The 55,515-nt window shown below is 64.6% G+C and carries 57 protein-coding genes and 2 pseudogenes (2 of these 59 cut by a window edge); 32 read left to right on the top strand and 27 right to left on the bottom strand.

Annotation, left to right across the window (positions count from 1 at the left end; all coding sequences use genetic code 11):
- The 7 genes from tgtA to HTIA_RS10250 all read left to right on the top strand — a co-directional run.
- Positions 1-617, top strand: the final stretch of a protein-coding gene (gene tgtA, locus HTIA_RS10220) for a tRNA guanosine(15) transglycosylase TgtA (RefSeq protein ID WP_008524001.1). 853 nt of this gene lie to the left of the window's left edge; only the last 617 of its 1,470 coding nucleotides appear in the window; the start codon falls outside the window, past its left edge; the stop codon is at positions 615-617.
- 170 nt (positions 618-787) lie between these two features.
- Positions 788-1,285 carry a flavin reductase family protein gene (locus HTIA_RS10225; RefSeq protein ID WP_008523999.1) on the top strand — a complete coding sequence of 166 codons (498 nt, stop codon included), beginning with the start codon at positions 788-790 and terminating at the stop codon, positions 1,283-1,285.
- A 95-nt stretch (positions 1,286-1,380) separates the two neighbouring features.
- Entirely contained in the window at positions 1,381-3,129 is a 1,749-nt protein-coding gene (gene arcS, locus HTIA_RS10230; RefSeq protein ID WP_008523997.1) for an archaeosine synthase subunit alpha, read from the top strand.
- Positions 3,126-3,542 (top strand): VanZ family protein, encoded by a 417-nt coding sequence (locus HTIA_RS10235; protein ID WP_008523996.1) that lies wholly within the window; start codon positions 3,126-3,128, stop codon positions 3,540-3,542. The genes arcS and HTIA_RS10235 overlap by 4 nt, the downstream gene beginning before the upstream one ends.
- A 102-nt stretch (positions 3,543-3,644) precedes the next feature.
- On the top strand, positions 3,645-4,241 hold the full coding sequence (locus HTIA_RS10240; protein WP_008523993.1) for a hypothetical protein: 597 nt from the start codon (positions 3,645-3,647) through the stop codon (positions 4,239-4,241).
- Positions 4,225-4,467, top strand: coding sequence for a hypothetical protein (locus HTIA_RS10245; RefSeq protein WP_008523991.1), 243 nt, complete (start codon positions 4,225-4,227; stop codon positions 4,465-4,467). The genes HTIA_RS10240 and HTIA_RS10245 overlap by 17 nt, the downstream gene beginning before the upstream one ends.
- Positions 4,468-4,518: 51 nt before the next feature.
- Positions 4,519-5,595 carry an archaeosine biosynthesis radical SAM protein RaSEA gene (locus HTIA_RS10250; RefSeq protein ID WP_008523989.1) on the top strand — a complete coding sequence of 359 codons (1,077 nt, stop codon included), beginning with the start codon at positions 4,519-4,521 and terminating at the stop codon, positions 5,593-5,595.
- Between the two features lie 27 nt (positions 5,596-5,622).
- Here HTIA_RS10250 and HTIA_RS10255 read toward each other — a convergent pair whose 3' ends face one another.
- A complete protein-coding gene (locus tag HTIA_RS10255; protein WP_008523987.1) occupies positions 5,623-5,853 on the bottom strand; it encodes a hypothetical protein in 231 nt (76 codons plus the stop codon).
- Between the two features lie 162 nt (positions 5,854-6,015).
- Between HTIA_RS10255 and HTIA_RS10260 the strand changes: the two genes are divergently transcribed.
- A complete protein-coding gene (locus tag HTIA_RS10260; protein WP_021029374.1) occupies positions 6,016-6,243 on the top strand; it encodes a DUF7860 family protein in 228 nt (75 codons plus the stop codon).
- Positions 6,244-6,286: 43 nt separating this feature from the next.
- On the opposite strand, the gene HTIA_RS10265 is transcribed toward HTIA_RS10260, so the two are convergent.
- Positions 6,287-7,294 (bottom strand): hypothetical protein, encoded by a 1,008-nt coding sequence (locus tag HTIA_RS10265; protein WP_008523984.1) that lies wholly within the window; start codon positions 7,292-7,294, stop codon positions 6,287-6,289.
- A 179-nt stretch (positions 7,295-7,473) separates the two neighbouring features.
- Here HTIA_RS10265 and HTIA_RS10270 point away from each other — a divergent pair, with 179 nt between their 5' ends.
- The gene (locus HTIA_RS10270) at positions 7,474-7,896 is read left to right on the top strand and encodes an HIT family protein (RefSeq protein ID WP_008523983.1); all 423 of its coding nucleotides are present in this window, start codon (positions 7,474-7,476) and stop codon (positions 7,894-7,896) included.
- 69 nt (positions 7,897-7,965) lie between these two features.
- Entirely contained in the window at positions 7,966-8,838 is an 873-nt protein-coding gene (locus tag HTIA_RS10275) for a transcription initiation factor IIB (protein WP_044950794.1), read from the top strand.
- A gap of 51 nt (positions 8,839-8,889) precedes the next feature.
- Here HTIA_RS10275 and HTIA_RS17185 read toward each other — a convergent pair whose 3' ends face one another.
- The 6 genes and pseudogenes from HTIA_RS17185 to HTIA_RS10305 all read right to left on the bottom strand — a co-directional run bounded on the left by HTIA_RS17185 (position 8,890) and on the right by HTIA_RS10305 (position 17,897).
- Positions 8,890-14,307 (bottom strand): LAGLIDADG family homing endonuclease, encoded by a 5,418-nt coding sequence (locus HTIA_RS17185; protein WP_449404939.1) that lies wholly within the window; start codon positions 14,305-14,307, stop codon positions 8,890-8,892.
- A 108-nt stretch (positions 14,308-14,415) separates the two neighbouring features.
- A pseudogene (locus tag HTIA_RS17520) lies at positions 14,416-15,072 on the bottom strand (LAGLIDADG family homing endonuclease); the annotation flags it as partial.
- Positions 15,073-15,174: 102 nt separating this feature from the next.
- Positions 15,175-16,452 (bottom strand): class III poly(R)-hydroxyalkanoic acid synthase subunit PhaC, encoded by a 1,278-nt coding sequence (gene phaC / locus HTIA_RS10290; RefSeq protein ID WP_008523978.1) that lies wholly within the window; start codon positions 16,450-16,452, stop codon positions 15,175-15,177.
- Positions 16,453-16,457: 5 nt separating this feature from the next.
- Positions 16,458-17,006: a poly(R)-hydroxyalkanoic acid synthase subunit PhaE gene (locus tag HTIA_RS10295; RefSeq protein WP_008523976.1), complete on the bottom strand. Its 549-nt coding sequence runs from the start codon at positions 17,004-17,006 to the stop codon at positions 16,458-16,460.
- Between the two features lie 42 nt (positions 17,007-17,048).
- Complete coding sequence (locus HTIA_RS10300; protein ID WP_008523974.1) at positions 17,049-17,600, bottom strand: hypothetical protein; 552 nt, start codon at positions 17,598-17,600, stop codon at positions 17,049-17,051.
- Positions 17,601-17,603: 3 nt separating this feature from the next.
- Positions 17,604-17,897: an AbrB/MazE/SpoVT family DNA-binding domain-containing protein gene (locus HTIA_RS10305; protein ID WP_008523972.1), complete on the bottom strand. Its 294-nt coding sequence runs from the start codon at positions 17,895-17,897 to the stop codon at positions 17,604-17,606.
- 222 nt (positions 17,898-18,119) lie between these two features.
- Between HTIA_RS10305 and HTIA_RS10310 the strand changes: the two genes are divergently transcribed.
- Entirely contained in the window at positions 18,120-18,593 is a 474-nt protein-coding gene (locus HTIA_RS10310; RefSeq protein ID WP_008523971.1) for a MaoC family dehydratase, read from the top strand.
- A gap of 16 nt (positions 18,594-18,609) precedes the next feature.
- On the opposite strand, the gene cgi121 is transcribed toward HTIA_RS10310, so the two are convergent.
- Entirely contained in the window at positions 18,610-19,152 is a 543-nt protein-coding gene (gene cgi121, locus HTIA_RS10315) for a KEOPS complex subunit Cgi121 (protein WP_008523969.1), read from the bottom strand.
- Positions 19,152-21,620 (bottom strand): ATP-dependent DNA helicase, encoded by a 2,469-nt coding sequence (locus HTIA_RS10320; protein WP_008523967.1) that lies wholly within the window; start codon positions 21,618-21,620, stop codon positions 19,152-19,154. Before HTIA_RS10320 ends, cgi121 begins: the two co-directional genes overlap by 1 nt.
- Positions 21,621-21,704: 84 nt before the next feature.
- On the opposite strand from HTIA_RS10320, the gene HTIA_RS10325 reads away from it, so the two are divergent.
- From HTIA_RS10325 to HTIA_RS10335, 3 genes are read left to right on the top strand one after another with little or no spacing between them, the layout of a single operon-like run.
- Positions 21,705-21,950, top strand: coding sequence for a ferredoxin (locus tag HTIA_RS10325; protein WP_008523965.1), 246 nt, complete (start codon positions 21,705-21,707; stop codon positions 21,948-21,950).
- Between the two features lie 43 nt (positions 21,951-21,993).
- Positions 21,994-22,302: a hypothetical protein gene (locus HTIA_RS10330; RefSeq protein WP_008523964.1), complete on the top strand. Its 309-nt coding sequence runs from the start codon at positions 21,994-21,996 to the stop codon at positions 22,300-22,302.
- Positions 22,283-22,717 (top strand): type II toxin-antitoxin system VapC family toxin, encoded by a 435-nt coding sequence (locus HTIA_RS10335; protein ID WP_008523963.1) that lies wholly within the window; start codon positions 22,283-22,285, stop codon positions 22,715-22,717. The genes HTIA_RS10330 and HTIA_RS10335 overlap by 20 nt, the downstream gene beginning before the upstream one ends.
- Here the strand turns inward: HTIA_RS10335 and HTIA_RS10340 are convergent, their stop codons facing one another.
- A complete protein-coding gene (locus HTIA_RS10340) occupies positions 22,718-24,010 on the bottom strand; it encodes a hypothetical protein (protein WP_008523962.1) in 1,293 nt (430 codons plus the stop codon). It abuts the gene before it with no gap.
- A 281-nt stretch (positions 24,011-24,291) separates the two neighbouring features.
- On the opposite strand from HTIA_RS10340, the gene HTIA_RS10345 reads away from it, so the two are divergent.
- Entirely contained in the window at positions 24,292-25,476 is a 1,185-nt protein-coding gene (locus tag HTIA_RS10345) for an ABC transporter substrate-binding protein (RefSeq protein ID WP_008523961.1), read from the top strand.
- 35 nt (positions 25,477-25,511) lie between these two features.
- Here the strand turns inward: HTIA_RS10345 and HTIA_RS10350 are convergent, their stop codons facing one another.
- From HTIA_RS10350 to hisA, 4 genes are all read right to left on the bottom strand, one after another.
- On the bottom strand, positions 25,512-26,048 hold the full coding sequence (locus HTIA_RS10350) for an amino acid-binding protein (RefSeq protein ID WP_008523960.1): 537 nt from the start codon (positions 26,046-26,048) through the stop codon (positions 25,512-25,514).
- A complete protein-coding gene (gene hisB, locus HTIA_RS10355) occupies positions 26,045-26,632 on the bottom strand; it encodes an imidazoleglycerol-phosphate dehydratase HisB (RefSeq protein ID WP_008523959.1) in 588 nt (195 codons plus the stop codon). Before hisB ends, HTIA_RS10350 begins: the two co-directional genes overlap by 4 nt.
- Positions 26,633-26,704: 72 nt before the next feature.
- Positions 26,705-27,892: an MFS transporter gene (locus HTIA_RS10360; protein ID WP_008523958.1), complete on the bottom strand. Its 1,188-nt coding sequence runs from the start codon at positions 27,890-27,892 to the stop codon at positions 26,705-26,707.
- A 97-nt stretch (positions 27,893-27,989) separates the two neighbouring features.
- The gene (gene hisA / locus HTIA_RS10365; RefSeq protein WP_044951119.1) at positions 27,990-28,712 is read right to left on the bottom strand and encodes a 1-(5-phosphoribosyl)-5-[(5-phosphoribosylamino)methylideneamino]imidazole-4-carboxamide isomerase; all 723 of its coding nucleotides are present in this window, start codon (positions 28,710-28,712) and stop codon (positions 27,990-27,992) included.
- 278 nt (positions 28,713-28,990) lie between these two features.
- On the opposite strand from hisA, the gene thsB reads away from it, so the two are divergent.
- From thsB to HTIA_RS10380, 3 genes are all read left to right on the top strand, one after another.
- Positions 28,991-30,667 (top strand): thermosome subunit beta, encoded by a 1,677-nt coding sequence (thsB, locus tag HTIA_RS10370; protein WP_021029377.1) that lies wholly within the window; start codon positions 28,991-28,993, stop codon positions 30,665-30,667.
- Positions 30,668-30,732: 65 nt separating this feature from the next.
- A complete protein-coding gene (locus tag HTIA_RS10375; RefSeq protein WP_275040302.1) occupies positions 30,733-30,954 on the top strand; it encodes a toxin-antitoxin system TumE family protein in 222 nt (73 codons plus the stop codon).
- Entirely contained in the window at positions 30,938-31,360 is a 423-nt protein-coding gene (locus tag HTIA_RS10380) for an HVO_A0114 family putative DNA-binding protein (protein ID WP_008523954.1), read from the top strand. The genes HTIA_RS10375 and HTIA_RS10380 overlap by 17 nt, the downstream gene beginning before the upstream one ends.
- An 88-nt stretch (positions 31,361-31,448) precedes the next feature.
- Here the strand turns inward: HTIA_RS10380 and HTIA_RS10385 are convergent, their stop codons facing one another.
- Entirely contained in the window at positions 31,449-32,078 is a 630-nt protein-coding gene (locus HTIA_RS10385) for a ferritin family protein (RefSeq protein ID WP_008523953.1), read from the bottom strand.
- A 110-nt stretch (positions 32,079-32,188) separates the two neighbouring features.
- On the opposite strand from HTIA_RS10385, the gene HTIA_RS10390 reads away from it, so the two are divergent.
- The 4 genes from HTIA_RS10390 (at position 32,189) to HTIA_RS10405 (ending at position 35,082) form a co-directional block, all read left to right on the top strand.
- A complete protein-coding gene (locus tag HTIA_RS10390; protein ID WP_008523952.1) occupies positions 32,189-33,025 on the top strand; it encodes an RAD55 family ATPase in 837 nt (278 codons plus the stop codon).
- Between the two features lie 72 nt (positions 33,026-33,097).
- On the top strand, positions 33,098-34,000 hold the full coding sequence (locus HTIA_RS10395) for a hypothetical protein (RefSeq protein WP_020936331.1): 903 nt from the start codon (positions 33,098-33,100) through the stop codon (positions 33,998-34,000).
- The gene (locus HTIA_RS10400; protein WP_008523948.1) at positions 33,997-34,707 is read left to right on the top strand and encodes a hypothetical protein; all 711 of its coding nucleotides are present in this window, start codon (positions 33,997-33,999) and stop codon (positions 34,705-34,707) included. The genes HTIA_RS10395 and HTIA_RS10400 overlap by 4 nt, the downstream gene beginning before the upstream one ends.
- 51 nt (positions 34,708-34,758) lie before the next feature.
- Entirely contained in the window at positions 34,759-35,082 is a 324-nt protein-coding gene (locus HTIA_RS10405; RefSeq protein ID WP_008523947.1) for a transcription factor S, read from the top strand.
- A gap of 17 nt (positions 35,083-35,099) precedes the next feature.
- On the opposite strand, the gene HTIA_RS10410 is transcribed toward HTIA_RS10405, so the two are convergent.
- The 8 genes and pseudogenes from HTIA_RS10410 to HTIA_RS10445 form a co-directional block, all read right to left on the bottom strand.
- The gene (locus HTIA_RS10410; RefSeq protein WP_008523944.1) at positions 35,100-35,588 is read right to left on the bottom strand and encodes a hypothetical protein; all 489 of its coding nucleotides are present in this window, start codon (positions 35,586-35,588) and stop codon (positions 35,100-35,102) included.
- Complete coding sequence (locus HTIA_RS10415; protein WP_008523943.1) at positions 35,585-35,899, bottom strand: CopG family ribbon-helix-helix protein; 315 nt, start codon at positions 35,897-35,899, stop codon at positions 35,585-35,587. The genes HTIA_RS10410 and HTIA_RS10415 overlap by 4 nt, the downstream gene beginning before the upstream one ends.
- Positions 35,900-35,981: 82 nt before the next feature.
- Complete coding sequence (locus HTIA_RS10420) at positions 35,982-36,638, bottom strand: hypothetical protein (RefSeq protein ID WP_008523942.1); 657 nt, start codon at positions 36,636-36,638, stop codon at positions 35,982-35,984.
- Positions 36,635-37,489 carry an ABC transporter ATP-binding protein gene (locus HTIA_RS10425; protein WP_008523941.1) on the bottom strand — a complete coding sequence of 285 codons (855 nt, stop codon included), beginning with the start codon at positions 37,487-37,489 and terminating at the stop codon, positions 36,635-36,637. Before HTIA_RS10425 ends, HTIA_RS10420 begins: the two co-directional genes overlap by 4 nt.
- A 2-nt stretch (positions 37,490-37,491) precedes the next feature.
- Entirely contained in the window at positions 37,492-37,710 is a 219-nt protein-coding gene (locus HTIA_RS10430; protein WP_008523940.1) for a helix-turn-helix transcriptional regulator, read from the bottom strand.
- Between the two features lies 1 nt (position 37,711).
- Entirely contained in the window at positions 37,712-38,095 is a 384-nt protein-coding gene (locus tag HTIA_RS10435; RefSeq protein WP_008523939.1) for a hypothetical protein, read from the bottom strand.
- Positions 38,096-38,258: 163 nt separating this feature from the next.
- Positions 38,259-38,429: pseudogene (locus HTIA_RS10440) on the bottom strand (plastocyanin/azurin family copper-binding protein); the annotation flags it as partial.
- Positions 38,430-38,458: 29 nt separating this feature from the next.
- On the bottom strand, positions 38,459-39,322 hold the full coding sequence (locus HTIA_RS10445; RefSeq protein WP_008523937.1) for a ZIP family metal transporter: 864 nt from the start codon (positions 39,320-39,322) through the stop codon (positions 38,459-38,461).
- Positions 39,323-39,450: 128 nt separating this feature from the next.
- Between HTIA_RS10445 and HTIA_RS10450 the strand changes: the two genes are divergently transcribed.
- The 4 genes from HTIA_RS10450 to HTIA_RS10465 all read left to right on the top strand — a co-directional run bounded on the left by HTIA_RS10450 (position 39,451) and on the right by HTIA_RS10465 (position 43,138).
- On the top strand, positions 39,451-41,010 hold the full coding sequence (locus tag HTIA_RS10450) for a phytoene desaturase family protein (RefSeq protein ID WP_008523936.1): 1,560 nt from the start codon (positions 39,451-39,453) through the stop codon (positions 41,008-41,010).
- Entirely contained in the window at positions 41,007-41,888 is an 882-nt protein-coding gene (locus tag HTIA_RS10455; protein WP_008523933.1) for a prenyltransferase, read from the top strand. The genes HTIA_RS10450 and HTIA_RS10455 overlap by 4 nt, the downstream gene beginning before the upstream one ends.
- On the top strand, positions 41,881-42,765 hold the full coding sequence (cruF, locus tag HTIA_RS10460; protein WP_008523932.1) for a bisanhydrobacterioruberin hydratase: 885 nt from the start codon (positions 41,881-41,883) through the stop codon (positions 42,763-42,765). Before HTIA_RS10455 ends, cruF begins: the two co-directional genes overlap by 8 nt.
- A 106-nt stretch (positions 42,766-42,871) precedes the next feature.
- Positions 42,872-43,138 carry a DUF7553 family protein gene (locus tag HTIA_RS10465; RefSeq protein WP_008523929.1) on the top strand — a complete coding sequence of 89 codons (267 nt, stop codon included), beginning with the start codon at positions 42,872-42,874 and terminating at the stop codon, positions 43,136-43,138.
- A gap of 19 nt (positions 43,139-43,157) precedes the next feature.
- Here the strand turns inward: HTIA_RS10465 and HTIA_RS10470 are convergent, their stop codons facing one another.
- Positions 43,158-43,550: a hypothetical protein gene (locus HTIA_RS10470; RefSeq protein WP_020936333.1), complete on the bottom strand. Its 393-nt coding sequence runs from the start codon at positions 43,548-43,550 to the stop codon at positions 43,158-43,160.
- A 196-nt stretch (positions 43,551-43,746) separates the two neighbouring features.
- Entirely contained in the window at positions 43,747-46,371 is a 2,625-nt protein-coding gene (locus HTIA_RS10475) for a methyl-accepting chemotaxis protein (protein WP_008523926.1), read from the bottom strand.
- Between the two features lie 214 nt (positions 46,372-46,585).
- On the opposite strand from HTIA_RS10475, the gene HTIA_RS10480 reads away from it, so the two are divergent.
- Both HTIA_RS10480 and HTIA_RS10485 read left to right on the top strand, forming a co-directional pair.
- The gene (locus tag HTIA_RS10480; RefSeq protein ID WP_008523925.1) at positions 46,586-47,014 is read left to right on the top strand and encodes a 30S ribosomal protein S12; all 429 of its coding nucleotides are present in this window, start codon (positions 46,586-46,588) and stop codon (positions 47,012-47,014) included.
- 2 nt (positions 47,015-47,016) lie between these two features.
- Positions 47,017-47,625: a 30S ribosomal protein S7 gene (locus HTIA_RS10485; protein ID WP_008523921.1), complete on the top strand. Its 609-nt coding sequence runs from the start codon at positions 47,017-47,019 to the stop codon at positions 47,623-47,625.
- A 162-nt stretch (positions 47,626-47,787) separates the two neighbouring features.
- On the opposite strand, the gene HTIA_RS10490 is transcribed toward HTIA_RS10485, so the two are convergent.
- Complete coding sequence (locus tag HTIA_RS10490) at positions 47,788-48,378, bottom strand: 50S ribosomal protein L15e (RefSeq protein ID WP_008523920.1); 591 nt, start codon at positions 48,376-48,378, stop codon at positions 47,788-47,790.
- A gap of 241 nt (positions 48,379-48,619) precedes the next feature.
- On the opposite strand from HTIA_RS10490, the gene HTIA_RS10495 reads away from it, so the two are divergent.
- From HTIA_RS10495 to HTIA_RS10510, 4 genes are all read left to right on the top strand, one after another.
- Positions 48,620-49,693: a TrmB family transcriptional regulator gene (locus tag HTIA_RS10495; protein WP_008523919.1), complete on the top strand. Its 1,074-nt coding sequence runs from the start codon at positions 48,620-48,622 to the stop codon at positions 49,691-49,693.
- Positions 49,694-50,100: 407 nt separating this feature from the next.
- Positions 50,101-52,221, top strand: coding sequence for a cellulase family glycosylhydrolase (locus HTIA_RS10500; RefSeq protein ID WP_020936336.1), 2,121 nt, complete (start codon positions 50,101-50,103; stop codon positions 52,219-52,221).
- 21 nt (positions 52,222-52,242) lie between these two features.
- Positions 52,243-54,552 (top strand): fibronectin type III domain-containing protein, encoded by a 2,310-nt coding sequence (locus HTIA_RS10505; RefSeq protein ID WP_008523917.1) that lies wholly within the window; start codon positions 52,243-52,245, stop codon positions 54,550-54,552.
- Between the two features lie 293 nt (positions 54,553-54,845).
- Positions 54,846-55,515, top strand: partial view of a GH12 family glycosyl hydrolase domain-containing protein gene (locus HTIA_RS10510; RefSeq protein WP_008523915.1) — the 5' end (the start) only. It continues 851 nt past the right edge of the window; only the first 670 of its 1,521 coding nucleotides appear in the window; the start codon lies at positions 54,846-54,848; the stop codon falls past the right edge of the window.

A 55,515-nucleotide genomic window follows, 5' to 3' on the forward strand; every position in this document is an offset into this window, starting at 1 on the left:
CACACACGCCCGCGGAACTTCGGGAGATGGACGACGACGAGCGCACCAAGCTACTGGCCGAGCACAACCTCCACGTCTCCTTCGGCGAGATGCGACGCATCAAGGGGGCGATCCGACAGGGGAATCTCCTCGAACTCGTCGAGACGCGTGCCCGCGCGCACCCGACGATGCTCGACGGCTATCGAGCCCTGCTCGAACACGTCGACCAGCTCGAAGCGACGGATCCCGCCTCGAAGGACGCCTTCTTTTATCTCTCGGGGGAGAGCGCCGACCGACCGGAGGTTCGGCGCCACCACGAACGATTGGCCCGGGTGTCGCCACCCGCGGAACTCCTGCTCGCGAGCGATCCAGACGCCCACGCGGGGGCCGACGCGGCGGTCTGGGCGGTCGAGCCCCCGTTCGGTCCGGTCCCGCGCGGGCTCGATCAGACCTATCCACTCACGGCCGAACTCCCCGAGCGCCTCGACGACCGGGCCTACCGGGCGGCGGCTCGCGGAATTACCCGGCTGGCCGAGACCAGCGACGCCGACATCACGCTGGTTGACGACGGCTGGCCCGCGAGCGCGCTCGATATCCTCGCCGACAGCGTCGACAGATCTCCGGCGTCGGGGGAGTGACTGGCGATCCCGGGGGTGTCTGACACTTGGAAACGGCGTCCCTACCAGCAACTGTCTCCGGGGACAGCAAGGGGACATACCGGTCGAACCATACGATGGGGCATGAGACAGCTACTGATTGGACGGAGCACGTCGACGACCTGGGCCCGAGCACGGAGTGATCGGTGACGATGGTCGACGCCGAGCAGTTTCGGTCCGTCCTCGGCCAGTTCGCGACTGGTGTGACCGTCGTGACGCTGCCGGGTGACCCGCCACACGGCATCACCGTCAGCGCCTTCGCCAGCCTGTCGATAGACCCGCCGCTCGTGTTGATCTCGCTCGACCACGACACCGACGCCCACCGGCGACTCGCCGACGGAGACGACGACGGGTTCGCCGTCAACATCCTCGCCCGTGACCAGCGCGAGGTCGGCGAGTTCTTCGCGGGCATGACCGACGACGGCGACCCGCTCGCCGAGGCGACCGACGCGCCGGCCACGGGTGCGCCCGTCTTCGGCGACGACCTCGCGTACGTCGATTGCTCGCTGTACGACAGCTTCGAGGCGGGCGATCACACGGTCTACGTCGGGCGCGTCGAGGCGGCCGACGTCCTGAACCCAGAGGCCGAACCGCTCACCTATCACCGCGGCGAGTGGGGGACGATTCCGGCGGCGGCAAGCGACGCCTGACCGCGAGATCAACCGACGTCGTCCGCGGGCGAACAGCCAGGCCCCCTCGTCCAGGACTGGAAAGATAGTTGTGAGCGCGTCTCCGAATGAGTTCCATGACCGAGTACTTCGAAGTGATCGACCGGGACGGGGCCGCCAGGATCGGCGACCTCCGACTCGCCGCGTCGATCACCACGCCGGCGCTGGTCGACGACGTGCTTGCCGACGCCGGCAGCCTCTGGACGACGGATCGCCAGGTTCCCGAGGGCGACGAGGAGACGCTGACCGTCCTCCCGTATCGCGGGTTCCCGGCCGGGACGCCCGGGGAGGTCCAGACGGCCTTCGACCCCGCCGTCCCGGACGTCGAGTATCCCAGTGCCGCCGTCGTCTCCCCCGAGACGGCCGCCGATCACGGCACTGACGCGTACGTCCTCTCCGGCGGGCCGGGACTGGTCGGTCACAGCGAGGCGTTCGTCGAGGCCATCGTCGAAACTCGCGAGTCGATCCCGCCGGACGCCGGACTCTATCTCCCGGGGGTTGCCACGCCCGGCAACGTCGCCACCCTCGCGTATGCGGGCGTCGACCTCTTCGACACTGATCGGGCCGTCGTCCGCGGGACCCAGGGCTGGTATCTCACCCGCGACGGCGAGTACCGACTCGACGACCTCGAGGAACTCCCGTGTTCGTGCCCGGCGTGCCAGCAGGACGTCGACGAGTTCGACCGGGAGGACTGCGTCGAGCACAACGAGAACGTCCTGGAAGCCGAGATCAGGACCGTTCGCAACCGGATTCGCGATGGACGACTTCGGGACTACATCGAGGGCCAGGCCCGCCACGAGCAGTGGCTGACCGCGACCGTCCGGCGGCTCGACGACGAGTACGCCTACCTCGAACAGCGCACGCCGCTGCTCCGGAAGGCCGAGATCACGGCGTCGACCGACGACACCCTCCGGCGGGTCGAGATCCAGCGCTTCGCCGAGCGCGTCACCGACCGCTATCGCAACCGGTTCGACGCGCCCCTCGTTCTGGTCCCGTGCTCGGCGACCAAACCCTACAGCGAGTCCCAGAGCCACGGCCAGTTCCGCGAGGCGATCAACTACCGCGGCCACGTCGCCTCGATGACCTCGCCGATCGGCGTCGTCCCCCAGGAACTCGAACTCACCTACCCGGCCCAGCACTACGACACCGTCGTGACCGGCCGGTGGTCCGAAACTGAAATCGAATTCGTCGCGGACATCCTCGAAGCCTACCTCGCGGCCAACGACTACCCGCGTGTCATCGCTCACGTCCCGGCGGACTATCAGGCGATCACCGAGCGCGTCGAGGATCGCCTCGATGTCGAGTTCGAATACACCGTCGCCGATCACCCCACGACTGACGAATCACTGGCGAACCTTTCGGAGGCGCTCGCCGGCGAACCCAAGTACCGCAAGCGCGAGCGCCAGCACAACGTGATCCGCGCCATCGCCGACTACCAGTTCGGCGCGGGCGCTGGCGACGAACTCTTCGGCGAGTTCACCGTCGAGAGTCGGTATCCCAAGCTCCGGGTTCGAGACGGCGAGGGCGAGCAACTCGCCGCGATGGTGCCCGAGTACGGCGTCCTCGCGCTGACGCTCGCCGGCGCTCGACAGTGGGTCGACGCTGACCTCCCCACCAAGCGCGTCGAGATCGACGACTTCGTGCCCCACGGGAGCGTCCTCGCGCCGGGGATCGTCGACGCCGACGAGTCGATCCGCGTCGGCGACGAGGTGATCTTCGAGGGGCCCTCCGCCTTCGCGATCGGCCGCGCGAACATGAGCGGCCCGGAGATGGTCGCCAGTTCGCGGGGCATCGCCAGCGAGGTTCGCCACGTCGAAGAAAAATGAGCGAGAGGGGCCGGCGAGGCGACCGGCCGCTGCGGTGGCTAGTCGGCCTCGTCGTCGCGGCGATCCTCTTCGTCGCGGCAGTCGTCGAACCCTCGCCGGGGATCGCCCGATACGGGCCGTTTGGCATCTTCACCCGGGCGATCTGGCTCCACGCCTTCGGGTACGCCTTCCTCAGTCTGACGCTTTTGTACGCACTGCTGGACACCCCCGACGGTCCGACGGTCTCCCCGCTCGTCGTGCCGGTCATCGTCGTGGCCTACGGAACCCTGCTCGAACTCGTTCAGCTGTTGATTCCCTACCGCACCTTTGCCGTCGGGGACATCCTTGCGGACGCTGTGGGAGCCGTCGCGGTGGTCGCCGTATGGGCGTACGGTCGAGCCGCGCTGTCGGCGCTCGGGTTTCGGCGGTCGTGAGGAGGTATCGCCGGTTATCGATCGAACGTCGATCGCTGTCTGATCAGGAACTGTCGGTGACAGGAGCGGTTTTTTGTAGCTACGGGTGGGACTTACTCACCAATGAGCGGTATCGAACTCCGTGGCGACGTCTTGTCCGTCGATCGGGAGCCGACGACGCTCGATCGACTGGCGATCGACGTCTCCGCTATCCTTGCCGATCTCGACATCGATCACGCGCTGGTCGCCGGGTACGTCGCGATCCTCGCCGGTCGGGCCCGGAGTACCGAGGACATCGATCTGATTCTCGAACCGCTCGATCGTGTTCAGTCACGGAATCTCGTCGCCGCGCTCGAAGACGCGGGGTTCTGGGGATCGACGACGCCGCTGTCGGAACTGTCCACGATGCTCTCGAGCGGCGGGAACGTTCGCGTCGCTCCCGAGGGCGAAGTCGTCCCGAACATCGAACTCTCGTACGCCACCGACCGGTTCGATCGGGCGTCGATCGAAAACGCCATCACGGCCTCCATCGGCGGACACGAACTCCCTATCGGGCCGCTCGAACTCCAGATCGCGTACAAACTGTATCTCGGATCACAGAAGGATTTCGAGGACGCGATCCACCTCCACGGGATGTTCGGAGAAAGTCTTAGTGAGCGCGAACTCGAACGATGGGTAGACGCGCTCGGCGTCGAGGACGCATATGACCGACTCGAGTGAGCCACTGGCCGAGAAACACGAGCGCAACCGCGAGCAGCGCATCGCTGAGATCGAGCGGTGGGTGGCCTACATCCAGGAGAACCCGCCGGACGTCTGGGGCCCGCAACTCAATTCGCTCATCGAATCCCAACTGGAGGCGGCACGCGAGTCGGGCGTCTCCGCGGCGCAGCGCGAGCGGGTCGAACAGGCAGGTCGGGAGTGGGCGAAAGAAGAGCGCGAAACGTAGGTTCCGGTCGTCCCGCAGGGGCTTTAGGGGTTGACCGGCTATCCGTTTCCAATGAGCCAGCCGAGTCCGGACGTCTACGAGCAGGGACGGGGCATGGACGCCCACAACCAGGTGATGCGGGAGATCCGAGCCCGCAACGACGCCTCCTACGAACCCGACGAGCCCACCCGGGTCTGGATCGACCGGGACAACACGCCCGACGGCGTACTCGATTCGCTGACGATCGTCCTCAACACCGGCGGGTGTCGGTGGGCACGGGCCGGCGGCTGCACGATGTGTGGCTACGTCGCCGAGAGCGTCGACGGCGGCACGGTCGCCCACGCGGACCTCCTCGCCCAGATCGACGCCGCGCTCGAACAGGAACGCGAGACCCACGACGGCACCTGTCGGCAGGTCAAGATCTACACGTCGGGGAGCTTCCTCGACGAGCGCGAGGTCCCCGCCGAGACGCGGGGGGCCATCGCCGAGCGCTTCGGCGACCGCGATCGGATCGTCGTCGAGTCCCTGCCCGATTTCGTCGACCGCGAGAAGATCGCTGACTTTCGCGAGCAAGGGCTCGAAACCGATGTCGCAATCGGTTTAGAGACGGCGACAGATCGGGTCCGTCACGACTGCGTCAACAAGTACTTCGACTTCGCCGACTTCGAGGACGCCTGCGCGGAGGCCGTCGCCGCCGACGCCGGCGTGAAGGCCTATCTCCTCATGAAGCCGCCCTTCCTCAGCGAGAGCGAGGCCATCGACGACATGATCTCTTCTGTCAAGCGGTGTGGGGCCGTCGAGGGCTGCCACACCGTCTCGATGAACCCGACGAACGTCCAGCGCTACACCATGGTCGAACAGCTCTATTTCGACGGCGGCTACCGCCCGCCGTGGCTCTGGAGTGTCGTCGAAGTCCTCCGGGAGACGGTCGAGGAAGACGTCACCGTCGTCTCGGATCCCGTCGGCCACGGCAGCGACCGCGGGCCGCACAACTGCGGGGAGTGTGACGACCACGTCCAGACGGCGATCAAGGATTTCAACCTCCGGCAGGACCCGAGCGTCTTCTCGCAGGTCGAGTGTGAGTGTGAACGAACCTGGGAGGCAGTCCGGGAGCGCGAGAAAAACTACTCGCTGCCGCTGGCGCAGTGAGCGGGAGACGGGGGTCGTCGAAACGTGCTACCCGTCGGTGATGGCCATGAGCCGCGGGACGGCTTCGTCCCGGACCAGTTTCGCGCCCGCGACCAGCAGGAGTGTGCCGACGACAATTTCCCAGACACCGATGACTTGCTGGCCGGCCGCGAGGTTCTCGAAGGCAGCGGATTCGGCGACGAACCCGACGAGGGTCAGGACGCCAGCCAACAGCCCCATCGCGAGGCCGGTCAGTTGCTCGGTCAAGACGTTTAGCATAGCTGTCTTTAGGAGAACTGGTGATTATGACTCTTTTCGTTCGGTCGCCAGCGTCGACGAGGCGGACGCCAGTGTCGCCCTGGCCAATCGCACCGCGGATATCTGCGCTCGGGGAGACGCATGACGAAATCGTTATATTTTCGCCCGGAAAACGACACGACGATGGCACCGACTCGGGACATGGATTACGCAACGTGGACGAAAAACAGCTTTCTCCTCGGCGTTGCCCTCCTCGCGATCGGCGCAGTAGGGCACGTTCTCGGCCCCACACTGATCGGCCAACTACCGGAGTGGGAGGCAACGCTACTGCTCGATCTGGAGATCAGCGGCGTGTTGATCGGGCTCATCGCGCCCTTTACCTTCGGCATCGTCCTCCCGCTGACGGAGTAGGGGGCCGATCAGCCAGCGGCGCTGTGGACGCCTTCGCGTCGTCTCAGAAGAACGCGGCCGCCTCAGTAGCGTAGTCTTCGGGCGGGACGTCGACGACGCTCTCGTCGTGGAGCGTGGCGAAAAAGGGCGAGTCCGACCAGTAGTACTGCTCGAAGACCGCCCGGGAGACCAGGTCGATCACCGGCGGGTTCGCCGGGTCGCCGTCCTGGAGCGTGAGCGCGAGGTTGAAGCTGTTGTGACCGGCCGACCCGTAGTAGTCGAGGACGTTGACGATGCCGGCCGCCAGGTCCTCGACGACCGGGTCCGTCGGGTCGGGGACGTCCACGCCCGGCGCGACACCGCGGACGTGGCGGTGGTGTTTGGGCGCGTACGGCGCGACCCACTCGACGGCCCCGGTCGAGCCGATATATCGGTCGGACTCGGTCGTCTCCGAGATCGCGTCGTCCCAGTAGGAGGCGTCGTGTTCCTCGCGGTAGGCGCGGGCCGCCTCGGCGCGGTCGGCCTGGCGGTTCGTCCCACATTCGTCGATCAGCGTCTGCATGTGCGGGTGGATGATGCTGCTGCCGGCCGGCCGGAGGAAGTTCATGTTGATCGAGGCGTACTCGTCAGCGGCGTCGGACTCGAAGGCCACGTCGACGAACTCCAGGGCGGCCGCCAGCCCGTCGGTGAACTGCTCGACGGTGAACTCGTCGATCGGGACGTAGTGGTCCTCGGTGAGGACGACGACGTTGGAGTGATCGCCGTAGGGGTTGAGATTCGGGAAGGAGGTCGCCTCGCCCCACTCTCCACGATCGAACCCGACCCAGTCGGGGTAGGTCGGTGTCGCGTCGGTGACCATGTCGGGACAGAAGAAACAGCCCTCCCTGTCCCCGACGACGGCCGCGATGTCGGGGTCGCCCTCCGGTCGAACGAAGTTCTCCGAGACGATCCGGGACTGGCGTCCGGTGAGGGGATCCTCCCGGACCTCTGTCTCGACTGATACCTCCTCGAAGTCCTCGAGGGGACTGTGAAACCACGTCGTCTGGGTCGCAGGATCGAAGTCGAACGTCATCGTGGGCGCGTACGGCCAGCGCGCTAAAAAAGGTACCCGCGGGACAGTCCTCATACTGCCGGCTGTGAGTTCGTAAAGATATTCGCCACACCGGGGTGGCGAATTCCTTCAGTCTGTTACAGCCGGCAGTATCAGTCCGGACCCGGCGGTTTTTGACCCGTGCAGTCATCACTCCGGGTATGTCCGACTGCGTGTTCTGTTCGATCGTCGAGGGCGAACTACCGAGCCACACCGTCCACGAGACGGCGGACGCACTGGCGTTTCTCGACGCCAACCCGCTCGCGAGGGGGCACACGCTCGTGGTTCCGAAGGATCACCACGAGCGCCTCGCCGACGTCCCATCCGAGACGGCAACGGGATTCTACGAAGCGCTACACGACGTCGTGCCTGCCGTCGAGGCGGCCGTCGACGCCCCGGCAACCACTGTCGCGGTCAACAACGGTGAACCCGCCGGTCAAGAGGTTCCGCACGTCCACGCTCACGTTATCCCTCGCTTTCCAGACGACGACGCCGGGCCGGTTCACGCGCTCTTTGCCAGACGCCCCCGGTTTTCGGACGCTGAACAGGACGCCATCGCGGAAGAAATCACGATCAATATCTGATATTGGGTAGTGTTGTATGAGAGTGAAATCAGTAGATTAATTACGACAAGTTGTCTTCTTTCGATCGCTGTGCACGCGCCAGGGACATCGGGGGACTGCCCGGAATGTTCGGGGGAACTGATGCGTGACGGCCAGGAAGCAATCTGCAGCGAGTGTGGACTGGTCGTCTCGGAAGCACGAATCGACCACGGTCCGGAGTGGCGATCGTTCGACGACGATCAGACCGATCGCCGCCGGACCGGACCGCCGGTTTCGCGGTCGCGACACGATCACGGGCTGTCAACCCGGATCGGCCGCGACCGTGGCGCGCCGCCGCGACGCCGACGTCGGATCGCGCGGTTGCGCCGTCAACACCGGCGGTCCCAGACGTCCTCGAAGGCCGAGCGGAACCTGATGTACGGCATCATGGAGATCCGCCGGCTCGTGGGTCGGCTGTCGCTATCCCGGAGTTTCCGTGAGGACGCCTGCGTCCTGTTCGAAACGTCCCAGGGAGAGGGACTGTTACACGGGCGCTCCATCGAGGGGATGGCCGCCGCCGCGGTGTACGCCGTGTGTCGGATCGCCGGCGTCTCGCGGACGGTCGAGGAAGTCTCGACGGTCGCTCACGCCAGCGAGGACGAACTGACGGTCGCCTACACTGCACTCAACCGCGAGTTGGGACTCGAAACCGGGCCGATCGATCCCCGGGAGTACCTGCCGCGGTTCGCCAGCCGGCTGGATCTCCGCGTCGACGTCGAGCGCCGCGCACGCGAACTCGCGTCGTTCGTCACCGAGGAGAACCTGGCCGGCGGTCGTGCGCCCAGCGGGGTGGCCGCGGCGTGTCTGTACACGGCCGCCCGAGAGGGGGACGCCGACGTCACGCAACGCGAGGTTGCCGACGTCGCAGGGGTGGCACCCGCAACGCTCCGCTCGACGTATCAGGACGTGCACAGCAAAGCGTAGGCGACGACGGCGGGGGGAGAGCACACCGGCAGTTCGGTAGCGGACAGCAGTTCACGTCGTCCGGAGATGATCCGTGCGGGGTTCGTACACCTCGCCCTGCTGTTTGAGTTTCTCGATCTCGTGTTCGGCCTTGCTTGCGTCCATGCCGACCTCCTCGGCGCGCTCGATCACGACGTCGACGGGCGCGCCCTCGTCGTACTCTTCTTCGATGTCGGCGATGATCCCGCGGATGTTTTTGATCCGGTCGCGCTGTGATTTGGAAGTCCCCGTCTCGACGACGTCGGCGTCGAGTTCGCCCGTCTCCGGGTCGATGCCGATGTCCTCGAGTGACGACCGGACGATCCCGATGACCCGCTCGGCGTCCGCCGCTTCGACGGTGTCGGAGAGCCGGACGCGGGCGCTCGCCTCCGCGAGCCGCACCAGCGCCTCGAGTTTCCGGGCCGTCACGGGGACCGGCGCGTCCTCGCCCGAGCCCTTCGTCCGCAACTCGACGTAGAAGTCCCGGATGGCTGCCTTGGCCTCCTCGGTCATCGTCGGGAAGCAACTCCGCTTGGCGTAGGCGACGTACTTCCGGAGGAGTTCGGGGTCGATCTCCGGGGCGACCGTATCGGTAACCGACTCGACCTCTTCGGCGCTGTAGTCGGGCGTGCTGTTTTGCTCCCGATGAGTGTTGAGTTCGCCCGCGTAGTTCGTCCGGAGGATGTGTTCGGCGAGTTCGGCGTCCGCCTCCTCGTCGGGCTCGTCGGTGACGGTGAAAATGAGGTCGAACCGGGAGATCAGCGCCGGCTCGAGGTCGATCTGCTCGCCGATCGGCTCGTATTGATCGAACCGGCCGTACTTGGGGTTTGCCGCGCCGAGGAGTGAGCAACGGGATTTGAGGGTGGCGTTGATTCCGGCCTTGGAGATGCTGATCGAGTTATGCAGAACGACACCCTGACTCACGAAGGTGTTAGTCGGCTCGACCGTCACGTCGTAGACCCACTCCGTCGCGTGCTCGCCCTCGTTGGGGAGCGTTTCTACGTCGGTAACGCGGTAATATCGGAAGTCCGTTCGTGATTCCAGCGTCTCCGCCCGCTGCTCGAATTCCGTGAGAGCTGACTTGGCAGCTTCCAGGGCCTGTCTCCTGAGCAAAGCGCGTCGTTCAGCGTCGTAACCGCCCGACTCAGCGTAATGAACTGCACTCGTCGTTTCGTTCTCCAGACGCTCAGCGAGTTGCCGACCGGACCAGCCGATAGCGTTCCGAACAGCCGCGAGATCGTCCGCTGCTTCGAGTGCGGACCGGATCTCCTCGGCACGCTCCCGGAGCGTGTCGAGTTCCGCTTCGACGGTGCCGATGTGAACGCCGAAATCGTTTTCGAGATTAGGCTTGAATTGCCCAGTCTTCCGTAGCCCGAGTAAATTTCGCAGTTCGCGGAGTTCTCGGGCTGCATCCGTCGGTAAAACGTCGTGGTGTCTCGGCGTCTCATTGCTTCGCTCCACGAACGTCTGGGCGTCTTCGTATCGGTCGTCACGTGGTTGGACGATCTTCGTGACGAATCGCTCCGTCGAATCACCCATGACATACGTTTTCCACGAATCCTCCGCGTCGTCGTGATGGATTCGAGTCGCGACGCCGATTTTGGACAGCGCGTCGGCGTAATCTTCGGCGAGGCCCGGGGACGCCGTACAAAATGCCATTGCTTCGCTCTCAACGCCACCATCACCTTGGAACGCACCGACCAGGAAGCGCCTGATCTCCTCTTCGGAGGCACCGAGCACTTTCGACGGAATGCGCTTGTCCCGTGCGGTGTGCATGAATTCGGGGAAGTTTTCCTGGAACCAGCGATAAAGTTGTGTCGAGATCCATCGTTTCGTCACGGTCCCCGCAGCGTTGGTCGTATCCGTACTCCCCATCCCGAAAACGCGCCCCATCAGTTCGTCCATTCGATCGAGGAGGCGCTCATCCTGATTGGAGAAGCCGATCTCGTGGGCGGAGCCAGCATAGGAATGCCCTTCAGCGATGAGGAAGCCGAGAATCTCTGCGAGATCGGGCGACATGGCCGCAGGGAGTGCTATATCCTTCTCTTTGCCGTTCTGGGACTCGTCTTCGAGTGGTACCGTCGCGGCAGAGTTCGGGAGTTTTCGAGGTGCCGGGACGAAATATCCTTCATCGACATGACGCGCTTCGAGCGTGTCAATATCGCCATCAGCCGCGACAAACATCGGGTGTTCCGGCGTGACGACGACCTCTCGTCCGTTCGAGAACGAAACACGGACGAACTCCTCGGGGGCCTCGTGGCGACTGACCCGATCGACTGGGAGTTTCTGTACCTCGTTGTCGTCCAGATCAGCAGAATGAACGCTCACGTCGTCGACAGGCAAGATTTCACAATCGACCCCGTCGATCACATCATCGGAGCGTTCACCCATTCGCTGGTCGACAAAGTTTCCGATCTCGACGCGTCGGCCGTCTGCGAGGAGGAGTTCAGAATCGGGATGGTAGGACTGCTGTTCGAGGGCTTCGTGCATGGCCGAGCGGTCCTCGGATCTCATCTTATCCAGCTCGTCCACTGCCGCGATCCCGCGATCGGCCAGCACCAGCGCGCCGGCTTCGAGCGTCCACTGCTGGCCGTCACCGAAGTCATCTCTAACAGCCGCAGCGGTGTTGTGCGTCACCAGTCCGTTGCCGAGGAAGTTGTGCGTCTCCGGGACGGTCAGGTCGAAGACTTCCTTCTCGCCCGTGTCGACGGCAGCGACGACCTCCTCCCACCGGAGATCGGCCTCGACGGCCTCCTCGACGAGCGGTTCGACCGGCCCGAGATCGATGTCCGCGAGCATCGATCTGGCGCGGGCGCGGCCCGGGTTGTCGCCGCGGTTGACGTTCTGATAGTAGTCGCCGGCAACACCGTCGACGGCGGCGAGCGCCGACCCAACCGGAATCTTCTCGCGCTGGCGTCGCTCCTCACGGACGATCTCTTCGAGAGCGGTCTGCTTCTCGATGCTCTCGAAGCCGATCGCCTCGGCGTAGCGGTCGATCTCGGCCCCGTACAGCTCCAGGAAGTACTGGACGTGGCCGGATTCGATCTCGTGGCCGTCGGCCAACTCGGATGTCCCGCGTCGATCGCGTTCCCGAAGTCGAGCCTTCACACCGTAGGACTCCAGCATGAGCTGGACCTGCTCGCCCAGCGTCTCGCTGATCGTCGACAGCTGGACGCTCGAGCCGCCCTTCTCCCCGCGCACTGAGACCGACCCGTCGGCGTCCATCAGCCCGCGGAGGAAGGCATCCCCGTGTTCCGTGACGGTGAGTTCAGGAGCGAGCGCGAGGTGCTTCTTCGGACTCTCCATGCCGGCGTTTTCGAACAGTCGAGCAATGGTGACGCTGTTGACCCGAATACAGGGGACGCGATCGTTCTGGCGTTCGATCTCCGGGCGCTTGTCGAACTTCGCTTCGAAGATGTCGGCCGCTCGTTCGAGTAGCGCCTCGTCTCCGTTGGAGATCCGGACCATCCCGCGATTCCCGTCGCGGCGGTCCAGCGAGATGTCGCCGTCGCCGAAGACGAGTCCGAGCAGGTACATGAGGTCCGCGTCGAAGCTCTCCGGGATCGTGATGCTCTCGCCATGGCGGACCATCAGGCGCTCGAAGTCGACGGCCGACCGTGTCGCGTCGATGGCCTTGAGCATTCGATCGAGCTTCGACAGCGGAACGTGGCGGTTCTTCAGGTGTAGATAAATGAAGTCCTCCGAGAGATCCAGGGCAGCGGCCGCATCCCGGAGCGTGCCGAATTCCTCGGTGAGTTCCGTCCGGAGGAACTCAATAGACTCCTCTGTAAGCCTCACTTTCTCCGTCGAAAGGGTCAGCAAGTCCCGGACGTCGACTTCGGATCGGTCGAGGTCCTCGAAGCGGGGTGCGGCGATGAAATCGCCGGCCTCGATGTCCGAGATCTCGGCCCACTCGATGCCGTCGCTCCCGCAGGTCAACACCGGCGTGTTCACCGAGGCTTCGAGTTCCTTGCCGTACTCGGTCTCGATCCGGCGCGTCGGCTTCTCGGGCATCCGCCAGACGTGACTCGACGTCCGGGCATCCATCTCGCCGCCCTCGCGGTCGAAGCTCTGGACGTCGATCGCTCGCTCGGCAGCCGTTTCGGTGGCGACTGACTCCGGGAGGTCCTCCGTCACGACGTCCCGAATCTGTCTGAACCCGTCTTCGGTCTGGATCCGCGTGTCTCCAGTGACGCACAACCCTGCCGAACTGGATCCCTTCCCCGACGTGAAAACTGATCGCGGTGCGATGTGGCGAATGTACTGGAGGATCTGGGAGTTGTGCGAGACGACACCGTTGGAAACGTAGCTGTGGGTGCCCTCGACTTCGAGGTCGTACACCCACTCGTCGTCTGGGTCGACCGCTTCGATCGACGCAATCCGATCCCAACGAACGTCGTTCCTGGCGAGATCGCCCAACCGGTCGACAGTGGATTCGACGGCAAGCGCCTCTTGGAGTCGGTCGCGGACGACCCCGCTGGCGGCGACCGTCTCACCGCCGTCGGGTGCAACCTCGTTGCGCTCGTAGTAGCTGATCGCTGTCTGGGTGACGTCCATCCCGTCGGCGAGCGATTGCTGTGAGATGGAGAGTTCGTCCCGAAGTTCGACGATCGTCTCCCAGTCCTCGCCAGCCAGCCCGTCACGTTGGTCTTTCAGCCATGCCAATCGCTCCTCGAACGCATCGACGACGGCACGGAGGGACTCGCGACTCGGGTTTCGATCGCCGCGCTCGTAGTGCTGATACGTTGCACGGGATAGACCACAGTCAGACTGCGAAAGTGAGAGTGATTCGCGAATTTCGCGAAGGGTTTCGCCGGACACAGGAAGGACATCGCGATAGTCCGCCTCGATTCGATCGTCTCCAGGTGCCGGAACTGATCGCGGTGTCGCGACGAACTGTCCTTCCTCGAGCTTTTCAGCCTCCACCGCTGTCGGCCTCCCGTCTTGCTGGACGAACAGCGGATGCGATGGCGTCACATCGAGTTCTCTTCCACTGTCGGTCCGGATCCGGTACAGGTGCGCAGGAGCCTCCCGCTTCCAGACTTTGGTCGCTTCGGCCGTCGTGAGCGACCCATCGGGGGCGAGTGTTGGAAGCGGTATCGACGCGTGATCCCAGACGCCGTCGTCGACGGGCTTGGGATCGTTTAGGTTCGCCTCTACGAGTTCGCCGATCGCTCTCGTCGTTCCGTCGGCGAGTTGTACGTTCGTGTCGGCGTCGAGGCACTTACCCGTACCAGGGTCCCCGATCAGGAGCACGTGGAGGTCGCCTCGGATCCGTGACTCATCAGGCAGATGTTTTGTCACGCCGGAGAACAGTTGGAGCGCGATCGCGAGTTTCTCCTGGTCGTAGCCGTAGATCGAGGGGGCGATGGAGTCGGTCATCTGCTCGTAGATGTCCCGTTCCTCGGAGAGAGCGACGATCTCCTTTTTATCGGCCTCGTCGATGTCCATCTCCTCGAACTCCTCGTCCTCGATCTCGACGCTGACGCCGTTCATGTAGACGTCGAACATGGCCGACTTCTCGCGGTCGTTGCCCCGCTGATCGAGCTTGAGCACGCCCGTCACCCGGACGTGATCGCCCGCGGTGACGTCGCCGGTGATGTCGTCCTCGATGTTGACGTCGATGTTCTGTGGCGTCTCCCCGCCGCGCAGTCCCTCGGGGGACTCCTGCACCCGGAGCTTCTGGGCGTCGATGAACTCCGACTGGTCGAAGTTGATCCGGAAGGGCCCCTGGCGTTCACAGCCCTGGCACTCGTGGGGTTCCTGGAAGTCGCCGGTCGACTGGGGGATGCGGGTGAGCGTCCCGCAGCGCTGGCACTCGAAGGCCGCGTCGGTGATTTTGGGTCGGACTTCCGTGGCTTTCCGGATGATGCCCTGGACGCTGACGAGCTGGCCGCGGTGATCGGCCCGGATCTCCCGGATGTCGGTCGATTCCGGAAGGTTGGTCATCCGGACGTGGGCCTGTCCGAGCTTCACGTCGATCGGCAGGTCGAACAGCCGGAGGGCTTCCTCGGCGTACTCCTGGAGCTGGTCGGGTTTGTTGCGGTAGTCCTCCGCCAGGTCGGGGTCGAAGCGGTAGAGGTCCTGGTAGTCGACGAACAGCGACTTCTGGTCGTTGGGGTACTTCTGGGCGAGTTCGCCGATCTCGTTGCGGTAGTAATCCCGGTAGAACTCCTCGAAGAGATCGATGAACTCCGTGTTCTCCGCGCGAGCCATTATGGTAGCATCTATTGTGCGCACTCCCTCAAGAAGGTTCTCAAACCGGGGTGGAAGTGGACGGACGGCACAAACGAAACGCCGGCGGCGACCGACGCGTCCTCATTCGATGGCTTCGAACCAGTCCTCGACGCGGCCGAGCGGGGCCTCGGCGGCCTCGGCGACGGTCTCGGGATCGGACGCCGCGAGGTCCTCGACGGTCTCGATGCCGGCCGCCCGGAGGCGCTCGGCGTAGGTCGGGCCGATGCCGTCGACCGTCTCGACGTCGGGCGAGCCGCGGGACCGCTCGCTGAACCACTCGGCGACCTGGGGCCAGACGTCCTCGTGGGTGCTCGAGGAGACAGCCATGCCGACGTGGCCCGTCGAGTACTCGATGATCTCGGTGTCCGCACTCGGGATGACGTCGTTGAACGGCTTGCTCGCCGCGGGCGGGACGAGGTGGTCGTACTCGCCGACGATCTGCAGGACCGGCATGTCGATGTTGTCGATGTCGACGTGTTGATCGCCGAGGTAGAGTTCGTTCTCGTAGAGCTTGTTGCCCTGGTAGATGTCCTCTAAGAACTGGGCGTAGGTCGCGCCGGCGACGTCGACGCCCTCATCGAGCCAGCGTTCCATCCGCGCGAAGTTCTTCACGAAGTCCTCGTTGTCGAGGTTCTCGACGAAGCGGACGTACTTGGTGACGTAGTTGTCGATCGGGTCCATCAGGGCGAAGCCCTCGTCTAAGAACTCCGAAGGGACGTTCCCGAACGTCTCGATCACCTGCTGGGGATCGTAGTACGCCTCGTCGCCCCACCGTTCGAGGACACCGCCCGACTCCTCGAAGTACAGCCCGGTCGCCATCAGACCGAGCGTATTGATTTTCTCGGGGTGGAGAGCGCTGTACATCACACTCATCGTCCCGCCCATACAGTACCCGAGGACGTTGATCGCGTCCTGGCCCGAGCGCCCCCGGACAGTGTCGACGCAGTTGTCGATGTAGCGGTCGACGTAGTCCTCCAGGGCGAGGTGCTGGTCGAGCCGGGAGGGCTCGTTCCAGTCGACCAGGTAGACGTCGTGACCGGCCTCGAGGAGTCGGCGCACGACCGACCGGTCGGGCTGGAGATCCAGGATGTAGGGCTTGTTTATCAGCGCGTAGACGATCAAGATTGGGACGTCCTCGCGTTCGTCCTCGGGAATGTCGATGCCCGCTGCCGCGGGATCGTAGTGCAGCAGTTCGAGTTTGTTCTCCTCGTAAACGACGTCGGCAGGGGTCTGCCCGACTTCGACGTCGGCCATCGTTTCGAGACGGTCGTCGAGCACGTCAGCGGTTTCGCCGGCCGACTGCATCTCTTCGAACGCGCGGCGCTGGACGTCCAGCGCGGCGCTGAGTGGGTCTGCCATGGGAATCACTCCTCGACTGCCTCGAGGATCCGGTCGAGTTTCTCCTCGAGTGCGTGCTGGCGGCGTTCGAGTTCGATCAGGCGCTCGCCGACCTCGTCGATGTCGTCTCGAGTGGGGAAACCGAGTTCGGCGATGGTCTCCTGGCTGACGTCGTCGGCTTGCTGTTGCATATCGAGCATGGACTGGATAAGCTGGCCGTTGGCGGCCGCGAAGGCGCTCGTGCCCATGATCTCTTTTGCTGCCTCGTTGGCCGACTGCAGCCAGATGTCACGGAACTCGGTGGGATCGACTTCCTCACCCTGGGCGGCGTCGGCCGAGCGTTCGAACATCCGTTCGGCGGCGTCCATCCAGACTTCGGTCGCCTGGTTGTAGCCGTCGACGCCCTCGGCGAGTTCGTCGTCTTCCATCACCGACTCCGAGAGTGCCTCGGACCACGACTCGACGAACGCCGCCTGTGCCTGGACATTCTGCTCGATCGACTCCGCGACGGCCTCGTTCATGTCTTCGAGCATCGCACTGTACTCCGCCCCGACGTCCGCGTTCTTATCGCTCATGGTTGTTCATATGTTCGCTGGGAGAAAAAACTACGTACTCTCTCAGGCGTCGACGGCCTCGGCGGCCTGCTCCTGGACGTCCTGGATCTGTTCGCTGACTTCTTCGACCTGGGTCTGGAGATCCTCGACCTGATCGGCCATACCCTCGACGGCGTCGACCGACTGGGACTCGAGGTCCTCGTGGGCCTCGATGAGCATCGATACCTGTTCGTCGAGCGCTTCGAGGGAGTCGGCGCTCATCTCGTCGTAGGTGTCGACACCCTCGCCGAGTTCCGCCTCGGCGGCGTCGAAGGCTTCGGCGTGGTTCTCCAGGAGGAACTCGAACTGCTCGTCGACGGTGCTCCGGAGCTCCTCGACGGCCGGCTCGACGCCGGGAACGCTCGATTCGAGCGCGTCGAGGGTCGTGTGAATCGCCGTCTGGCTCAACTCGACGCCCCGGCGCTGGACGGACTCCTGGCTCTCGAGGCTGCCGAGGACGACGTCGTTCATCCGCTGTTGGAACTCGACGCCCTGTTCGACGGCCTGCTGGCTCTGTTCGATGGTCGCGCGCTGTGCTTCGAAGACGGTCGTGACGGGGGTGGTGTAGTCTACCATAGGTTACTCACTCCGGTTGCGTTTGACCGGCAGGACGACGGCCTGGACGATGTCGCCTTCCTCGATGTCCAGCGCTTCACGCTCGGCGTCCGGAATCGACAGCCGACCGCCGCTCTGGACACGGGTCTTGAACGTCGCCAACTGACTCATCGTCCCGAGCTGGTTCATGTCCAGCCCAGCGGCTCCACCGCCACTCATCAGCTGGCGGACGAACTCCTGTTGTTGCTCGAGTGCCTTCTCGCTCGCTTCCGTGAACATCGCGGGCGGCCATTGGAAGCCGTCGTCCTCGTCTGTCATCGGTCAACTATACATACAGCCTATAGGTACATAAGAGTTCCTCTCAATACCATCGAACGCCATCAGATGGTAGCAAAAGAGATACGAGGGCGAAAAGAAGGGGACCGGGCGGCCGGGCCACCCCGACGATACGGATCGGCCGGCCGGGACTCGTGTCGATTTCAGTCGGGTTCCTCCCGCCACCCCACAGTTTAGTAGCGGGCCGTCGAACCGGCAGACGCAATGACCGAAAATACGGACGCGACAGTCGCGGGCGGCGAGGATCTCCCCGGCTGGGAGTGGGAACGCACAGTCGAGGACAGCGACGCGGTGGATGTCGGCGACAGCGTCACCTTCAGCAAGGAGATCAGCGACGACGACGTCACCAGCTTCGCCGCAGCCAGCGGCGACACCAATCCGCTCCACCTCGAAGACGACTACGCGGCCGAGACGCGATTCGGCGGCCGGATCGCCCACGGCATGCTCGTCGGGGGCCTCATCAGCGCCGCGCTGGCCCGCTTTCCGGGCACCGTGGTCTACCTCTCGCAGGACTTCGAATTCAAAGGCCCCGTGCGAATCGGCGACCGGGCGACCGCCGAGGTCGAAGTGGTCGAGACGCTCGACGGCGGGCGGTATCGCCTCTCGACGCAGGTCCTCGTCGACGGCGAGGCGGTCATCGACGGCGAGGCCGTCGTCCTGATCGACGAAGAGCCATAGACGGAATCGGCCCTCGCTACCGATCGACGACCAGCATCGCGACGCGTTCGAGGACGAGCGGGGCCAGCGTCGCGTCGGTCGCGCCCCGCTCAGCGTCGGTAATGTCGAAGAACTCACCGATCAGTTCGGGATCGGACGCCCCGAGCGTCTCCGCAGGTTCGAGGCACTCCATCGCCGCGACGACCTCGCAGGCTGCGCGTTCACGGTCGGTAGCGGTGTCGTGAGCGTCCGCGCCCTGGCCCTCACGATCGCCCACCGCGTGACAGACGACGATTGCAGGTTGCTCACCCCGGGAGACGCCCATCTCCAGGGCGTCCTGAATCTGGCGGCGACCCGCCGCGTAGAGCATGATCTCGACGCCGGGATCACGAGCGATCGTCTCTTCTCGCGCGTGTGCGCGATCGGCCAGTTCACAGGCCCGCCGGAGATGCTCGCGACCGGCGACGTAGCGCGCGTCGAACGCCTGGACCGCTACGCCGTGCTCGTCCCCGATGGCGTCGAGTCGGTCCAGAACGGCGTCCAGATCGTCGATCCGGAGGTTCCCCTCGACGACCTGCATCAGAAATCACCCAGGCTGGACTGGTCGGCAGCGTCGTCCTCGTCGCCGTCGCGCACGCCGGCCCCGTTGGCGACGGCATCGTCCGTGCCGGTCGGGTCTCCGTCGGGAGTGGTCGGCGTCACTCCCTCCATCGAGGGATCGCGGTGGCCGGCGTTCGTCAGGATGTTCTCGGCAGTCTTCTCTCGCCCACGAAGCGCCCCAAGCACGACACTTTTCTCGGCCTCCCGGAGGTCCTCACGGGACTCGATCCCCGTCGCGAACAGTCGTCTGGCGCGCTTGCGACCCACGCCACGGACGCCCGCGAGATCGACCAGTTCCGCCCGGACGCCGTGTTCGACGCGCACGCGGGCCTCCCGGATCGCGGGCGTCACGTCCAGGCCGACCTCGCCGGCCAGGCGCTCGGCAGCGTTGAGCAGCCAGCTTGCCGTCTCGACCTTCCCGCGGATGTCGCCCGGCCCGACGCCGTAGCGCTCGGTGATCGTCCCCTCCTCGATCTCGTCGGCCCAGTCTTCGAGAAGTCGAGCGGTCTTCAGCGCCGACAGCCAGTCCTCGAAACGGCCCTCCTCGAACTCGCTTGGCATCGCCCCGAGGAACTCGTCCTCGCGCTCGTAGGCCTCCATGGAGTACTCCTCCTCGTCACCCGACCGGAGGTAGAGTTCGTACATGTCCGGCGTCCGGGAGACGAGGTGATACAGCCCCATCGCCGTCGGCTGGGGAGTGTCGTCGGACTCTCCGATGTCGTCGCCCGCGTCCGACACCAGTTCACTGGCAGGCTCGAAGCCGGGCGGCTCACCGTCCTGCTCCCCGTCGGGGGCCGATCGAGATGCTCGCTGCCCGGCCGTCCGCTCGAACTCACGGAGTCCGTCGAGCATCTCCGCCGCGCTCATCGGGTCGAGATAGAGCCGCGAGACGGTCTGGCCGATCGAGGTCGCCCGCAAGGTGCCCTCTTCGTCGTCCGCCCGCGTGAGGAAGTCGTTGGCGGCCAGGTAGGCGATCACCTCGTCGACGACGGTCTCCAGGCGGCCCCCCTCAGTCGTCTGGCTGGCATAGAGCGTGGCCTCCAGAAAGTCGAGGAGTCCCTCACGGGAGTTCGCAAAGCCGGAGGCGACCGTCGAGAGGATGTGGGTGCGAAGGGCTGGCTCGGCCGCGAGTTTCGACTGGACGGGTTCGGGGTCGGCCCAGACGTAGCGTTCGAACAGTTCGTCGAGTTCGTCGTGGTTGCTCGCCAGCAGTAGTGCCTCGCCGTAGGGGTCCAGCCCAGGGCGGCCGGCCCGCCCCATCATTTGGTGGACCTCCAGCACCGAGAGGGGTTGCATCCCACCCGCAGTCCCGTCGTAGCGCCGCCAGTCACGGACGACGACGCGACGGGACGGCGTGTTGACCCCCGCCGCCAGCGTCGGGGTCGCCGAAATCACCTTCACCAGGCGCTCCTGAAAGGCGTCCTCCACCAAGGATCGGTGTTCCCGGGAGAGCCCGGCGTGGTGAAACGCGGCCCCCTGCTCGACGGCCTCGGCCAGGTCGTCGCTGGTCTCGGTGTCGCTGACGTCCCGGATCTCCGCCGCGATCTCGGCGAGGCGGTCGCGTTCCTCGCCGTCGAGATGGGGGTCGGTCGTCGACGCGAGCCGGCGGGCGGCGGCCTCGGCGTTCCGGCGGGAGTTGACGAACACCAGCGTCGACCCGTCGTCCTCGAGCGTGTCCCGCACGATGGCCGCGGTCTGTTTCTCGCTGTCCCGGACGGGCAGGCGCTTCTGGTTCCCGTCTTCGAGATGGAGTGCCTGCCCGTAGTGGACCCCCTTCTTCAGGTCGATCGGCCGCCACGTCGAGTCGACGAGTTCGGCGTCCAGCCACTCGGCGAGCGCCTCGGCGTTGCCGATGGTCGCCGACAGCGCCACCGTCTGGAGGTCCGGGTTGCGCTTGCGAAGCTTGGCGAGTGTGACCTCCAGCGTGGGGCCGCGCTCGCCGTCGTCGACGAGGTGGACCTCGTCGGCCACGACGCAGTCGAGGTCGTCGATCCAGGGCGCGTCGTTTCGCACGAGGGAATCGACCTTCTCGCTGGTGGCGACCACGACGTCTTTATCGGCGAGCCACCCGCCGTCGCTCTCGTAGTTGCCCGTCGAAACGCCCACCTCCAGGCCGTAGGCCTCGAACTGTTCGAACTCCTCGCGTTTCTCGCTGGCGAGGGCGCGCAACGGGACGATGTAGAGGGCGGTGCCGTCAGTCACGGTCTCGTCGGCTGTCCCTTCGTGGTCGTCCGCTCCGTCGGTCCCGCTCGTGATCGCCGAGAACATCGCGAGTTCGGCGATGAGGGTCTTGCCACTGGCCGTGGGCACGCTCGCGACGAGGTTCGCGCCGCCGGTGACGCCCCGCTCGACGGCCTCGGCCTGTGGTGGATACAACGCCTCGATGCCGTCCTCCTGAAGGTGCTCGGGCAACCACGCGGGTACCCCCGGAATGTCCGCAACGTCCATTGGGCATACCTTGGGTCGGCCCCCGGTTTAAGGGTTCGTTCGTCGGCGGAGAGTCTTATGTATCGCCGGCCCCGAAGGAGGCCCATGCGCATTGAATTCGATCGGGAGACTTGCATCGGGATGTTCCAGTGCGTCGTCGAGTACGATGCCTTCGAACGGGACGAGGACGCCGGGAAAGCCGTGCTCGTCGATGGCGAGGAAACCGGCGACGGCATGGTGACACTCGACGTGGCGGCGGACGAGGAACTCGACGCGAAATTCGCCGCCCGGACGTGTCCGGTCGACGCCATCACGGTCTACGACGACGAGGGCGAGCAGTTGGTTCCGTGAGTTTGTAGAAAGCTATATTTTGTAGCAGACGCTACAGGGAAGTATGGCAACCTCGGTTCGGATCAGCACAGACACGAAAGACAAACTAGAGCAGTTGCAGGCCGAGATCAAACTCGAAACCGGACGGAAAGTAACCCAACAGGAGGTACTCGACCGGGCCGTCAATCGGGAGTTTGATTCACGAAAATCATTGATCGACTCGTTCCGCGATGATTACGATGGACTCTCCGAAGCGGAGATTGACCAGTTCCTATCGGGGACGAGTGATTGGGGTATTGAAACGAGTGAAGAAGACGTCGACCGGATACTCTACGGTGAGGCCCCCCAGACTAATGAGCGTGTTTCTCGATAGCGGGCTGTTCTACGCGCTCCAGAACGAACGGGCAACCCGCCACAAGGCAGCAAAAGCCGCGTTCGAGAGTGTTCTCAGCTCGGAGTACGGCCGGGTTTTCACAAGCGACTACGTGTTCGATGAGACAGTAACGCTCGTCAGGACTCGAACCGGTTCCTACGACGAAGCAAAGCAAGTCGCGGACAGAATTCTCGGTCGTGGACCGTTTCCGTCGGCCATCGACTTCCTCGTAACCGATCGAGCGGACTTCGAACGTGCCGTCGAAGCGTTCAACCGATACCACGACCACGACCTGAGTTTCACCGACGCGACAACAATTGCGCTCGTCGAGGCCCGTGATATCGATCACGTGCTGGCGTTCGACGATGACTTCGACGGGATCGTCGACCGGCTTGATCCAGTCGAACTCGCCTAGTCACTCGATCGTGAGTTCGGTCTTCTCGGCGACTTCGTCGGCTTCCTCGAAGTCCCCGCCGCCGAGCAGGCCGCGCGTGGCCTTCTTGCCCCACTCGACGGCCGGCTGGACGAACGCGTCGACGTTGTAGAGCTCGCCGGCGAGGATCGTCGCCGCCTCCATGCTGTAGAGCAACTCGCCGATCGCTCGCTCGTCGACGCGGTCGATCTCGATCCGGACGTTCGGGAGTCCGGCGTTGGCGAGGCTGGCCTCGGTGGCCTCGAACTCGGCGTCGATCAACTCGCCCAGCGTCAACCCGCCGAGATACGACAGCCCCTCAAGGTCGGTCTCGGGGATCGTCGTGTCCTCACGCTCCTGGGGTCGGATGAACGTGACCATCTTGTCGTGGGGGCCAGCGCGGTAGAGCTGGAGCTGGGAGTGCTGGTCGGTCGCACCCAGCGCCCGGACGGGCGTCTGGCCGACGCCGTCCTTGCCGACGCTTTCGGCCCAGAGCTGTGAGTACCACTCGGCGTATGTCTCTAAAGATTCGGCGTAGGGCAACTGGACGTTGATGCCAGCCCCGCGCTGATCGAGGGCGTAGTTGACCGCGCCGTAGGCGTATGCCGGCGAGTCGAACAGCGAGGGGGCCAGCGCGTCGTCGGCGTCGCGAGCGCCATCCAGAATCGCCTCGATGTCGTGGCCCTGCAAGGCCGCAGCGGCAAGTCCGACCGTCGAGAGCACCGAGAAGCGGCCGGGAACGCCGTCGGGGACGGGAAGCGACGGCAGATCGTGTTTCTCCGCGAGGTCACGGAGGTTGCCCTCGGGACCGGTCGTGACCCACGTGCGCTCGGTCCAGTCGACCCCGGCCGCCTCCATCGCCTCGCGCACGACGAGGAAGTTCGAGAGGGTTTCGGCGGTCATCCCGGACTTCGAGACGACGTTGAGCGCCGTCTTCGAGAGGTCGATCGTCTCGAGATGGTCCGCGACCCACTTCGGGTCGACGTTGTCGAGGTAGTAGGCGTCGACGTCGCTGTCTAAGGCGGCCGAAATTGTGGCCGCCCCGAGCGCGCTGCCGCCGATCCCGACGTTGACGAGGTTCTCACAGTCGTCGAAGGGCTCGACGGCCGCCTGGATGGCGTCGACGTCGACGTTTGCGGGCTGGTTGAGCGTCGCGTAGCCGTGTTCGTCGCTGGCGCGGCCTGCTTCGATTCGCTCGTGAGCGGCCGCGACGCGGTCGTCGAGTCGATCGAGCGCTTCGCGGGGGATCCCCGGCGTGGCGACCTCGGCGAGTGCGTTTCCGATGTCTACCTGCATGTGCTGACCCTCCAGCGGCTCACACCTACGTTTATCGGTCGTGATTGAGTGAGACGGTCCATATCAACGATCCACAGCGGATCCAGTGTTGTCAGGGGATAGCCCCCGGCTGTCCACGTGCGGCCGTGCAAGGACTGTCCCTCGAGTCCGTCAAATCGGACAGTCGATGCTATGCGACCGATCGGTGGCGGTTTTCTCCCTACCGAAAGAACGGTCAATCACGACTATTGGCCGTCATTTTGGGCGGGTATTTTTACCCAAGGGTCATGAGATACGTGTACATGGGTGTCGCCAAGTCAACAAGCATCAAAGGGGTTGCCGGCGTGGAAATTGCACACGCTTGGGCGGAAGGGGACGGCAAACGTCCACTCGAATCACTACTCGAAGGGTTCGAATCCCGACACCCCGACGTGACCGTCACTGACCAGTACTATCCGGATCTAAGCTTGACTGTCAAAAGCCGGATTTTGAGCGAGAACCCGCCATCGACGTGGGTCGAGTGGCCGGGCGAGAGCCTCACGCCATATATGGAAGCGAGTGTACTCGCCGATATTTCGGAGCTGTGGACCGAGACAGACATGAGTGAGGCCTATCTCGAAGGACCGCAGAATCTGGCACGCATTGACGGAGAATACGTCGCCGTCCCGATCAACATCCACCGGCTCAACAGCCTCTTTTACAACACCGAACTCGTCGAGGAGCACGGTCTCGACCCTGGGCGAATCGAGAGCCCACGGGCGTTTCTGGACGTACTCGAAGAGATCGACACGGACTCGGTCATCGGCCTCCAGCAGCCGATGAAAAACCCCTGGACTGTCCTGCAGTTGTTCTCGATGCTCCTCATCGGTCAGTTCGGCCCGGAGACCTATCGGAACGTCACCGGAGGCGACGGGCCGGCCTACGAAAACGAGATTCGCGAGACCGTCACGTTACTCGACAGATATGCCGATTTGGCGTCCGAGGACGCGACGTTCTTGGGGATGGTCGAGGCGAACGAACAGTTCATCGACGGCGAGTCGATTTTCTTCACACAGGGGGACTGGGTCGCCGGGACGTACCGGGACATCGAGGGGTTTGACTATGGCTCCGAGTGGGATCACGTCCCATTCCCCGGAACTGACGGCGTCTACGCGATGGGGATGGACGCTATCGTGGCCAGTGCCGACCAGCAGGGCGAGAAGGACACCCGAACCTTCCTGGAATTCGTCGGCTCGCCAACCGCCCTGCAGGCCTACAACAAGGAGAAGGGGGCGATTCCGCCCCGACGAGACGTGGCGATCGACGGGTATCCGCCGTTCTTGCAGGACCAATACCGGGACTTCAAGCAGTCAGGCGAACAAGTCGGCAGCGACGCGCTCGAAACCCATCCGGAACGGTTCGTCGATGCCAAGGCAGCACTGGCGCGGTTCGTCGCCGAACGAGACGTCGAATCGACGACCCAGGATTTCCTCGAAGCCTACAGCTGATTGCCTGCCGTCGGACGGAACCAGGCACGTTCGCGTTACTGCAACTCGATACTGTGAACGAACGCGAGATCGCGAATTTCGGTGATAGCCACTCCCGGGACGACGTCGTCAGTGATGACGTACAGTCGTGGCTGGTCGGTGAACTCCGGATCGTCGGTCATGACCTGCCGGATGGAGATGTCGTGATCGGCGAGGACGTCCGTGACCGTCGCCACGATCCCGGATTCCCCGGCTGCCCGGACGGCGATCGTCATCGCCGAGAGGTCGAGCACCGGTGCGAGGTCGAGCAGACTCGGGATCGCCGAGATGTTCCCGAAGATCCGCCGGAGCTGTGGGTCCTCGAGGATCGCGTCCGTAGTCGCGTCGACGACTCGTCGGTCGACGTCGATCTCGCGGGCGATGCCCGTGTTCGGGATCTCGATGCCACCTGAGACGACTCGCCCGCCGTCGTTGACCGAGAACCCGCGTTCGAGCAACAGTCGGATGACCCGCTGCTGGCTCGGGCTGTCCTCGAACTTCTCCATGATCGCCTCGAATGAGGCCGACTCCTCGGGGGCGGACTCCTCGCTCATAGTTGCCCCTTCGTCGAGGGGGCGTCCGCACGCCGGTCGTCGATCCGGGTCGCGTCGTCGAGCGCCCGGGCCAGCCCCTTGAACAGCGCCTCGACCTCGTGGTGGGCGTTCTCGCCGTCGACGCCCGCGTGCAGTGTGAGGCCGGCGTTCATCGCGAGCGAGCGCAGGAAGTGCTTCGCCATGACACTCGTGAATTCCCCGACGGTCGCCTGGGAGAATTCCCCCTCGAACTCGAAGTAGGGACGACCGCTGACGTCGAGGACGACGCTCGCGACGGCCTCGTCTAAGGGGACCCGTCGGTCGGCGAAGCGAGTGATCCCGCGTTTCTCGCCCAGCGCTTCGGTGAACGCCTCGCCCAGCGCGATGGCGACGTCCTCGACGGTGTGGTGGTCGTCGACAGCGAGGTCGCCGTCACATCGAACGGTGAGATCGAACAGGCCGTGCGTGGCGAAGGCATCGAGCATGTGGTCGAGAAAGCCGATCCCCGTCTCGACGGTCGACTCGCCGTCGCCGTCGATGTCGAGGGTCACCTCGATGTCCGTCTCACCCGTCTCGCGGGTGACTGCGGCGGTCCGGTCGGTCATGACTCGATACACTCCCCCCTCGTATTTGGTGATTGTGCCTCGACGGTCGAGGCGAGCGATTTTCTTCCGCAGTCACTCCCCGAGCCCGTCTCTGATCGAGATCGACCGACGAGCGGCCAGGATCGTCGGCAAGACGCCGACTGTCAGCGCAAGCGGGAGCCACATCGCCGGTCTGATCCCGCTTGTCTCCGCGAGGAAACCCATCGCCATCGGCACCAGCGCGAAACTGACCGACGAGGAGACCGCGGCGATGGCGTTGATCGGCGCGCTGTATTCCGGGGCGGCGTCGGTCCCGAACGCCACGAGCAGCGGGTAGACTCCGGAGACGAGCACTCCCAGGGCGAACACCACCGGGAACGTCGCCAGCCCGCTCACGACGAAAAACGAGACGAAGAACGTGGGGACCAACAGCAACTCGATCCCGACCAGCAACAGGCTGTAATCGTAGTGCTCGACGATGGCTGTCGCGGCGAAGCGGCCGGGAACGTACGCGATCGTAAAGGCCGACAGCAGCAGGTTCGCGTTCGCCTGGGAGAGCCCGGCGGCCTCGATGCCGAAGGTCGGCAGCCAGAGGAACAGGCCACCCTCCAGCCCGGTGTGAAAGAACATCGCCAGCGCCATCGCGACGATCTCTTTCGTCCGCAGAAGCGTCGCGAGCGCCTCGCGGTCGAGAATCGCCTCCTGGCCCGCCTCGAACGGGAGGTCCAGCCGCCAGACGAACGCCACCACCGGGACGAGCGCCGCGGCCAGCCCGAGGTAGGCCAGCCGCCAGTCACCCAGCGCGATGGCGGCGGTCATCACCAGCGGGCCGGCAGCCGACCCGACCGCCCACGCCAGGTCGTACATGCCGAACACCCGCCCCCTGGCGTCGGGGTAGAGATGACTGAGCATCGGGCGGTCGAGCCCGCGGATGATCCCGTCGCCCAGGCCGCGAACGACGAGGACTGAGAGAAAGACCAGAAACGTCGGGGCGAGTCCCAGTCCCGCGATCGAGAGGGCGGTCACGGCGAGGCCGATCGTGTACCAGCGGACGAGATGGAGCCGGCCGGCGATCGCGCCGACGATCGCGATCGAGACGATGTACCCCAGGGTCCCCGCTGGGCCGACGAGGCCGAGGAGTCCTTTGCCGACGACGAACTCGATTTTGAGCTCCGGAACGACGGCACCCCGCATCTGGAGGCCGAGCCCCGAGAGGACGACCGCCAGCAGGATCGCTGCGGTCCAGTGTCGCCGGTTCTGGACGGTCCCGTGATCAGTCACGTCCGTTGACTACGCCGGGACGTGAGTTTACTCCACCGGCTCGCGTCGGGACGGCCGCGGTCGACGCGGGCCGACACAGTCGCGGGTATTCGTCCGCTCACTCGACCGCCTCGATCGCCTCACCGAGCGTGAACTGCCCCTCGTAGAGCGCGCTGCCGACGACGACGGCCGCCGCACCGGCGTCTCGCAGGGCGCGAACGTCCTCGATCGAGGCGACGCCGCCGCTTGCGATCACTGGAATGTCGACAGCTTCGACGACGCGTTCGACGGGGCCAGTCCGGACGCCCTCCAACCGTCCTTCGACGTCGACGTCGGTGAAGAGAATGCCAGCCGCCCCAAGGTCGGCGTACCGCCCGGCAGCCGCCGCGGGGTCGAGACCGGTGGCCTCTGTCCATCCCGAGACGACCACCTCGCCGTCGCTGGCATCCAGGCTGACGAGCACGCTGTTCGGGTGGGTCTCGCTGATTTCGGCGACGATGTCGGGCTCTTCGACGGCAGCGGTCCCGAGGATGACCCGGTCGACGCCGGCGTCCAGCAGGGTTCGGGCGTCCTCGGCCGTGCGAATTCCCCCGCCGAGCTGGAGGTCGACGTCGACGGCCGCCCGAATCGCCTCGATAGCGTCGGCGTTCGCGCGCTCACCCTCGAAGGCCCCGTCCAGGTCGATCAGATGGAGCGTCTCGGCCCCCGCCTCGACCCACCGCTTTGCCGCGCTAACGGGGTCGCCGTAGGTCTTGCCCGTGCCGCGCTCGCCACCGACCAACTGGACGACCTGGCCCGCCTGCATGTCGACCGCCGGGATGACTGCGAAGTCGGGAAACATACCAGCGAATCGACCGTCGCCGGCGTAAAGCGTGTCGGTCCAACGGTTGAACCGCGAATTGTAGCCGTGAGCACTCGCGACGCTTCCGCTCCCCATATAAGGATGTATACTAGGGGTCGGGGTACCTGTCTCTCAGTACTGTGCGATCTCCCGTAGAGACCGGTTCTACACGGCCATAGATCGGTTTCGCTGGGCCCGTGGACGTGTTGGTCAACGCTGTGGGGATGGATCGAAACCCGCACATTTATATAGAACCACAGACAAACATGCTACCGATTATGAGTCAGCGCATGCAGGGACAGCCGATGATCGTTCTCGGCGACGACGCGGATCGTCTGAAGAACGAAGACGCCCAGAGTCACAACATCTCGGCGGCGCGCGCGGTCGCCGAGTCGGTCCGCTCGACGCTCGGACCCAAGGGCATGGACAAGATGCTGGTGTCCTCGATCGGGGACGTGACCGTCACCAACGACGGCGTCACGATCCTCGAGGAGATGGACATCGAGAACCCGACGGCGAAGATGATCGTCGAGGTCGCCCAGACGCAGGAGGACGAGGCGGGCGACGGCACGACGACCGCCGTCTCGCTGGCGGGCGAACTCTTAAAGAACGCCGAGGAACTCCTAGAGCAGGACATCCACCCGACGTCGATCATCCGCGGGTACGACATGGCCGCAAAACAGGCTCGCGAGGAGATCGACGACATCGCGGTCCCCGTCGACCCCAGCGACGAGGAGATTCTGAAGAGCGTTGCGGCGACGAGCATGACTGGCAAAGGGGCAGAACTCAACCTCGACCTCCTCTCGGATCTGGTCGTCGAGACAGCACAGGCCGTCTCCGTCGACGCCGAGGACGGCTCGACCGTCGTCGACCTGGAGTACGTCGACATCATGGCCGAACCCGGCCGTCCGGTCGACGACTCGAAACTCATCAATGGCGGGACGATCGACACCGACCCCGATCACGAGGACATGCCGACCGAGGTCGAGGACGCCGACATCCTCCTGCTTGACGCACCCTTTACCGTCAACGAGATGGAGAACGACGCCCAGCTCAGCGTCGACGACCCCGACCAACTCCAGGAGTTCATCGAGCAGGAGGAACAGGCCCTCCGGGAGAAGGTACAGGGCGTCGTCGACGCCGGCGTCGACGTCGTTCTCTCGAAGAAGTCCATCGACGAGATGGCCCAGCACCTTCTCGCGCGCGAGGGGATCCTCTCGATCAGCCAGATCAAGCGCAGCGACCTCGAGTTCCTGACCGAAGTTCTGGGGACGCAGCTTCACTCGGATCTGGACTTCGAGTCGATCACCGACTCGGACCTCGGGACGGGCGACATCTCGCGTGACCCCGAAGACGGCTGGTACGTCGTCGAGAGTGACGGCAACCACGGTGTGACGCTGGTGGTCCGTGGCTCGACCGAGCACGTCAGCGACGAACTCGAACGCGGCATCACCGACGCCCTGGACGTGGTCGCGGCGACGATCACCGACGGGCGCGTCCTGGCTGGTGGGGGTGCGACCGAGATCGAACTCGCCGGTCGGCTCCGGGAGTACGCCGACGGCGTCAGCGGGCGCGAGCAACTCGCCGTCGAGGCGTTCGCCGACGCGTTCGACCTCGTCCCGCGCGTGCTCGCGGAGAACGCCGGACTCGACTCGATCGATACGCTGGTCGAACTCCGGGCGGCCCACGAAGCCGGTGACGGACACGCCGGACTCGACGTCTACGACGGCGAGGTCGTCGACACCTACGAGGCTGGCGTCGTCGAACCTGCCCACGCGAAGTCCCAGGCCGTCAGCAGTGCCGTCGAGGCTGCCAACCTGGTGCTCAAGATCGACGACATCATCTCGGCGACCGCCCTCGGCGAGGACTACGAGGACGAAGACCAGGGCCAGGGCGGTATGGGCGGCGGCATGGGCGGCATGGGCGGTATGGGCGGCATGGGCGGCATGATGTAAGTTCGGCCCGTCCCACGACGAATCGTCGCGGTCGTACACCGACGTTTTTCTGCATTGTACCGGACCTGAGGGGTAACTATCCCGACGGCGTCAAGTACGCGATGCAGTACGGAAATGCGGCCGGGGAAACGATCGTTCGATACGACAACTTCCCCGATCATCCCGATGTCAGCCGCCACCACAAACATCGGGCTGACGGTACTGTCGAAGCGATCGAGTTCGAGGGATTGCGGGCGCTGTACGAACGATTCAAAACAGAGGTGATTCAGCATGGCCACGACTGGTAACGAGGAACACAGTCCCGTTCGCACGCTCCACGTTCGGTTCCGTGAGGGTGAGGACGAAGCACTGGCGGACGCACTGGATGCCCTTGATCGGGGCGAATCACCGGATCCGCATCTCGAAGTCGTCTATCACGATCCGGCGGATATCCATCAGGTAACCCGGCCGAGAACCCTTGCACTACTCCGGACGATCGTCCAGCACGAACCGGCAAGTATCCGCGAAACGGCACGTCTCGTCGATCGCGACGTCAGTCAGGTCCACCGGAACTTACAGGAACTCGCTGACCTGCATCTCGTCGAGTTGATCGACGACGGAAACGCCAAGCGTCCCTCGGTGTGGTACGACGCCATTGACATCGACCTCCCGCTCACTCAGTCTGCGGTCGATCCGGAGAACGTCCGCGCCTGATCGTCGGCCAGTCGATGTGACTGCCGTTTGTTTCTGCAGTGCTTTTTCCGATCGTGCGCCGAGGAGTCTCGGCAACGCCTCTGCGCCCTCAACAGACCGGCTTCGGGTTGACGCCCATCGACTCCAGCGATTCAGTGTAGGCGTCGTAGGCCGTCTGGATGGCTTCCGTCGCCGCCGCGGCGGCCTGTTCCCAGTCCTCGTCGCTCTCACAGACCGATTCGAGCAACTCGCCGGCACGCTCCAGTTGCGGGCCGAGATCCGACCCCACGTCGCGGAAGAGCTGTGCCGTCTGTGGGTCGGCCTCGCCGACGAAGTAGCCGGTGAACTGCTCTTTGGACTTCTCGGCGGCGATCGTGCGGCCGACGAACCCACCGAGCCGTTCGACCGTCCCGTCGAGTTCGCGGAGCTGTGCCTGGATGGCCGGGACGTCCTCGCCGGGCTCGTGATCGTCGAGTTCCCCGGCGACGCGTTCGTAGTGGTCGCGTTCCTCGGCGGCCGTCTCGGCGAACGCGTCGGCCACCGTGTCGTCGGCTTCGTCCTCGGCCCACTCCTCGTAGGTCACGGCGGCGTGGTACTCGGCGTCGGCGGCAGCCGAGAGCACGGTCTCCTCGTCCATTTCGCCTGCCGTGTCGGCGTACAGCGCCTTCGAGGACCCCAGTCGCGAGAGGGCGGTGTCGTTGTCGTCGCGGATACGCTCGATGAACTGTGCTGCGTTCATAGTCCGTCGATCGCACGCCGCGGGTTAGAAGCCACCGATGCCTGCAATCCTGCCGGGGTCCCGACGGCTATCGCCGTAACACACAAGCACGCCCGCCGGGATCCATGGGTATGGAACGCATCCCCCTGGGTATCCAGCGGATGGACTCGATCGTCAACGGCGGGGCCCCGCGGGGAACCGTCGTGTTGCTCTCGGGCGAATCGGGGGCCGGGGCGCGGGAGTTCATGTACACCAGTGCGCTCATCAACGGGCTTGCGGCGGGCGATTCCGAACTCCATGACCTCTACTACGGCGACCTCGCGGCCGACGCGACGCTGCCCGAGGAGATTCACTACGTCTCCTTTACCGCCGGGGAATCGCAGTTCCGGTGGGAGGTCTCCCAGACGATCGACGAGGAGATCGTCGAGGCCGGACTGGATGCGGTGGCGTTTCACGATCTCTCGGCGCATTTCTTCCACGAGAGTCCCATCCCGCGGGACTGGTACGCCGAGCGGACCGCAAGCGTGACCGATCTCCGGTCTCGAACCGACCGCGAGGAGTTACTGTCGGCGTTCGGCGATCTCATGTCCGATCACGGCCCGGGCAACCTCGTCGTGATCGACTCGCTGACTGACCTCATCAGCACGACCGGCGAGGAAGTCTCCTGGTCGGACGTCAACTACGTGGTCAAGGGGCTCCAGAAGGCCGCTCACTCCTGGGACGGGCTGATCCTCGCCCACGTCAACCACGAGACGATCTCGGCCGAACGCCTCGGCCAGTTAGTCGACGCCGTCAACGGGACGATGCGCTTCGAGTGGGAGAGCGGCGGCAGCACGCGCGCCAGGACGCTCGTCATCAAACAGTTCCGTGGCGTGCTCTCACAGCTCGAGGACGAGGACATCGTGCGCTTCGAGACTGAGATCGACGACGCCGGCTTCGACATCAGTGACGTCCGGAAGATCCGGTAGGTCCGTTCCGGCAATATCGATCGCGGAAATCGGTGGCAAACCCTTAACTATCCGCTCGCGGAATTTCCGGTGATGGCGAGCGAGTCCACGGATTCGCCGGAGACCGCCGTTTGGCTGCCGCCCGAGCTCGGCGAGTGGCTCGAGGAACACGCGGCCGAACTCGACGTCGAACGGGACGTGCTCGTGGCCCAACTTCTCGCGACGTATCGGACGACCGCTACACATGAGGGAGATATCGATCCAGACTCCCTCGCGGCCACCGACCGCGAACGCATCGAGTCGATCGTCCGGGAGGTACTGGACGACCACGATCTGACGGCTCCCGACGAAGCGATCGAGGCAATCGCCGAGCGCATCGACGACGTCGAGGACTCCTTTCAGACCAAACTCGAGGACGTCCGCTCGCGTGTCGTCCAGGTCAAACGGGAGGCCGACGCCAAAGCCGACGCCGACCACGACCACGACGCGTTCGATCGCCTCGATACGATCGAGGACCGCATAGACTCGCTCACCGCCGATATCGCGGACCTCTCCGCCGACGTCGACTCGCGTGCCACACAGTCGACGGTCGCGGAGCTGGCCGACGACGTCGACGCTCACGCCGACTCGCTTACCGCCCAGGACGACCGCCTCGAAGACGTCGAGGACAAACTCCAGACGGTCGCCTGGGCGATCAGCGACCTCCGGGACGCCCAGGCCAGCAACGAGACAGAGACCGTCGACCGGATCAAGGCCGCCGCCGCCCGCCACGACGTGAGCCGCGCCGTCTGTGAGAGCTGCGGCGAGGGCGTCGAGATCGCGCTCATGACGCGGGCCGCCTGCCCGCACTGCGAGGCCGCGGTCACCACCGTCGAGCCGTCGAGTGGCTTCTTCGGCAAACCGCGGCTCGTCGCCGCCACGCCGATCGAGGGCACCGTCGACGGCGAGTCCGGCGACGACATCGAGGCTCCCGACCGGCGGAGTGATCAGCCGTGAGCGACGACGGGTCCGACGAACGGGACGACGACCGCGCCGACTCACAGCGGGACGATTTCGTTCTCGACGAGGCCGACGACGGAGAGTCCGGTGGTCCATTCGACGATGCCTCCGAGGAGAAGGCCGATCCGTTCGAACGACTCGGCGTGCCAGACTCCCCGGACGACCGCGACCGGGACCCGTTCGCAGAGATCGACGACGGACCCGACCCGGAGCACTCCGCAAGTGACCCGCCGTCGTTCGACGAGTTCGGCTTCCAACGTCGTGGCGAGGAAGCCGACAGCCACGCGCCGAGCCCGGCCAGCTCTGAGGAGCGTGCTGACCCATCGGCCGGGGACCGCCCAGACGAACCGGCCGACGATCCGTTCGATCGGCTCGGCGGCGGGCCACGTGACGGTGACCCGTTCGAGGGCCTGGGCGAGGTGGGCGGCCCCCAGGCTGGCGAGCAATTCAACGACGAACTTTGGGACGATCTCTCGCGGTCGATGGCCGAGCCCGAAACCGAGCAACGCGGGCAGCGGCGCTTCGCCGAAGTGAACAAACACAGCTACTGTGAGAACTGCGAGTACTTCTCGGAACCGCCCGACGTCGAGTGTGCCCACGAGGGGACCGACATCGTCGAGTTCGTCGACTTCGAGACGGTCAGGGTTGCCGACTGCCCGATCGTCGCCGAGCGCGAGGAGCTGGCGGAGATCGACGCCGAGTAGCGGGCGAAGACCGGTGGTTTTTGACCTTCAGGCGCGTTCTCCCGGGCAAGAATGCAATTCTGTGACGAGTGCGGATCCATGATGCACGCGGATGGTGAGGAGATGGTCTGTCAGAGCTGTGGGTATCGCGAGCCAAAGGATCAGGAATTGGCCGAGGACTTCGTCTCGACGCAGGACCAGACCGACGACGACGTCATCGAGACCGAGGAGGACGCCAACTTCGAGGGGAAACCGACGGCCGACGACGTCGTGTGTGACGAGTGTGGCCACGGGGTTGCCTGGTACACGATCAAGCAGACCGGGTCCGCGGACGAACCGCCGACGCGCTTTTTCAAGTGCAAAGAGTGTGGGCACCGCTGGCGGGGGTACAGCTGACGATTGCCAGCGTTCCATCACTCCTCGAACAACTCTCTCGCCCGCCGATAGATCGGCGCACCGAGCCAGTCCCGCTCGGCAGCCAATCGCTCCACGTCTGCCAGTGCGTCCTCGACATCTAATACGTCGCGTTTGACCAGCGCCCGCAACACGATCGGCGAGATGGCGATCCGCGCTTCGGTCACCGCCTGGAGTTCCGGCAGCGCCCGCAGGTCGTCGGTGATGAGGAACGCAGCGTCGCGTTCCCGGGCGAGGACGGCCCCACTCCCTTCCCCTGCGTCGATCCGTCCGGTTTCGATCGGCTCGCCGACCGCGTTGACAGTGAGGTCATCTTTTCGGTCGAGCACCGCCTGTGCGGCCCTGCCGTGGCTGTCCGCGTAGTCGGCCGTCTCTTGCAGTTCCGAGACCACCGTCTCAGTCGTGTGCACGTCGAACTCCGCGAGGAGGAGATCCAGTCGGTCGATCGACGCGAGCGAGACCAGCGCGCTCGTGTCCGCGACGATCATGCCTCGTCGTCGAGCGCGGCGAGATCGACGGCCAACTCCGCACCGTCGTCGAGCAGTGACTTCGAGGCCCGGACGGACTCGGCGTCTTGCCGCCCGACGAAGCTCTTCAGCACGTCGAATCCAATTTCGTCGTCCAGGTAGAGATCGACGACTGCCTCGCGGAACCGGTCGTCGTCCTCGACCTCGGCCAGATACTCCCGGAGAGCTTCCTTGACGATCTCCGTCCGGTCGGCGTGACTCACTTCGGCGGCCACGTCGGCCTTCTCGACCAGTTCATCCGGCAGTCGGAAGTTGACGCGTCTGGTCCCCATCTGTGGGTACGTTGTATGTACAGATTCAAATCGGTTTCGCCGACTGCTTCGGCGGTACAACTGGAGACGGATGGGGCCCAACTCACGCCAGCACGACGCGCTCAGGTGGGACCCGACGCAACGCGAGAAGTCCGAGCAGCGCCAGCAGGACTGCCAGCGCCATCGTCCCGGCGACGGCCGTCTCCAGCGACAGTCCCCACTCGAGTAGCCGTTCCGGGAGGGCGTTCAATCCGATGAAGGCGATGATCCCGCCGAAAAAGACCAGCCGTGGCGTTTCGAAGTACAGCACTGCGGCGACCGCCCCGGCTGCCAGGCCGACGGCGAGGATACCGATGACCGGCGCGTATCCGAGGACGAGCCAGGGCGCGAACCCGGCGTGGACGCCCAGCGCGGCGATCGTCCCGTAGCCCAGGAGAAAGCTGATCCCCGCGATGGCCGTGACCTTCGCCCCGAGGATCTGCCAGGTCGCGCCCGGCATCGTGAACACACGATCGAAGACGTCGGCGTGTTTCTCGCGGATCGTCGCCGTCAGGCCCAGCGTCAGCACGAACAGGTAGGTCACCTCGAACCCGAGGAAGAACAGGTAAAACCGCCGGACTGCCAGCGGAAGGGTCGATTGCGTCAGCAACTCCAGCAGTGGGGTCCCGGCGAACAGGAACCCAAGCACAACCACGGAGAGAAGCAGGCTCCGGTAGTTGACGTTGCGCGCCTCCAGCAGACAGAGCTGTCGGAAGGTCATGTTTCGACCCCCAACGCGGAGAAATAGAGTTCTTCGAGGTCGATTGTCCTGGCGTCGGCCGGCGGATCGTCGTCGCTGACGACGTACACCTCGCCCGCTTGCTCGGCCTCGATCTCGGGCCGTGGCTCCTCGATCACGCGCACCGATTCCGACAGCGGTGTCTCGACGACTGTCCGGCCATCGGCGATCACGGCGACACAGTCACAGAGCGCCTGGACGTGATCCAGGTCGTGAGAGCTGAACACGACCGTTCGGCCCGACTCCCGCAGGTCGTCGATCAACTCCCGCATCCGGGCCTGGGTACCGGGATCGAGTCCGGACAGTGGCTCGTCGAGCACGAGCAAGTCGGGCTCGTGGAGCAGTGCCGTCGCGACCGACGCCTTGCGTTTCATGCCTTTCGAGAGGTCGCGGAACTCTCGATCGTGCGCCGCGGGTTCCAGGTCGACCTCGGCCAGGCAGGTCTCGATCCGATCGGTCGGGACGCCGTAGCCGTGACAGGCGTGGGCCATCGCGTCCCGGACTGACCAGGTGGGCTGGAGGGTTTCGTACTCGAAGACGACGCCGACGCGTTCGAGGACGGTGTCGTCCATCCGCGGATCGGTACCGAACAGCGACACCGATCCGCCGTCGACGGGGAGCAAGCCGAGCAGACAGCGGAAGGTCGTGGTCTTGCCCGCCCCGTTTGGGCCGACGACGCCGTAGGTCTCGCCCTCGCGGACGGAGAGGCCTACGCCGTCGAGAATCCGCGACCCGTCGATCGATTTTTCCAGGGCGGTCACTTCGAGGGCAGTCCCGGTGTCATCGGTCTGTGCATCACGGGGCTCGGTGGTCGTGGTAGTGTTCGCGTGCATGCTCACATGGGATCGTCTGCCGTTTCTGGAAGGTCGAACACGTCCTCGATCCTTGCGTCGAACTCCCGGGCGATGCACCAGGCGAGTTCCAGCGAGGGGTTGTACTCGCCCTTCTCGACGTAGAGAATCGTCTGGCGGGTGACGCCGACAGCCTCGGCCAACTCGGCCTGGGTGAGTCCGGCGGCCTCGCGACGTTCTTTGATCGTCGTCTCGAATTCCATCCTATCCCTCCAGTCGACGACGGTGAAGTTGGTCGCCAGCTTTGTGGATTAGCGAGGACGCGATGGTCGCCGCGGCGGTCCAGACAGCAACGATTTCGGCCTGCTCGGTGAGCGTTGCCAGCGGTTCGGGTATCGACCCCCATGCCGTGACAGCAACCCCTCCGAGGTACAGGATGAACGCGACAGCAAAGAGCCCGAAGAGTGCGCGTGTCGCCGCCGTCCGGATCAATTGACGCGTCCGCTCGTCGTTCTGCTGTATCTCTGTTTTGCTTGCCAGCCACCTGCTCACCGGGAAGAACCCGAGAAACAGTACGATTGCGAGCCCGATCAGGGGCCAGGACGCGGTCGAGACGCCGACGTACATCGCCGCCACGTCGATCAGCATATACGCCGTTCGCCCGCCGTGATAGACCGTCCGTTGCGTCCTCAGGGTGTTAACTCGATCTAACATCTTTACGTTAGATTTGTTTAACACTGCCACTTAATTCCTGCGGCTACGCGTCAGCGGCCCAAAGAAATGCTGGACAATGGCTAGACGATCGGGCTCGCTATTCGACGATCAGAGTTCCAGCCATTCCCACGGCTTCGTGAGGAATACAGACGTACTCGTGCTCGCCGGTCGTCTCGAAAGTGTGGACGTAGGACCGCCCGGACTGGATCGCCCCTTCGGCGTTTTCCCACCCCTCGCAAGCGGTGTCCTCGCTGTGGCCGCTTCCGGATCCAGACACGTTCTGGGGTTTCCGACTGCCTATGCGACGACCAGCCACGCGACCACGACGGCGATGCCGCCCAGCGTCGTCGAGAAGACCGACTGGACGCGCAGGCGATCGAGCAGTTCGTGGGAGGTTTCGGTCATCCCGGCGGCCTGGTCGATCTCGCCGCCGACCTCACACGAGGGCAGGAAGTCCATCGCGATGTGGAGGAACACGCCGGCGGCGAACCCGAAGACGACGGCGTTAATCGCCGGCTCGTTCGGCAGGGCCACCATCGCGGCCGGCAGCGCCGTCAGGCCGACGCCGGCCGAGGGGAGCAACAGCGACGTCGTGGACTTCCCGTCGAGCGCGAGTCGCCGGGCGGCGGCGTACCCCGCTGGACCCTTGTGGGAGACGATCGAGAGCCCGAGCAACAGGCCGAGTTCGGGCATCTGGCCGTAGATGATTCCGATGATCAACCCCGCAGAGAGCGCGTGGGCGGCGAGTTCCGTCGCCGTCGTGTCCATCGGCAGCTCGAGGTGGGAGAGCCGGTGACCGATCGTGTGGGCGTTGTACCCGACGAGGATGCCGGCGGCGATGCCGAACCCGCCGAGTCGCGCGTGCTGGCCGACGGCCTGCGGGACGAGAAACGCCGCGGCGCTCGCGATCATTGCACCGCTCGCGAGCCCGTAGCCCCAGACCAGCCCTCGCGGATGTGTCCCGCTGACTCGCGTGCCGACGAGTGCGCCGCCGGCCATCGCGCCGAAGGCGACCCACGCGATCACGACGAGTTTGCCGATCCCCGGCGGGGCCACGACGAACAGTCCGGCCCCGGTAAGACCCACGAGCAGGAGTGTCGAGAGAACGCCGATGGACGTCTCGGCGGGGACACGACGCGACGCGACACCGTCTGAACTCATTGCTTGTCCGCTTTATCCCGGTGACAGTCATAAGGATGCCGGACCTGCGTGCGCCGCCTTCTGGACCCCACAGCTGCGTGACGATCGGGCCGCACATTTATCCGGGTTCCCCGCGTCGGTTTCACGCGATGACTCCCACAACGGACGCCGACGTGACGATCGTCGGCGGGGGCTTCGGCGGGCTCTCGGCCGCCTGCCACCTCGCCGACGCCGGCGTAGACGTGACCCTCCTCGAGAAGAACGACCAGGTCGGCGGGCGGGCCAGCCGCCTCGAACGTGACGGGTTCGTCTTCGACATGGGACCGTCGTGGTATCTCATGCCCGAAGTCTTCGAACGGTTCTTTTCCCATTTCGGTCACGAACCCGAGGACTATTACGAACTCGAACGGCTCGACCCCCACTACAAGATCTTCTTCAAGGACAGCGAGGCGCGAAGCGCCTCGGAACGTTCGAGCGGACAGCGTCCACAAAAAGGCGTCGACGAAGTGGACATCAGCGCCGACCGCAACGAGAACCGCGAACTCTTCGAGTCCTACGAGACGGGCGCGGGCGAGGCCTTCGACGACTACCTCGCGACGAGCCAGCGCCACTACGAGACGTCGATGGAGAACTTCGTCTACGAGTATCGCCCGACCTGGCGGGACTGGATCGACCCGTCGCTGCTGAAGACGGGCACGCTCGGGCTGAAGTTACTCGGCTCGATGCAGGGCCACGTCGAGGACTATTTCGAGAACGAGAAACTCCAGCAGATCGTCCAGTACACGCTCGTCTTCCTCGGTGGCTCGCCGAAGAACACGCCCGCGATCTACAACATGATGAGTCACGCCGACTTCAACCTCGGCGTCTACTACCCCCAGCCAGCCGATGGCGGGCCGGGCGGAATCGGGGCCGTCGTCGACGCGGTCGTCGACCTCGCCGACGAATTGGGCGTCACCATCGAGACTGACACCGAAGTCACGGAGATCACCCGCCGCAAAGAAGGGTTCCTCGTGGAGACGGCCGACGGCGACCAGCGCCGGCCCGACGTCGTCGTCGCCAACGCCGACTACGCCCACGCCGAAGGCGACCTCATGCCCGCCCACGAGCGCCAGTACGACGCCGAGTACTGGGACGACCGGACCTACGCGCCCTCCGCGTTCTTGCTGTATCTCGGCGTCGAGGGCGAGGTGCCCGAACTCGCCCATCACACGCTGGTCCTCCCGACCGACTGGAACGAATACTTCGACGACATCTTCGAGGATCCGGCCTGGCCCGAAGACCCGTCCTACTACCTCTGTGTTCCCTCGAAGACCGACGACGACGTCGCGCCCGAAGGGCACACAAACCTCTTTGCGCTGGTCCCGATCGCCACCGAACTCGACGACCCACAGGAGACGCGGGACCGCTATCGCGACAAGATACTCGCGGACATCGCCGAGAACACCGGCGTCGAGCTGGAGGACCGGATCGTCGTCGAGGAACAGTTCTCCATCTCGGAGTTCGCCAACCGGTACAACGCCACGAAGGGCACGGCGATGGGGCTGGCCCACACGCTTCGCCAGACGGCGATGTTCCGGCCGCCGATCGAGTCTTCGGCGGTCGAGGACCTGTACTTTACCGGCGGGTACACGACGCCAGGCGTCGGCGTCCCGATGACGTTGATTAGCGGCGAACACGCAGCCGAGGCAGTGCTTTCGAACAGTCGATGACGGCGACGGAGTTACGGCGCGGGCGGCGTTCGAGCCTGCTCGATGGCCTGCGGTACCTGCTGGTCCTCTCGCGCCCCCGCTTCTGGCTGTATCTCGCTGGGCCGGTAGTCGTGGGCGTCGTATACGCCGCCGGTTCGACGGCCGAGTTGATCACGCCGCTGTCGGTCGCGCTATTCGCGTACTTCCTCGTTCCCGCGAACGTCTTCCTCTACGGCGTCAACGACGTCTTCGACGCCGAGATCGACACCGAGAATCCCAAGAAATCGGAGGGGCCGGAAGTCCGATTTTCCGGCGAGCGGTGGGTCCTGGCCGCAGTGATCGTCGCTGGCCTGCTCGCAGTTCCCTTCGCGCTGGTCGTCGGTCCTGCCGGGCAGGTTACGCTCGGGGCCTTTCTCGTTCTCGCCGTCGAGTACAGCGCGCCGCCGCTGCGGTTCAAGACCACACCCGGCCTCGACTCGCTGTCGAACGGCCTGTACGTCCTGCCGGGCGTCTTGGCATTCACTGCCGTTGCGGGCGAGCTCCCGCCGGCCCCGGCGATCGTCGGCGGGTGGCTCTGGACGATGGCGATGCACACGTTCTCGGCGATCCCCGACATCGAACCCGATCGCCAGGCCGGAATCGCCACGACGGCGACCGTCCTCGGTCAGCGTCGGACGTACGCCTACTGCGGGGTCGTGTGGGCACTCGCTGCCGGTGGGTTTGCCCTGGTCCACCCGCTTCTGGGCGCTGTCCTGGCAGTCTACCCGCTCTTGCAGGTTGCCATTGCCGTCTCGGGGGTCGACGTCGATCGCGCGTACTGGTGGTACCCGGCGATCAACACGGTCGTCGGCATGGCGCTGACGATGGGCTACCTCTGGAGGCTGATGTACGGTGGCTGAATGGGACCGTCGCGCCGTTGAAGCACGACTCGACAGACTCGTCGCCGAAAACCGCTTCACCATCGCGGTGATCTTCCCGGCGATCGGGGCGGTCATGCTCGTCGCCAGCGCGGAGGGCTGGTTCCCGGGCATCCTTGAGTTCAACCCCTACCTGGTGCTGTTCGGGACGGCGGTGATGCGCCTGCCATTGATCGCCGGTGTCGCCCCGTTAGTCGACCGCCGGGCCGCCCTCGCGATCGTCGGGCTGACGCTGTATACCTACGGGATCGAGTTCCTCGGTGTGCTAACCGGGCTTCCCTACGGCGACTTCGAGTACGTCATCGACCTCGGGCCGATGCTGCTGGATACCGTCCCGGCGGCACTCCCAATCTTCTTCTTCCCGCTGGTCCTGAACGCGTACCTGCTCTGTCTGCTCCTGCTTGGCGACCGTGCCGCGCTGACGCGAGTCCGCCTGCCGGCAGTCGTCGCGACCGTCCTCGCGATGGATCTCGTCCTCGATCCGGGAGCCGTGGGCCTGGGCTTCTGGGAGTATGCCCCCCCACTCGCGGGTGACGGTCTCTGGGCGAGTGCGACGGCGATTCACTTCTATGGCGTCCCGCTGTCGAACTACCTCGGGTGGATCCTGAGTGCGAGCGTCGCCGTCCTCGCCTTCGACCTGGGCTTCCAGCGGGCCGGCCTGCTCGACAGACTCGACCGGACCGGGTTCATGCTCGACGATCTGGTGAGTTTCGTGATCCTCTGGGGCGTGATCAACGCCTGGTATGGCAACTGGCTCGCGGTCGGTGTCGCCGGGCTGTTCGGCGCGGGCCTGCTGGCGACCGATCGCTTCGACTTCGCCGTCCGGGAGACGGTTCCGCTGGTCGACCCACGACAGTAACCTGGCTCGGCGTCCCGTCGGAAACGGGCTCGTTCGCTGTCGGAGATACCGACCCGCCCTTGCCCCAGGCGTCACGCCTTTGGAAGCTCCTCTGCCATCTCGATTCATGACACGAACCGAACTCGCGGCGGCGAGTGACACACTCGAATCAGCGGCAGACAGCGCAGGGGCGAACGCGGACCGACTCGCCGATTTCGCAGGCCAACTCGCTCAACTCGCCGAGGCCGAGCGCGGCCCCGACCACGGTCGCATGGCGCGCATCCAGACCGGGCTCGACGAGATCCAACAGGAGGTCGACGACGGGACAGCCGCCACCATTCAGGACGCTCGGACGGCGATCAGCAACTACCGCGAGACCGTCGACGGCGTCTAACGTCGGCCGTCGTCGGTTCTCACTCTGTGTCGGGGACAGCCTCGACCCGGCGGTAGATGTCCCATTCGGTGTCACTGACATCGTCCAGTCGCCCGTAGAACTGCTTGAGTCCGGCGGTTTCGGTCGCCGGGAGCACGTGCAACTGGAGTGCGCCGTCCCGAATCGACACCCGGAACACGTCGCTCGTTTCATCGTCGCGGACCAGGTAGACGACCATCGGGAGGTCGTGAAAGTCGCCGTGCCGGTACGGCCACGTCCGGAGGACAGTCTCAAGGAGGGCTCGAAGATCCACCTCCTCCGGATCCGTCGGTTCGAGCCGGAAGAGCACGGATCCCTCATACGAGAGCCGCCCCGCCCGGTCGTACTGTCGACGGGGGCGGGCCGGGATCGTGAACGACGGCGCATCTGTCATGCAGACAGTGTGTCGTTGGGCGTCCCCTGATTTGAAGGTACGGCCCGCGACAGTCAGCACGGACTCGCTTCTCTCGAGTCGTGTTGGGCTCGAATCCGAGTCGTCTTTCGAAAATCCGCTGTCGGCAACGAACAATCGACGGGCAGTCCGCTTGAGTGACGTCCGCCGCCTGACTGGCGTCCTCCGCTCGACTTCGTCAGCGATCCGTCTCGCCACCGTCTGGTGTCGCGCTCTCCTCGTCCGCGGCGGGCGTCTCGTCGGCCAGCGGTTCGGCGTCGGCTTCGCTGCCGCTCTCGTCGTCGGCTTCGTCGCCGCTCTCGTCGTCGATCGTCACCTCCCTGTCCGCTCTGTCGGGCCCCTCACTCTCGTTCAGGCTGTCCTCGAGGGCTGCGTCGGCGTCTTCACGGCTGGCCTCTGTGCCGAACTCGAAGCCGGTGTCGTCGGCCGTTTCGTTCACCTCGCTGTCGGCTTCGAGTTCGAAGCGATCGATAGCCCCCCGGAGTTCGGTGGACTGCTCCGTCAGCGACTGGATCCGCTGGGTGACTTCAGTGATCGAGGCCGTCTGCTCCTCGGCGGCGGCCGAGACGTTCTCGGCCTGGCTCGCGGTCTCCTCGCTGATCGAGCCGACCTCGTCCATCATCGCGACGACCTCCTCGGTCGAGGCTGCCTGGTCGTCGGTCGCGTCGTTGATCGACTGGATGCCGGTGTTGGCTTCCTCGACCTGCCCGACGAGTTCCTCCAAGAGCTGGACAGTGTCCTCGACCGTTCCGATGCCGTCGGTGACGCTATCGCCCATGTCGTGCATGTCCTCGGCGACGTGGTCGGTCGCCGCCTGGACGTCTTCGATGCGCTGCTCGATGTCCTGGGTCGCGTCGCTGGTCTCGGCGGCGAGGCTCTTGATCTCGTCGGCGACGACCGCGAACCCTTCACCGGCTTCGCCCGCGCGGGCGGCCTCGATCGAGGCGTTCAGCGCGAGCATGTTGGTCTGGTCGGCGATCTCGTCGATGAGTTCGACGATCTCCTCGATCTCGGTCATCGCCGATTCCAGGCTCTCGACCTCCTCGATGGTGGCCTCGGCCTGGCTCTCGACCGCGTTCATCTCCGTGATCGCGTCCGAGCCGTATTCACGACCGGTCTCACCGAGTTCGGCGGCCTGCTGGGACTTCTGGGCGACTTCGTCTGCCGAGGAGGCCACTTCCTCGATGGCCGCCGAGAGGTCGGTCAACTCCTCGGAGGCAGCCTGGACGTTCTCGTTTTGACGGTCCGAACCGTTCGCAATCTCCTGGACCGAGGCACTCACGTCCTCGCTGACGCGTTTGACCTCGCGGGCGTTCGTCGCGATCTCCTCGGCGGAGTCATCGACGTCCGCGGCGAAGGTCCGGACTCCGGCGAGTGCGTCCTCGAGTTCCTCGAGCATCTCGTTTGCGGCGACGGCGATGTCGGCCATCGCCTCGTTTTCGGCCGTCTCGTCGAGACGCTGGGTCAGGTCGCCCTCGGCCGCCTCGGCCATGACGGTGCTGAAATCGTCGGCCTTCGCCTGGAGGGACTCGGCCAGTTCGTTGGCCTCTTGCTCGGATACCTGGGCCTGCTTTCTGGCGGCCTCGATCTCCTCGATGGATTCCTGGAGATCCGTCCGCATCGTCTCGAGGGATTCGCCGAGGTCGCCCGGGACGTCCTCGTCGAGTACCGGATCCTCGAAGTCCTGGCGGGCCAGTGCTTCGGCCTGCTCCGCGACGACCCCGAGGTACGACTGTGTCTCCCTGAAGGCTCCACGGACCTCCCCAATCTCGTCGATCCGTCCGTCGTCTTTGATGTCGACGTCGAGGTTCCCGGCGGCAATCTCGTTTGCGCCGTCGCTGACAGACCTGATCGACGGGATGACGTCCTGACGGACGAACAGCGTCAGCGCCAGCAGTCCCGCCAGCGTCGCCCCGATCACGATGATCAACTGAGTGGTGACCGAGTCACGTAGCGCGAAGGCCGCCGACTTCGGCGCGTGTTCGAGGACGATCCAGTCGGACCCGTTGACCGGCGCGTACCCGACCAGTTCGTCACCCCGATCTGCCACGCCGACGCTGCCGTTGTCGGCCTCTCGGATCATCTCGACCGTTTCGTTGCCCTCGCTGTACTGTGTCAGCGTGGCGTTGCGGTCCGTATCAAAGAGAATCGTGCCGTCCTCGTCGACGACGGTCGTCGATCCGTTCTCGATCGACGCCGTGAGCGCGTTCGCACGATCCAGGACGTCATAAACCAGAACCATCCCAGTCGTAGCCTCCGGCGTTCGACTGATGTAGGCGACCCTTGTCTCCCCGCCGACGGTATAGAAGGTCCGGCGCCCCCGGCCCTCGTCGACGCCCGCCGGGTTGATACCGTCTCGCTCCCAAGAGAGGTTCCGGACGGAGAGAGGTTCGCCCTGGAGCCCCTCCATCGTCGACCTGATTATCTCTCCGTTCTCGATGTCGACGTAGTGGATCGCAGCGAGGAGATCCCGGGACAACACCTCACTCTGCATCGTGTCCTTGATCCCGTTGGCATTGAACTGCGAGGTCGTGTAGTGGTTGGCGATCATCTCGGCGATATCCCTCTGGCGCTGGTCCCACTGTTGCATCGAGTCTGCTGTCTGTGTGGCTGACGTCTCAAGTTGCTGGGTCCGCATGTCCGTCAACTGGGCCCCGACCGAGGACTGTGCGAGAACCCCGACGACCAAGACGAGGGTCGTGACAATCACGACGACGAGAAGGAACTTCCGAACGTATCGCTTCCTGATTTGATCCGGCAGTAACTGCTCGATCCGACTACCGATCCCTGGCGACTTACTCATTATATCTCACTGCTTTCACCGTTTCCCGAGTGTTCGCCTAAATGTTACCCCGGCAGTATCAAACAAAAAATGCGGAATTGGATAAATCGAAAATATTGTGTGGTAGCGGGTTTCATTCGGCCGTGTGAGTGGCTCTCACTTGCCACGATCAATCGGTCGGCGGTGTCGGAAAAAGAAGACGCTTAAGTAGCTTCACGGGGTATTCCCGGTCACTATGGCAAACGGCAAGTACGCCGCACGCAAGCTCAAGAAGGACCGCCAGCAACATCGGTGGTCCGACTCGAAGTACGCCCGCCGCGAGCGCGGTCTGGGCGCGAAGTCAGACCCCCTCGAAGGTGCACCCCAGGGCCGCGGTATCGTCCTGGAGAAGGTCGGGATCGAGGCCAAACAGCCCAACTCGGCGATCCGAAAGTGTGTTCGGGTCCAGCTCATCAAGAACGGCAAACAGGTGACTGCGTTCTGTCCCGGCGACGGCGCGATCTCCTTCATCGACGAGCACGACGAGGTCACGATCGCGGGGATCGGTGGCGCGAAGGGTCGGGCGATGGGTGACCTTTCGGGTGTCAACTACAAGGTCGAGAAAGTCAACGGCGTCTCGATGATCGAACTCGTTCGGGGCAACGCCGAGAAACCGGTGCGATAACCATGAGTGCCGAGACAGACTCAGAAGCCGACGCGGAGACCGAGACGGAGACGACTGGCGCGAAACTGTTCGGTAGCTGGGCGACCGACGACATCGAGTTCCGGGATCCCTCGACCGAACGCTACATTACGGTCACGCCGATCGCGCACACGATGGGTCGCCACGCCAAAAAGCAGTTCCAGAAGTCCGAGATCTCCATCGTCGAGCGCCTCATCAACCGCCTCATGCAGACCGAGGAGAACACGGGCAAGAAACAACAGAGCACGCGTCTCGTCCGAGAAGCCTTCGAGATCGTCCACAACAACACCGACGAGAATCCGGTTCAGGTGCTCGTCCGGGCGATCGAGAACAGCGCCCCCCGCGAGGAGACCGTTCGGCTCAAGTACGGTGGCATCAGCGTGCCCAAGGCCGTCGATATCTCCCCGCAGCGCCGCGTCGATCAGGCCCTGAAGTTCCTCGCCGAGGGGACCCACAACGCCTCGTTCAAGACGCCGACTGACGCCGAGGAAGCGCTCGCCCAACAGCTGATGGGGGCCGCCAACAACGACGTCCAGACCTACGCCGTCAACCAGAAAGAGGAGAAAGAACGCGTCGCTGCTGCGGCCCGATAATCGGTCTCTCTGCGTTCTGTCGTTGCACCGCTCGGGTTCGATTCTCTCCCGCTTCCTCGAGCCGTGCATCCATCGGTGAGGTGAGACACCAACGGCTCCGTTGAGCTAGTCCGACGACGCCGCTGTCGTCTTCGAAACCGATCGGCAAAAACGGAGGTTCGGTTACTTCGCGCGCCCGCTGTCGCCTGAGTTGCTCGGACGGGTGTGTTCGGTGCCTTTGCCGCGACCGTTGAGGCCACGGTTGCGCTGTCCGGCGCTGGTCAGGCCACGCATCGCGCGGTTCTCGTGGTCGTCGTCACAGATCCAGCTGAGGTCGTCGTCGTTCTCGATCGCGGGGTGGTTCGGATCGACCAGGATCGCTTCGAACCACTTCTGACTCCCGTCTTCGCCGACCCAGTAGGAGTTGAGTACGCGCAGGTTGCGGTACTTCCGGGTCGCGCGCTCCTCGGCGACGCGCTGGAGGTTCTTCCGGCGCGTGATCCGGGTGACGCCCTGGCGTTTCGAGCGTCGACCGGCAATGTGTCGTTCCTTGCGAGCGCTGCCCTTCCGGACACTCACGCGAGCGACGACGATACCCTGCTTTGCCTTGTAGCCGAGCGACCGGGCGCGGTCGAGGCGCGTCGGTCGCTCGACCCGTTCGATCGCACCTTGCTCGCGCCAGCGCTGCATGCGCTGCCACTGGAGTTCGGCGACCTTGCCTTCGTCGGGGTTCTTCCAGGCGTCTCGGATGTGCGAGTAGAAGCTTCGTGCCATGTCTTTCACCGCGGGCGTTGGGTGGTTCAGCCGCGAGGCGGCCACATTCCGTCCTGCCTAAACAGGTGCCCGCTGGCTGCCCGCCGACCAGCGAGTTATCGGTACTACCGTGCTGGCACCCTTAAGCGATTCGAACTCCCGCCAGGCCGGGACGGTCGACCGTCGTATCTGCGGCCGGACGTTTCACTCGTTCCAAACAATTATATATCAAACTGAGACAGTCAATTAGTGGGGAAAGACAATGGATCGGGACACACTCGTGGCAGGTCTTTCGGACGCTGAACTCTCGACGTATCAGGCCGAGGCGTACGTGACGCTGCTAGAACAGGGGGTTTCGCCGGCTGTCGACGTCGCCAGACACTGTTCGATTCCAGCCCCACGCATCTACGACGTGTTGAAGGAACTCGAACAGATGGGGTACGTCGAGACGCTCGATCGGGAGACGCTACACGCACGCGCCAGCGACCCGGCCGACCTCGTCGCGGACCTTCAGGCGACGAGCGAGCGCCTCGGGGAGGTCGCCGGGGAGATCGAGGATCGGTGGGAACAGGCACCCCTCGGGGAACACGAGATGAACGTGAGCAAGCGGGCCGAGACGGCGATCGATCACGCCGAGGACCTGATCCGTGAGGCCGACTCGACGGTCGACCTCGCGCTCACCGACGAGCAACTGGTGGCGTTCGAAAGCGCCCTCACGACGGCCGCCGAGAACGACGTGGTCGTCCGCGCGTCAGTGTTTCCGACTGCGGGCGAGCGGCCGGACCTCGTCGACCATCCCGTCAGTGACGTCGTCACCGAACTGCGCCGGCGCTCGATTCAGAGTCCTTTTCTCGCGCTGATCGACCGGACTCAAGCGTCACTTGCGCCGACGGCACGGCTTCCCGACCCCTACGGTGTCATTATCAACGACGACATCATCTCGTTTATTTTCCAGTGGTACTTCCAAACGTGCCTGTGGTCAGTCTGGGAACCGATCGGGGACGGTCGAGCGTATCCACTGGTGTACGTCTGTCTCGAAGAGTTCGTCCGCGATGTCTATCCGCTGTGGTGGGACGGCGCGACCGTCTCGTTGACTGTCGAGGGTATCGATACGGACACTGGTGAGGAACGGACGATCTCGGGGGTCCTGCGCGACGTCGTCTACTCGGGGCAGACGGCGACCGACCGCCCGCCGACGCTCGCGGAACTCTCCGGACAGGCGTCGATGATCCTCTGGACGCCGACGGGCCGCCGTTCGATCGGCGGCTGGGGTGCGCTGATCGAGGATCTCGAAGCCCGCCGCATCACGCTTGAGGACATCGAACTCCCCACCTGACGACGTCCCTGGGTGCCGTCCTGTCTCCCAAGGTCCAGCCGCTTCTATCGTCAGTTCCCCGGCCGAAACCGACTGTATTATATGAGCATTTACTTGTCAATAATATGTTTTTACATATCTAAAAAAGTCAATTGAACTTGAATAAACCACTGTTGCGCCCCTTTCCTTGCGTTTTACTATCCATCGGGAATTGAAATTAAAATTTACATATATGGGAACAGACTATTATATATAAGATTTAGTATATTTCTTTCAAACTCGGTATTCGGGCTCATTCTGAGTTTATTTCCGCTAAACGGGCATTTTACGTTCTGATAAATACATCACATCTCATTCAAGGGAAACTATTTTATAGTGGCAATACGTTGCAAATTCATACGCGCCAACTAGTGCGCGACAGGGGTAGTATGACAGATCCAGACAGACCCTCAAAAGGGGACAGAGAGGTATCGCAGTCGAACGGACCGCCGGGCGGGAAAGGGCCCTCGCGGCGGACGTTTCTGAAAAGTAGCGTCGTGACCGGCGCGTTAGCGTTCGGCGTCGGAACGGGCGCGCTCGGGAGTGCGTCAGCGTCGATCCCGACGCCCCGGCTCCACCGGGACGGGAACCTGATCAAGGATCCCGACGGAAATACCGTCACTCTTCGTGGCGTCAACATCGCCGATCCAAAGCGGATCAACGAGACCGCCCAGGCGCGCGGGATGACGGCGACCCAGGTCATCGACATGCTCACCGACGAGTCAAACGGCTGGTATCCGCGGATGATCCGCGTCCCGGTCCAGCCGGTCGACATCGGCGAGTACGAACCCGGCTCGGGGCCGCCCGTCCCGGCGTTCAACGAGAGCGAGCTCGAGTCGTATCTCACCGACCACCTCGACGAGGTCGTCGAGCGCTGTGCCGATCGGGGCGTCTACTGCATCATCGACTACCACCGCCATCGGGACGTCCAGTGGGCGGAGGGCCAGGACGGGCCGGTCAACACCGACCTCCAGGACGAGGTCGACCTGTTCTGGGACACGGTCGCGCCGCGGTACGCTGACCAATCGCACGTCCTCTATGAGGTGTACAACGAACCGACCGAGCCTGGGATGTGGGAAGACCCGACGACGACCCAGTGGGTCGCCGACATCTGGCAACTCTGGCTCGAGATGGCCCAGCCGTGGGTCGACACGATCCGGAGTCACGCCGACAACCTGATCCTGATGGGCTCGCCCAGTTGGACCCAGAGTCCGGAGGGCGCTCTCGTCGAGGAGTTCGACGGCGAGGACATCGCCTACACCTATCACATCTACCCCGGTCACAATTCCAGCCGGAATCAGGACTGGGAGGACGCTTCGACCAACGGCGAAGGCGTCGCCGGCGTCTACGAGCAGGCGCCGCTGTTCGTTACCGAGTTCGGCTGGGAAGAGAACGGTGGACAGTACATCGGCGGGACCGACGACTTCGGGACCGCCTTTCTGGAGTTCCTCGAGAAGAGCGAGGCGATCCACTGGACAGCCTGGTGTGCCGATCCGGTCTGGCGGCCCGTGATGTTCAGCCGGCCGTTCGCCGACAACGCCGACGACTCGATCGGCGATCCCTACAACGGGTCGGTCCCCGAGGCTTGCTCGGACCCACCCTGCGAGTGGGAGCTGACCACCGGCAGCGGGGCCATGGGTGACGACGTCAAGGCGGCCCTCGAACAGTACCGCAACGACGGACTCCCCGGTGAAGGAACCGGTGGCGGTGGTGATGACGGTGGCGACGACGAGGACATCACTCCACCCACGATGCCGAGTTCACTCTCGGTCCAGTCGACGACCGAAACCTCAGTCGAGGTCGCCTGGAGCGCGTCGACGGACTCGGGCGGGTCCGGCCTCGACAGCTACGTCGTCTCCGTCGACGGCTCGCCGGACCAGACAGTTCCGGCTGGCACGACGAGTGCGACGACCGACGGGCTCACTGCGGCGACGACCTACGAGATCGGCGTCTCGGCCGTCGACGCGGCTGGCAACGAGTCCGCCACGGCGACTGTACAGGCCACGACCGTGGCGGCCGACGACGGCGAGGGCGGTGACGACGAAGACGAGAGCGACGACGAACCGCCCGCGGACGCCCTGGTGGTCAACGATTACGACAGCGACCCGGCGTGGTCGTCCAACCGGAACGATCTCGGCCAGTGGTGTGGGGCCGGGTCCTTCGAGAACGGTGGCGGCGAGGTTCAAGACGGCGCGGTGGTCCTCGAGTACGACAACGGCGGGTGGTTCGTCGAGCAGATCGGCCAGGACGTCTCGGAATACTCGTCGGTCGTCCTCGAAGTCAGCGGGGCGAACGGCGGCGAAGAGGACGAGTTCCTCTTCGATATGGGTGGGGCCCGCGACCTTCTCGCGAACGTGACTGACGATTCGATTTCGACCTCGTCTTCGACGGTCGAAGTCGACTTCGAATCGGCCGGTATCGACCCGTCGGCTGGTGGGCTTTCAGTCCGACTGAACTTCTGGCAGGGCGGCACAAGCACCCTCGAAATCGAGGAGATCCGTCTCCAGTAACGCGGCTCGAAATACAGGACAATGACAGATCACGACACACACGACGGCAGCGAATCGACGACGAACGACGGGCGAATCATCGACGATGTCTCGCGGCGGGACGTCCTCAAGGCGGCCGGGGCGAGTGCGATCACGGCCGGATTCGCGAGCAGTATCGTGGGTTCGGCCTCGGCAGTCGGCATCCCCACGCCGTGGCTTCACCGCGACGGCAATCTGATCAAGGACCCCGACGGCAACCAGGTCGTTCTTCGCGGGGTCAACATCGCCGATCCGGCCCGGCTGGCACGGTCCTGGCGAAGCAAGGATTCGATGGGTGTCTTCGAGAAGGCCACGAACACCGACGAGTCAAACGACGGCGGCTGGCACAACAATATCCTCCGGGTGCCGACCCAGCCCCAGGACATCGGCGACGCCGGGTCCGGCAGCATCGGGAGTATGCCACACAACGACGACTGGGGGCCGCTGCTGCCCGGCCAGATCGACGAGTCGGACCTGGAGACGTACTTCTCAAACTACATCGACCCGATCGTCGACGCCGCCGAGGAGGAGGGGCTGTACGTGATGGTCGACTATCACCGCCACTTCCCGATTTTCCACCAGCCCCAACACGAGGACGACCTCGGCGACTACCAGTGTGGTAGCGAGTCCTTCGAGAACGACATCGGCTTCTGTGGCGAACGTGGCGTGCTCTGGCACTCCGAGGAGCAGGCCTCACAGCTCGATGGCTACACCGAGGAGTACGCCGCCGAGCTCGACCAGGAGCTCCAGATGTACTGGAACTTCGTCGCGCCGCGGTACAACGACCGTTCGCACGTCGTCTACGACATCTACAACGAGCCGACCGGTCCCTACGCGGGCGACTGGGGGTCGCCGACCGAAATGCCCTCGACTGGCGAGGAAGGTGAAGGCAACGCCGCTTACGACGCCGAAGAGAACCAGCAGTACTGGGACATGTGGGTCGACCGTGCTCAGCCGTGGATCGACACTGTCCGCGAGCATGCGCCCGACAACCTCGTCACGATCGGCTCCCCACGGTGGAGTCAGCTCACCTACTGGGCACCGACCAACGAGTTCGACGGCGAGAACATCTGTTACACCGGCCACATCTACGCCCACGAGGGGATGCGGCCGCTGTCGGACTCCTTTGGGATGGCAGCCGAGGAGGTTCCGGTGTTCCTCAGCGAGTTCGGCTGGGCCGAGGGCGGCGGTCGCGACGGCTTCAACTTCCTCGAAGGAACGACCTCCGAGTACGCCGACGGCTTCGAGAGCTTCATCGACGAGTACCCGATCCACCCGATCTGCTGGAACTTCGATCACACCTGGGAGCCCTCTTTCTTCGTCCACGACGAGAGTCAGGACGGCGACTGGGTCATCCACGACTACGAGGCCCGTCCTGCACAGTGGTGGCAGGAGTACCTCTATGAGAACCGCAATAACGACCTGCCCGGAAGCGACAGCGACGGCGGCGACACGCAAGCGCCGTCGATTCCGTCGAACCTCTCCGTGACTGACGAGACGAGTTCCTCGATCACGGTCTCCTGGAGCGCCGCCTCAGATTCGGGGACGGCCGGACTTGCCCAGTACAACGTCCTCGTCGACGGCACGCTGGAGCAGACGGTTTCGGCCGGCACGACGAGTGCGACCATCTCGGGGCTGGCTGCTGACACCTCCTATCAGATCGCGGTCTCGGCCGAGGACGCTGCCGGCAACACGTCCGGGACGACGACGATCACGGCCGACACCGACGCCGGCAGCGACGACGGTGACACGCAAGCCCCGTCGGCCCCGTCGAACGTTTCGATCGAGTCGACGACCCAATCCTCGGTCGACGTGACCTGGAGCGCGTCGACGGATTCGGGCGGGTCCGGCCTCGACAGCTACGTCGTCTCCGTCGACGGCTCGCCGGACCAGACGGTTTCGGCGGGCACGACGAGTGCGACGGTCGACGGATTGGACGCTGGAACGACCTACCAGATCGGCGTCACCGCGGTCGACGGTGCGGGCAACGAGTCCGCCGCGACGAGCGTCCAGGCCACGACGAGCGAGTCCGACGACGATGACAACGGAACGTCCGAGGGCTCGATCGCGACGATCGATGCGAGGATGACCTCGGCGTCGACCGGCGATCTCGTCCAGTTCTGGATCTCCGACGAGACCGGCAACCAGACCTGGATCACCGGGCTGGAGTGGGAACTCGGCAACGGCACTTCGGGCCGTGGCTGGTACACCGACGAGCGCTACCAGTCGACAGGTACCTACACGGTCACGCTGACTGCGACCAACAACGAGGGCGAGACGTCCACCGACCAGGTCGAGGTGACCATCTCCTGATCCATCGACCGGGATTCCGCTCGTAGCGCCGGCACGCCCGCGGCGGTCGCGGGTCGACCGGCCAGCGGATGTCGGCCTCCCGGATATCGACCCGATACCGGGGTCCGATCGAGTGCAGACACGCATCGACCAATTAGCCATCCAGCGACCGGGGGGCAGCACGCGACGTTCGAACGTGCCCTTCCGACGACCACGACAGCGCAGAACGACCCTGCTGGCCGGCCGTGTTACGGGGGTAACGGACGCCTGGCCGAGTTACGGGATCCGTTCTGGCGAAGCCACGGCCCACAGCCATGACACACGACAGCGACACGGACGAACCGACGGGAGAATCGACTACCAGTGACACGACTACCGATTCCGGGGGGCGATTACGCGATCGTCCGTCCGTCTCGGCCCAGACCCGTCGGCGGTTCCTCTTGACGGGAGCCGGCGTTGGATTGGGTGCGCTCGCGCTCAACGCCAGCGGGCCGGCCTCGGCGGCGGCGGTCGAGGAGGTCTGTAACTCCGACGAGTACGGATCGATCGACGTCGCCGACGGGTTCACCCTGGTCGACAACCAGTGGGGGAACTCCGAGGCGGATCAGTGTGTCTGGTTGAACGACGACGGCAGTTACGGCTACGACTTCGACGCAGCAGGCGGCAGCGGGATCAATTATCCCGAGGTGATCTGTGGGACGAAACCCTGGGGGACTGACACCGGCGTCGCGGAGTTCCCGATCCGCCGGCGGGACGTCGAGGAACTCGTCATCGACGTCGAGGCCGAGTACACCGAATCCGGCGGCGAGTGGGACTTCGCCGAGGAGTGGTGGCTGATGGACCAGCCACCGAGCCAGGAGACCGGGACCCACGTCTACGAGATCATGCTCCTCCTGGACTGGAACGACCAGCACAGTCACGGTGCCGTCCAGGCCGAAACCGTCTGGACCGACCGCTTTGGCAACACCGTCGATCATTGGACGA

Origin of the sequence: Halorhabdus tiamatea SARL4B, assembly GCF_000470655.1 — an archaeon.
GTDB classification, from domain to species: Archaea; Halobacteriota; Halobacteria; order Halobacteriales; family Haloarculaceae; genus Halorhabdus; species Halorhabdus tiamatea.

Bases quoted from the DNA above. Each gene is read 5' to 3' on its own strand.
- HTIA_RS10225 (WP_008523999.1), top strand. From the start codon at position 788: ATGGTCGACGCCGAGCAGTTTCGGTCCGTCCTCGGCCAGTTCGCGACT.
- arcS (WP_008523997.1), top strand. From the start codon at position 1,381: ATGACCGAGTACTTCGAAGTGATCGACCGGGACGGGGCCGCCAGGATC.
- HTIA_RS10235 (WP_008523996.1), top strand. From the start codon at position 3,126: ATGAGCGAGAGGGGCCGGCGAGGCGACCGGCCGCTGCGGTGGCTAGTC.
- HTIA_RS10240 (WP_008523993.1), top strand. From the start codon at position 3,645: ATGAGCGGTATCGAACTCCGTGGCGACGTCTTGTCCGTCGATCGGGAG.
- HTIA_RS10245 (WP_008523991.1), top strand. From the start codon at position 4,225: ATGACCGACTCGAGTGAGCCACTGGCCGAGAAACACGAGCGCAACCGC.
- HTIA_RS10250 (WP_008523989.1), top strand. From the start codon at position 4,519: ATGAGCCAGCCGAGTCCGGACGTCTACGAGCAGGGACGGGGCATGGAC.
- HTIA_RS10255 (WP_008523987.1), bottom strand. From the start codon at position 5,853: ATGCTAAACGTCTTGACCGAGCAACTGACCGGCCTCGCGATGGGGCTG.
- HTIA_RS10260 (WP_021029374.1), top strand. From the start codon at position 6,016: ATGGCACCGACTCGGGACATGGATTACGCAACGTGGACGAAAAACAGC.
- HTIA_RS10265 (WP_008523984.1), bottom strand. From the start codon at position 7,294: ATGACGTTCGACTTCGATCCTGCGACCCAGACGACGTGGTTTCACAGT.
- HTIA_RS10270 (WP_008523983.1), top strand. From the start codon at position 7,474: ATGTCCGACTGCGTGTTCTGTTCGATCGTCGAGGGCGAACTACCGAGC.
- HTIA_RS17185 (WP_449404939.1), bottom strand. From the start codon at position 14,307: ATGGACATCGACGAGGCCGATAAAAAGGAGATCGTCGCTCTCTCCGAG.
- phaC (WP_008523978.1), bottom strand. From the start codon at position 16,452: ATGGCAGACCCACTCAGCGCCGCGCTGGACGTCCAGCGCCGCGCGTTC.
- HTIA_RS10295 (WP_008523976.1), bottom strand. From the start codon at position 17,006: ATGAGCGATAAGAACGCGGACGTCGGGGCGGAGTACAGTGCGATGCTC.
- HTIA_RS10300 (WP_008523974.1), bottom strand. From the start codon at position 17,600: ATGGTAGACTACACCACCCCCGTCACGACCGTCTTCGAAGCACAGCGC.
- HTIA_RS10305 (WP_008523972.1), bottom strand. From the start codon at position 17,897: ATGACAGACGAGGACGACGGCTTCCAATGGCCGCCCGCGATGTTCACG.
- HTIA_RS10310 (WP_008523971.1), top strand. From the start codon at position 18,120: ATGACCGAAAATACGGACGCGACAGTCGCGGGCGGCGAGGATCTCCCC.
- cgi121 (WP_008523969.1), bottom strand. From the start codon at position 19,152: ATGCAGGTCGTCGAGGGGAACCTCCGGATCGACGATCTGGACGCCGTT.
- HTIA_RS10320 (WP_008523967.1), bottom strand. From the start codon at position 21,620: ATGGACGTTGCGGACATTCCGGGGGTACCCGCGTGGTTGCCCGAGCAC.
- HTIA_RS10325 (WP_008523965.1), top strand. From the start codon at position 21,705: ATGCGCATTGAATTCGATCGGGAGACTTGCATCGGGATGTTCCAGTGC.
- HTIA_RS10330 (WP_008523964.1), top strand. From the start codon at position 21,994: ATGGCAACCTCGGTTCGGATCAGCACAGACACGAAAGACAAACTAGAG.
- HTIA_RS10335 (WP_008523963.1), top strand. From the start codon at position 22,283: ATGAGCGTGTTTCTCGATAGCGGGCTGTTCTACGCGCTCCAGAACGAA.
- HTIA_RS10340 (WP_008523962.1), bottom strand. From the start codon at position 24,010: ATGCAGGTAGACATCGGAAACGCACTCGCCGAGGTCGCCACGCCGGGG.
- HTIA_RS10345 (WP_008523961.1), top strand. From the start codon at position 24,292: ATGGGTGTCGCCAAGTCAACAAGCATCAAAGGGGTTGCCGGCGTGGAA.
- HTIA_RS10350 (WP_008523960.1), bottom strand. From the start codon at position 26,048: ATGAGCGAGGAGTCCGCCCCCGAGGAGTCGGCCTCATTCGAGGCGATC.
- hisB (WP_008523959.1), bottom strand. From the start codon at position 26,632: ATGACCGACCGGACCGCCGCAGTCACCCGCGAGACGGGTGAGACGGAC.
- hisA (WP_044951119.1), bottom strand. From the start codon at position 28,712: ATGTTTCCCGACTTCGCAGTCATCCCGGCGGTCGACATGCAGGCGGGC.
- thsB (WP_021029377.1), top strand. From the start codon at position 28,991: ATGAGTCAGCGCATGCAGGGACAGCCGATGATCGTTCTCGGCGACGAC.
- HTIA_RS10380 (WP_008523954.1), top strand. From the start codon at position 30,938: ATGGCCACGACTGGTAACGAGGAACACAGTCCCGTTCGCACGCTCCAC.
- HTIA_RS10385 (WP_008523953.1), bottom strand. From the start codon at position 32,078: ATGAACGCAGCACAGTTCATCGAGCGTATCCGCGACGACAACGACACC.
- HTIA_RS10390 (WP_008523952.1), top strand. From the start codon at position 32,189: ATGGAACGCATCCCCCTGGGTATCCAGCGGATGGACTCGATCGTCAAC.
- HTIA_RS10395 (WP_020936331.1), top strand. From the start codon at position 33,098: ATGGCGAGCGAGTCCACGGATTCGCCGGAGACCGCCGTTTGGCTGCCG.
- HTIA_RS10405 (WP_008523947.1), top strand. From the start codon at position 34,759: ATGCAATTCTGTGACGAGTGCGGATCCATGATGCACGCGGATGGTGAG.
- HTIA_RS10410 (WP_008523944.1), bottom strand. From the start codon at position 35,588: ATGATCGTCGCGGACACGAGCGCGCTGGTCTCGCTCGCGTCGATCGAC.
- HTIA_RS10415 (WP_008523943.1), bottom strand. From the start codon at position 35,899: ATGGGGACCAGACGCGTCAACTTCCGACTGCCGGATGAACTGGTCGAG.
- HTIA_RS10420 (WP_008523942.1), bottom strand. From the start codon at position 36,638: ATGACCTTCCGACAGCTCTGTCTGCTGGAGGCGCGCAACGTCAACTAC.
- HTIA_RS10425 (WP_008523941.1), bottom strand. From the start codon at position 37,489: ATGCACGCGAACACTACCACGACCACCGAGCCCCGTGATGCACAGACC.
- HTIA_RS10430 (WP_008523940.1), bottom strand. From the start codon at position 37,710: ATGGAATTCGAGACGACGATCAAAGAACGTCGCGAGGCCGCCGGACTC.
- HTIA_RS10435 (WP_008523939.1), bottom strand. From the start codon at position 38,095: ATGCTGATCGACGTGGCGGCGATGTACGTCGGCGTCTCGACCGCGTCC.
- HTIA_RS10445 (WP_008523937.1), bottom strand. From the start codon at position 39,322: ATGAGTTCAGACGGTGTCGCGTCGCGTCGTGTCCCCGCCGAGACGTCC.
- HTIA_RS10450 (WP_008523936.1), top strand. From the start codon at position 39,451: ATGACTCCCACAACGGACGCCGACGTGACGATCGTCGGCGGGGGCTTC.
- HTIA_RS10455 (WP_008523933.1), top strand. From the start codon at position 41,007: ATGACGGCGACGGAGTTACGGCGCGGGCGGCGTTCGAGCCTGCTCGAT.
- HTIA_RS10465 (WP_008523929.1), top strand. From the start codon at position 42,872: ATGACACGAACCGAACTCGCGGCGGCGAGTGACACACTCGAATCAGCG.
- HTIA_RS10470 (WP_020936333.1), bottom strand. From the start codon at position 43,550: ATGACAGATGCGCCGTCGTTCACGATCCCGGCCCGCCCCCGTCGACAG.
- HTIA_RS10475 (WP_008523926.1), bottom strand. From the start codon at position 46,371: ATGAGTAAGTCGCCAGGGATCGGTAGTCGGATCGAGCAGTTACTGCCG.
- HTIA_RS10480 (WP_008523925.1), top strand. From the start codon at position 46,586: ATGGCAAACGGCAAGTACGCCGCACGCAAGCTCAAGAAGGACCGCCAG.
- HTIA_RS10485 (WP_008523921.1), top strand. From the start codon at position 47,017: ATGAGTGCCGAGACAGACTCAGAAGCCGACGCGGAGACCGAGACGGAG.
- HTIA_RS10490 (WP_008523920.1), bottom strand. From the start codon at position 48,378: ATGGCACGAAGCTTCTACTCGCACATCCGAGACGCCTGGAAGAACCCC.
- HTIA_RS10495 (WP_008523919.1), top strand. From the start codon at position 48,620: ATGGATCGGGACACACTCGTGGCAGGTCTTTCGGACGCTGAACTCTCG.
- HTIA_RS10500 (WP_020936336.1), top strand. From the start codon at position 50,101: ATGACAGATCCAGACAGACCCTCAAAAGGGGACAGAGAGGTATCGCAG.
- HTIA_RS10505 (WP_008523917.1), top strand. From the start codon at position 52,243: ATGACAGATCACGACACACACGACGGCAGCGAATCGACGACGAACGAC.